The organism is Bremerella alba (assembly GCF_013618625.1).
In the GTDB taxonomy this organism is placed as follows: Bacteria; Planctomycetota; Planctomycetia; order Pirellulales; family Pirellulaceae; genus Bremerella; species Bremerella alba.
Genome location: NZ_JABRWO010000013.1, coordinates 57672 through 115342 on the forward strand (window position 1 = coordinate 57672; position 57671 = coordinate 115342).

The following is a 57671-nucleotide window of genomic DNA, read 5'->3' on the forward strand; positions in this document are numbered from 1 at the left end:
GCTCAACAACGACTTTGTTTGATCATACGACTGAGGATTGAGTATCTTCTGCTCCCAACCCTTAAGCACAAGCTGGATTTGGTCTGACGACAGAGCGAATTCCAGACGCGACACATTGCCATCTCGAGAACGATCCACCAGTGCGTGCCACTGCAAGAGCGGCGGAGCATTCACAGTGACAAAGCGAGCATTCGCAGAAAAATCTTCACGCGACCACACGCCGTCTACATTAGCATCCAAACGATACCAAATTTTGCGGATGGATTCGCTGCCGTTCCAACGCACCGAGGCGACGGCAAGATGAAACTCTGCAATCGAAATCTGTTGATTCATGTCCTGGTCGATTGCAATTAAAGCCTCCTCGCTTAATGCCGGAACAGCCCCTTCGGTCTGCGTGAAGCGGAACCAGGCCTGCTGCGCCTCCGAATCAGAAATCTGACTATCTTGGTTGAGATCGGCCCAGGCAGAAACCTCTTCGATAACTTCATCCTGCTTGAAATTGACTAACTCAATACGATCCAATTCGGGATCTTCCTGAGGATCGAGATTAAAAACACTTCGGGCCAGCGAGCCTGGTCGTTTCATCGTGGAAGCAGGTTTGGGCATTTCTCCTGGTTTGTTACGAACATTTACCCGTATACCGATTGGGCTCCGTTCCATCGTCGGATCATCCATGGGGATGACTTCCGCAGGAGAATTCCCCTGGCCATTTGCAAGCTCCTCGACTGTGGGGAAGGGGGAGGACTTCGGCTGTTCGGTCGGATTTTCAATGGTTGGCGTCTCGCCAGCTGCATCAGGATTAACGTTCGGCTTCAAATCGGTGGGCGGAACAGAATCACGATGGGCGATCCTTGGATCGCTGCCTGAGCCAAAAAACCCAGACTGATAAGTAATTCCCAAGCCCGCCGCAATCAAAAGACAGGCCGCGATCGCAATCCACGCCGCCAATGCGTACGAAGAGTCCTGCTGACGACGACGATTGGCAACCGAACGATCCGAAGAAGTTGCCAGGGAGACTCCGGGGACGACGGAATCGTGTTCCTGCTGCCCATGTTCCTGCTGACGCTGCGCGATCTGAGCCAGAATCCCCTGAGAAAAGTCCGCTGGACAAGGGACTTCCGGCAAGGTGCGTACGGCATTAACGGTCTCTACCAACTGTCGGTAGCGACCACGCCATTCGGGGGAGTTGGCCAACTGCGACTCAATTTGCAAACGTTCTTCTTCTGAAACTTCCCCATCCAGGAAAGCCGAAAGAAGTTCGTCATTGAGTTGCAAATTCATTGCTCTAAGCCACCTAAACGGCCGTGTCGACTAATTTTAATTTGCTGCAACCTATTTCTATTAATAGAGTTAGGCCTGCAGACTTAGGATCACAACATCGTAAGAATTGTTGTCCAAAAATGTAGATGGCCTTGTAGCCATGAAAGTTCCGCAAATCCAGCCCAAAACTTCCGTCATTTTGATTGACTAGCTGACAGCACTGACATCGCACGAACTACGCCTTCTTCCCAGCTTGCCTCTAAAGTAAGGTCTTCTGACGAACACACAAGAACCAATCAAGAATCCAAAGCACTTTTTCGTTCGTCTTACGTAATGGCCTATGACCGGGGAATTCGAGACCACTCCAATTTAGGGGAATTTCCTGGCAATTTATTTGAACCGAATCGACTAACAAAAGATAATGAGGTCCGTCCCAAACCACACGTCGGCCTCCCATCTCAGTCCTTATCCCAACCGGAAGCCCATGACTTTTCGGCCCGCCCCTGCATCTCGTTGTGTCGGATTGTGCCTCGTTCTTCTCTTGAACGCTGGCGTCCCTGAAACTGCTAGTGCACAGCAAGATGTTTATCCAAAAGTTCAGTCTGGGCCAGCAGAGGTGCGTCCGGAAGGCTCCGCGCGCGGTACGCGTCCTTCCCCAAGCGGAGAAAAACCAAAACCAGAAGGAACCAAGTCGGCACCTAAAGAGGGAGAGACTAAGCCAGACGAAAAGAAGGATGGTGCGAAGTCTGGTGACAACCCTATGGAAGGCAACAAAGGCCCCATCCAGCGCAAAGATGAACCAGAAAAACCTTCAGATCCAGAAGAGTTAAAGGTTCGTCCCGACGAACGTGGCATGGTCCGCTTCAATTTCCGAGGTCAAGCTTGGCCCGATGTCTTAGACTGGCTGGCCGATATCTCGAATGCCAGCCTGGACTGGCAAGAATTGCCTGGCGACTATCTGAATCTCACGACCCAACGAGCTTACAGCGTGGACGAAGTCCGCGACCTATTGAATGAACGTTTGATGACCCGCGGCTATACCATCTTGCAGCAGCAGGAAGGGTTCGTGGTTGCAAAGTTGGAAGGACTCAATCCCGCTCGCGTTCCCCGAGTCCATTCGGAAGACCTGCGCCATCGTGACGCGCACGAATTCGTCAAGGTTTCCTTCCCGCTCAGTTGGTTAATGGCCGAAGATGCTGTGGAAGAGCTGAAACCCATGCTGAGCAAGCATGGATCGATGTCGGCCCTGGCTACCTCGAACCGCCTGGAAGTCTTAGATGTTGCCTCCAACGTGCGAGAGATTCAGCATGTGCTGCAGGAAGAACAATCGTCAGAGGTTCGATCTTCCAAAGTCCACGAGTTCTTCCTTCGTTATACGCGAGCCGAAGAGGTGATGTCTCAGCTTCAATCGCTGCTGGGAATGAACAAATCTAGCGGTGGCGGAATGGCGGCCATGAATCCGCAGATGATGCAGCAGATGCAACAAATGCAGCAGCAAATGATGCAGCAGATGCAACGACAACAACAAGGCGGAGGCAACAAGGCTCGTCAACGGTCGAATACGCCGGATGACATTCATCTAGTAATTAATTCTCGGCAAAACAGCATCATCGCAAACGCCCCGCCAGACAAGCTTGTAGTCATCGCAGAGGCGGTCAAAATGTTCGATGTTCCCCCGCAACCAGGTGCGACCATCGGTGCCAATTTTCAACGCGTGAAAGTGTATCGTCTCGCCCAGTTGGATCCGAAGGCGCTTCAAGCGATGCTGCTGCAAGCGGGAAATCTCGATCCCACCACCCAGTTGGTCACCGACGACAAGAACAAAGCCCTGATCGCCTACGCGACGCCAGCGGATCAAATTACCATCGAAGCGCTTATTAGCAAGCTGGACGGTACAGGGCGCCAATTCAAAGTGATCCGTCTTCGTCGACTTCAGGCCGATTATGTTGCCGGCTCGATTCAGTTCATGATGGGAAGCGAGGAAGAAGAAGACGATAGCAATTCACGGCGAGGATACTATTCCTATTACGGCTATGGCCGGCAGCAAGAGGAAACCAAGAGCAACGACAAATTCCGTGTTGATGCCGATGTTGTCAACAACCGCCTACTGATCTGGGCCAACGATATCGAACTTGAAGCGGTCGAAAATCTGCTTGTCCAACTAGGCGAGATCCCATCCGGGGGCGATTCACAGCGAGGCCGCTTGCGTACACTTGATATGGGTTCCAGCCAGTCGGCTCAGGAATTGGTCAAAAAGCTGAAAGAGGTCTGGCCACAAGTTTCCCCTGCAACGCTGAAAGTCGAAGTAGCAAAGCCAAAAGAAAAGATCGAACCGGAACCAACGAAGACGGATGAGACGAAAGAAAAGAAAGAGGAAGCAAATAGCTCGGTGAATCATCGCCAAGGCATTACCGTGCCGGTCCATTTAGCCGTCGCCACACAAAAAGAAGAGGTCCCGACTGACAAAGAGATTCCAGACGCAGGCATTGCCGACGACAACCCAATAGAAGGCCTTACCCAGGAAGAGCTAAAGCAGAAGTACTTTCCACAGGCCAGCACCGAAGAAAAGAAACCTAATGCGGACCAGTCAGTGGTGATTCAAATCGACGAAAACGGTCGGATGACGTTGGCGTCGGAAAACCCGGCGGTGTTGGATCTGCTAGAAGATATTCTCTTAGAGATGACGCCACCTCCCAAGGACTACGAAATCTTCAAACTTAAACATGCCCCGGCCCTTTATGTGTCGTGGAATTTGGAAGACTTCTTCGAGGAAAAAGAGGAGGAAGACACTTCTTCCCGGACACCTTGGTTCCTGAGCTACAACCAGCCGGATGAAAAAGAAGACCCGCGTCGGTTGTCGCAGAGAGCTCCCATTAAATTCCTACCGGACATCGATACCAATACGATCCTCGTTCAAAACGCCAGCGCCGAGCAATTGGTGACCATTCGCGAATTGATCGAACTTTACGATAAACCTGAGCCCGTTGTCGAAGAAACAAAACGCCTCAATGCGACCTACGCCGTCCGCTATTCAAGGGCATCGGCTATCGCAGAATCGGTCAAGGAAGTCTTTCGCGATCTCCTCTCGTCAAACGACAAGTCTCTGCAAGCTCCTCAACAACAAGGGGGCGATCGTGAAAAATCGGACGAGCGTTCGGCAAGCGACTATGTTTCTCGCAGCAGTGGATCTGCGTTTCGCGGCAAGCTATCGATCGGCGTGGATGACATTTCCAACACGCTGCTGGTCTCGACCGAAGGAGAGAACCTGATGAAGCTTGTGATGGATATGGTGAAACGAATCGACGAATCCGCCAAACAAGTATCCACCGTGCGGGTTGTCAACTTGAAGACTGGCGTTGGCGGAGACAAGTTTCGAGAACTTATGAATCGCCTGCTGGAAAAACAAGATCCGCAACAAGCCCAACAACAGCAGCTGCAAAACCAAAACGGACAGCCTGGCGGCCCCCAGCCTAATCCAAACGGACAACGGGGACCGAGAAACTGGCAGCAGAATCGCGGCCAACCTCAAGCCATCGAGGCAAACAATTAGAGATCACGGCCTTCGGTTTGGGCAATCAGTTTTCGCACGTCTTCGGGAATAACAATCGGCCGCTGATTTGCATAATCGAAGTAGACCACACCCGACTCTCCGTCAGCGACAACATGACCTTGCGTAACGCTATAGATAGCGTGCTCGACCTTCATGCTTGTCCCACCTAGCTTTACCATCCGCGCACCGATGAGGACGGTATCCGGATATCGAAGTTGCTTTCGGTAATTGCAGTGCACCGAAGCCAGAATCGGCCCACAGCCGGTCGCTTCCATAATGGGATTCAGACCGGAAACTTCCAGGTAGCGGACGCGAGAAGTCTCGAACCAGCGCAGGTAGACAATATTGTTTACATGCTGGAACGAGTCCATGTCTCCCCATTGAACCGGCACCTGGGCCACGGCAGGAAATTCTGCCAGTTCCGGCGGGAGGTCGCTACGGTCGATCATGACTTCTCCGATGGTCTCGATGTCTCATTTACTTCGAGCGATAGCTTAGTCCAACCACGAACGCTCTGCTAAACGCGCCGGAACATATTCTTCGGTCACATAGCTTACGCCTTGGCTGATCAATGCTTCGACTTCCAGCTTGAAGCCGTTATCGAGCATCTTTTGGATTTCCTTCTGCCACAACTTCTTTTGCTCGAACCAAGGGTAACTGGCAATCTGCTTGGCGCGCTTCCGATCAGAATCATTCAAGGTGATCTGAACGCTAGGCGAAAGGTTACAGCGTTCGTAGTCAATCGAACGCAGCCCAATGAACTTGGCCTCTGGCACAGCCATTCGCTTCGATTCATAGGCCAAGTTGATCGAGCCTTGCTTGATGACGCTGTAGATGTAATACCCCCACGGGTCGTTATCGAGCACACAGTAGATCGGCAGCTTGAGCTCGTTATTTAATCGAGATAGCAATCGCCGAACACCACGTGATGGCTGCCCCCCTCCGTGCGTCAGGATACAGTTATGTGTCTTCCAGAACTTGTCTTCATTGAATCGCTGCCAAACCGTACCTTTTTCGACATGCAGGACGAATTTAGCATCACACTTCAGAAACTCAATCGTTTCCGGCTCGACGATCGACGGAATCCCATACCCGCCACTTCCCATGCGCGAGCAGTCGATTTCATCTCCCTTATCGCGAAGGACGATATTGCCGACCATGTCCCCTTTCTTTTGAGCGTACAAGTGCAGCTCCTCACGAAGGACGTTCAGCAACACTTCAACGTCTTCGATGACCGGATCGCTTTCGGCCTGATCAGCGAAGGTCTCTTCTTTCGTCCCAGCAATGGTATGCTTGAGCAGGTAGTAGAGACCTCGAATACTGGTCGATTTGCCCTCGTCGATCAGCTTCTTACAGCCACTGCCAACGAGCATCGTCTGCATGTAGCTTTTGGCTTGGTTCAAATTGAAGAGTTGACGCCCCGTGGTATTCTTGCCCATCTCGATAATACGCTGCGTCTTGTTGTAACGCACGTTCGAGAGACTTCGCGTCGGAATGTCCATCTTCGGATCACGAACGCGGCCCGCGGCAGAGACCACGCTGTCGGCCAGACCAACAATCTGCTTTAGCGTGTAAACATCTTTTTTCGATAGATCAACTTTCGCCTTGTTATCTGTCTTGGGTGCTACCTTTTTGGGGGCTTTCTTCTTGGCCATCCGCTGCCGCCTGATCGTCTAAAGTTACAGAGCTTAGAGAAAATATCCGTATCGCGAAGAATGTATCAGGATAACGCACTTTGGCCGATCCGAGAATGGGCATCCAGGCTCAGATCAATTGGCTGCCCGAAGCGCTTCAATTGGGTCAAGATCGGCAGCACGGCTTGCTGGATAAAGGCCGAAAACAACGCCCACAAGCACCGATATCCCAAAGGCCAAGGGGATCGACAGCGGTACGATCTGGGGGCTTACATCTCGAATCGAATCGGGAAGCTGTGCTACCAATGCCGGATCATACGAGTTCGCCAGAAAGCGAGCCAAGTCGACGGCAGGGATACAAAGAAGCCCACCCAGAACCCCCGTCAGACCACCCACCACAGAAAGGACGATCGTCTCGACCAGGAATTGACGGATGATATCTCCCCGCTTGGCCCCCAAGGCCCTGCGAATGCCAATTTCGCGGGTACGTTCGGTCACGGTGGCCAGCATGATGTTCATGATGCCGATACCTCCCACTAGCAGCGAGATCGCAGCAATCAGGCCCATGAAGACCATAAACATAAACTTCGTCTGCCGGGCCTGTTCTAACAGTTCTAGTGGAACCACCACTGAGATATCACGAAGTGTATTGTGGTTCTGCAAGCTCTCACGAACCAGATCAGCCGTATTCATGACTTGATCGGCCTTAGCTACTTTCAACGTGACCTGATTCAGCTCGACGATCTCTCTGGAGAACGTCCCCCCCTCGATCATCACAATATGATCACCGATGCGTTGCCAGAGAGTGCTGATCGGAATGTAAACATCCTTGTCGAATTGTTGGCCAGACAAACTCCCTCCGACGGCAGCTGTTGCTGCCTTGGGCATCAGCACCCCAACCACCGTATAAATATCGTCGTCGACATGAATCGCCTTTCCGATTGGCTTTTCAAAACCGAACAACGTATCGGCGACTTCAGAAGCCAAGACACACACATTCGTCTTATTCTTGACTTCGACATCCGTAATGAAGTGTCCTCGGCGTGGCTGAATCTCCAAATGATTTAACCGGGCATATGCCGGCGTACAACCAACGAGACGACCATTAACCGTATTGGGGCCGTGTCGAAACTGGCGTCTAATTTCTCGAATGGGCGTGGCTGTCTCGACCGAATGCAGCGTTTCTTCCAACAACTTCCAATCGTCTCGCTTCAGCCCATAAGTCAGAGGACCGCGTTGTTCTGAGATAGCTTCTGAAGGAGGTTTCACCGTGCGAACGATGATATTTTCGGCACCCAACTTTTCAATTTGCTGCTGGGCTTTCGCACTAATTCCTTCGCTGATGGCCAGTAACCAAATCACACTTGCGACGCCAATGAAAATACCAAGAATCGTCAGCAGTGACCGCATCGGGTGCAGTAACAAGCTCTTGATTCCAAGTTTCCAAATTCTTAGCCCAAGCATCGGACCGCGTTCCTGTGCATTAAGCCAAATTAAGTGCCGAAGTGTCCATCGTACCGTGGGCGTTCGCTGACCGACGATTCTCGATCGCGTGATCTTCCTGAATCCGTCCATCCATCAAGCGAATTGATCGCTTGGCATGGTGCGACACATCATCTTCGTGGGTCACGAGAATGATCGTGCGCCCCCGATCGTTGAGTGTTTCAAATAGCTGCAAAATCTCTTCGGTCGTCTTGGAATCGAGGTTGCCCGTCGGTTCGTCGGCAAGGATGTAGTCGGGGTTGTTAATCAGACTTCGAGCGACCGCCACACGCTGCTGCTGTCCACCGGAAAGCTGAGTCGGACGGTGCCCCGTGCGATCGCCCAGCCCAACCATTCGGGCCAGTTCCCTTGCACGCTTGTGATCAGCTGACGTGACGTTCCCTCGATAGAACAGAGGAACTTCAATATTCTCGATTACCGTTAGCTGCTGAATAAGATTGTACGACTGGAAAACAAAACCAATCCGCGACGCTCGAAGCTGTGAGAGCTGATCGTCGGATAGCTTGCTTGTATCGTTCCCACCCAGGACAACCTGACCCGAAGTGGGGCGATCGAGACACCCGAGCATGTTCAGTAGCGTACTTTTGCCGCTACCGGATGTTCCCATGATGGATACGTAGTCACCCTCAGGAACATCGAAGTTGATTCCTCGCAGTGCGTGAACCGTTTCGCCTTTGAGGTGATAGATCTTCTTGAGGTCAACTACGCGCGTGGCGTAATTCACTGAGCTCCCCCCACTGCTTGCGGCGATTGATCTTCAGCTATCCTTACGGGATCTTCCTCCAGAGCTTCATCGGTACTGGTCACCGCGATCAATTCGTTGCGTTGTATCATGCCGTCCCCGTCCTGGTCAGCGTTGGTATATTTTTCATCACCACTGGCCGCCAATTCATCCGACGAGAGGACACCATCGTTGTTGGCGTCGAACTTCTTTAGCACTTGATCAACCAATTGCGTTGCGTTGCCCGTCCGTTCTCCCTGACCTGGACTTTTTTCAGGAGCAGGGTTACCTCGCCCTTGTCGCCCTTTTGGATTGCCATCCTCTTGGTCGTTTGGATTAAGCTGCTCAGGAGCGAGTTCTGGCATGTCGACGGTATCCATCAAACGGCGAGGACTCATCGAAACGTACTCTCCCGCTTCAAGCCCATCGTTGATCACAACGAACCGGTTGTTACTTGATCCCACATCCACTTTCCGCGGTTCGATTTCCTCGGCAGTTTTGCGAACCATGCAGTAGTAGTCATCGCCATAAGGGAAAACGGACTGCACAGGAACCATCAGGACATCGTTCAGTTTCTCGATATGAATCGCACAGTTGGCCGTCAAGCCAGGCTTGATTTGTCGAGGTGTCCCATCGATGGTCACGACGGCGGCATATCGTTTGACCTGGGCACCAAAGCGGCTGATTGGTTCCGGATATTCATTCACCTTAGAAACGGTTCCTGTCAGCTTTAACCCGTCAAACGCATCCAACGTAATCGTTGCTTTCATTCCAACATCAACAAGTGCCACCCGCGACTCATTAATCAAAACATGAACTTGCATTGCGGTGTAATCTGGCAGACGAATGATGGTCTGGCGTTCACGGACGGTACTACCAGGCTCGACAATAAACTCGGAAGCCTCTCGATTGCCACGTTCATTCGCATATACCACTTGACCTGATGTTGGCGCCGTGATGGTGCAGTTCTTGATCTGCTCTAGGAAGAAGTCAAGGCGTTTCTGCTCGATCGAATTTCGCTCTTTCGCCGACTCTAAGTCTGCCTTGGCGACGCCAATAGCACTCTCGAGTTCTTTGATCTTCTTCTCTTTGGTTTGCTCGATGAGCACCTTCAGCTTAAGCATGGCGTTGTCTCGGTCCAAGCCAGCCTTCCTGACGGCAAACTTATCGCCTTCCAACTGTAATGAAGTCACGAAACCTTTGGCAGCCAGGCGGGAACTGTAGGCATAATATTCTTCGGCTCGACGCATTGTCTCCATTGCAAACTCGATCTCGGCCTCAAGCTCCTGCTTCTCTTGAATGAACAAACCATCGACGTATTCGGTCATCGCGATCTGGGCTGCTTCCAGTTCGTTCTGAGACTTTGCCAGGCCTGCAACCGATCCGCTGAGGTCTAATCGCTGAAGCTTGGTTTCTTCTTCCAGGGCCGAAGAATCGAGCCGAACCAAGACGTCGCCTGGTTCAACCATTTTCCCTTCTTCAATCACCCAGAGAATTTCGAAGTTATTCAAATCGCGGTAGCCACGCACGACTGACATCACATCCACATTCCGGGCACTCTCGACTTCGCCTTTTTCGACGACATCGTGAACAAAATTGCCCACCGTTGCCTGATGAAACATTTCATCTTCGATGATCTGTGTCTTATCTCCGGCGGTGTAGAAGTAGGCGCCAGCAGCCCCCGCAATGACGAGGCACACAATAGCTGCCTTGGCAAAATAGCCTCTACGTGCAAGTCGACGATGTCGAAACCGCAGAGTAGGAGTTCTTAACGAACGAAGCAAACTAGACTGAAAGCTAACCATGGAAATTTCTCGATGAAGGTAGGATGCATGGACCTAACCATGGATTTCCATGCATAAATCTGAAGAAGGCTGGGAGCATGCCAGGAAGGCATTTAATTAGTTTACCAAACAATGAGCCGAGGATAACCTCAAAAACTGCCGCTTTTTTTGATATCGATGCCTCCTAACCCATTGGTCAGAAGGTAGTTACCAAAAAACAGAAGATCGATTACAACTCATTTGGACTAGATCGACTCCCGAAGTACTTCACTTAGATGAAACCCCGCCAAGCCTCGAAAGATTCTGACAATTCTAAAAAGATTGTTAGAACGGCTATCAGCCTGTTAAGTAACCCTTGCCATATTCAGCATTTACGACCCACCAGACATGAATGCCACCCTCAACACTCAGGGAAGCATAGGCAACTTAGCGTAGCCATTGTCGCTCAGTAACAATCTATTTAGGGGGTTCTAGTCGCGGGTCGATCGCTTCGACGCGGGTCGGCTTAAGATCGCCTGCCGGTCGCGGCAGCTCAATCGGCTCCGCTCCGTCGACATCCAATTGCAACGAACCTGAAGATTCAATCTGCTCAGGGACACCAGATGACAGATCGGACATTTCCGATAGTTCCGGGATATCGTGTTCAAACTGCATCTCCTGCAACTTTTCCTCCCAGTACGAACCTTCGACCGGTCCTGGATCGACCCAAACGCCTCGTTCGTCCAATTGAATCGTTCCCATATCGACATCGAGACCGCGTCGCAGAACTTCGTAATTCACGCCGACCGAAAGGAAGTCGTTCTGAGCCGAGAGAAGGCTGTCCAACGCGTTTAACAAGTCACGTGCCGTGCTGGAATCGAATTGTTGACTGGTTTGATTCGGTTTGGCCGGTTCCTGCAATCGCAATTGAGTGCGTTCGACCTGGGAAATTGCAACCTGAACCGCAGCCCGTCGCAACTCGAAATTGATGTCATTCAAGTCGAGCGTCCGGATGGTATCGCGAAGCCCCTGACTGATGAAGTCGCGGTACTGATAATAGTCACGCCGCGTTCGCTGGTATTGAATCTGAGCTTCGCGGTAGTTGTTTCGTTCCACCAATCGCGTGAGCGGGGCGTCCCACTCGAGGCCTGCCCGAAGGCGACCGTTGTCGCTATTAAACTTGACCGGATTATCCCCAATGTTGCCAAGCTCTCCTGTGAAAACGATGTCGAGATCGCTCATTAAATCGTTCGCAACGACTTGAATGTTTCGCCATGAGTCGACATAGGCCGCCTGGGCATTCATCCAGTCGAGTCGATAGACACGAGCGACATCGAGCGCGGTATCCGAAGAAATATCAACTGGGACGAGCGATACGGTTTCCGCTCGGGCTCTCGCTTGCACCAGCGATAATCCTAAGACATCTGAGATAAGTGTCGTAATCTCATCGGGCACAGGATCAAACACAGCGATCTTTGCCTGACCATACAGTTGCTTAGGCTGCAATGTCGGGCCGTCTTCGATCAACTGGCTTACTTCAGTGTTGATTTCGTCCAGTATCGCGTCGTGACGGGCAATTCGAACTTTCAGGTCACTCAACACGCTACGAAGTTGGGGTGGCAGTTCCTCCAGCCGGCGTGTACTGAGCACGCCCCCAGATACGGTTTCGTCCTGGACGTTCTCGCTATACCCTGCCAATTTCTCTGTAATCTCTTGAAGATTCTCGATCCGAGCCGGCAGGGCTTCTTCCAGACGCAAGACGTCTTGTTCGACCAATGGAAAGAAATCTTCCTGAACCAGTTGCAAGATCACTTTTAACTGTTGAGTGAGTGTTTGTACCGCTATGAGCCGTGCTTCCACTTCTTCATCCCATACCAGGACCGGCTCAACTGGTTGATTTGGGTCGAACTGTTCAGGATCTGGCAGGACTTCCAGAATGGAATTGCCCACGGTGATCTGAATATCGTTCAACTTGTTGGTTACCGGTGTAAACGCTGGATCTATCAAGTTGAATTGCTCGAAGAATGGATCTCGCTCCAACTCAACATTCAGCTCAGGCGGTAACCCCATGTCGATCTTGAATTGGTCCAGCGAATTGGCCAACTGAGTCTTGTTGGACAGCAAAGAGCTTTGCGTCTGAAACAAGGATTGTCGCGTAAGTTCCACCTGGAACGAATCGATTCGCCCTGCTTCGAATAATGCTTCGAGCTGTGCAAGACTGCTTCGTAGCGAAGCGATATTGCTCTCCTGATTGCGAATCGTCTGCTGCCGCTGCAGCAAACCGTAATATCCACCGACACCAAAGGACCCGTTTGGCCCGGTAGAAGGAAGCCCTCCACCAATGCGTGGGCCAGCTGTCAGCCCACGCCCGGCGACGATATCGAGATAAAACGACTGATTAAATCGTTCCATATCGCGAACCGACGCGAGCAAATTACGTTCTTGCAGGGTGAGGTTCTCGAGAACGACCTTGCGTCCACCACCACGCAGCAGCGGTTGTACCAGTGAAAAGTCGATCAAGCTATTTACCGAGTCGGTATTTGGTCCGGCAAACTCCCACATCATGCTATTCGCGAATCCAACCACCAACTGGCCACCGGTCGCAAAGAGTTTTTCCATCTGAATATTGCGTGTATTTGTTTCCAATAGGCTTGAGGAATCGCCTCCGCCTCGCACCGGGCCATCGGCCGTGTAAAAGACTTCATAGCCACCAAAGAACTGCGCATCAAATCGAAATCGTTCGAAGCTGACGTCAAGTGCTGACAAGTAAAGATCTTCTAACTCGCGTTGGTATGTGGGGGAATTCAGACGTGCCAGTTCGACGGCACGATCGACATTCAGAACCAACTCCCCTTCTTCATTCAACGGCATGTAAGCCATCCAGTTCGGATTGGCAACTTCGTCGGTTACGCCTTCTCGTTCCCAGCCCCAATACGCCGGCTTATGATCGACGACATGCATGAATTGATTGGCGGCCGGATCGTCCATAGGCATCGGTGGGCAATCGGGACTAAAAGGATCGAACATGCGGGACTGAGGGTTCGGATCGATCGAGATTCGATTGAGATGCCAACGCGGATCGTTGTTCTTCTCGGCAACCAAGTGGTACGCATCGTCATCGGCTTGGACACGATAAAACCCAGGCGAATGACAGCCAACCACAAATAGCGTGCTCATCAACAACGCCATGGCGGCCCAACACGACGGGATGGGCAATGTCCGAGGATTGATTTGATTTCGGTAAGGATTGATTCGCATGCTAACCCATCTCCCTATGCGGCGTGGGATTTGATTGGGGAAACCGACGATGCCAATGCTTGGGTGCTCAGTGAGTCACCAAGCAACGCGACCAATTGCCGAAATCCTTCCAGCAGAGTTCGCGGATCGACGGGAAGCTGATCGAATTGCCAAGCTTCGTGGAATCGAGGAAGGATATTTTCGAGCCTCCGATTACCCTCATCGGTGAGCGTCCAAAACTGACGCCGCCGATCACGGACATCGCGACTCGCTTCTATCCACCCATCTAGCCGAAGCTGTTCAACCAGATTGCTCAGCTGAGCCGGAGAAAGTCCCACTGCCTGGGCCAACTTGGACTGCGGTAGTGGCTGGTCCAGGTTTTGTTGGCACAACACTAATACGAAAAAGGCGTTTTCGGACAGAGAAAACGGTGAGACCACTTCCGCGATCGCAGCCCGCATCGTTTTCTCGCACGATGCCATTTCGATAGCCATGCGAATCAATTCAATCGCCACGTGTGGCGATGTTCGCTCCGAGTTTGCCATGGGAAACTTCCCTGAGTTCAGCGGGGACGCCCACGGCAATCAATCCGTTAAAATCGGTAGATCCGTCGACGCGAAAAAACATTCGGTAGCGAACCATCCCGGGGAAGAACGTTCCGCTATCGATAAGGTTTCGGTTAAAAATCGTTCGGACTTGAACGATTTTGCGGCTTATAGCGACAACCCAAGATCAGTAAATTGACATAACCTGTGGTGTCATAAGAGTTAAAGACAAACCCCTCAATTGAAGTTATTTGACTGCCCAAATATCCCAGTTTATGATCTCAGAGTCTTTTCTCTGGAATGCCATGGCAATTTCCGTGAAAAGTCCTGGGTCTGAAGTACAATACACGGATGGATTTACGCGAACTGGTCAGGACTTACGATTCCAAGAACCGGTGGTCAGCACGCAAAACAGATCCAATCATTTCCTTTTCTGTCCCCTGTCACGATCGTCAACTCCCAGAACCTAAGCCCACATGACCGTTTTTTACATTGTCATTGCCGTGCTCGTTCTGCTGTTCGGGATCTTCTCGTACCTGAACGCGGCCAACTGGAATGTTCTGCATGTGTTGGGTCTATTCCTAACGTTCGGAGCAGCCTTCGCTTATTTAGTTTTGGCGGCCGCCGTGCTGCGCACTGAATCGAGTTGGAAGAAACTGGCAGAGCAGAAAGACAAGGAACTGAATCAAGCGGTTTCCCAGGTCGAGTTGCTGAAATCAGGCCGAACCATCAATACACAATCAGGGCGATTGGAATCGGTCGACAGCCCGATTGATAGCCTGGCCGGCGCCAAAGCAGAACTCGAGCGACTCATGTACGACCGTGGTCGTCTGTGGAGAGACGTGACGCGAGGTGCCATCAACAACAATCAGGTTGGTTTGACGCTCCCGCCGGTCCAATCACCAGCCGCGAACAATCCCGGTGGCGGTGCTGCTCCTGCTGCGTCCATGCAGCGATCTCTGGCTCCCGACGACATCGTTTACGCATTTGGTCAGATGGATCACCCCGAAGATCCTACGCTGACCGTGCCCGCTTATTTCATTGGCGAATTTGTCGTACGTACTATTCAAAACCAGAACATGACTGTCGAATCGACGACGAAATTGGACCGGGCCCAGCAACAAACCTTGAATTTGCCTAATCAGTGGATGTTGTACGACAAGATGCCGGTCGATGATCATGAAGTCTTTGACGACATGGACGACGCCCAGTTGGCCTCACTTATTCGCAAAGCATGCTCACGCATGGGGCTCCCTCAGCCGATGCAGGACGAGGTGCTTACCAGCATCCAGCGCAACGGCGAGACAGCCGGAACCGATGACCCAGAACTTGCTGTGATGAGCAAGGTCACCTTCCAACAAGATTATGAAGTCTCGGTCGATGCCCAGACAGACACTGCTGGCATTACCCAGGAATTTGAACCTGCCTCTGGTTTGGCGGTTGCGACCTTCCTCAAACAAGGCGAGTCGACAAAGTTCAGCAAGGGAGACCAAATCGTCCTGTCGACCTCTCGCGATCCTGGTAAGTCACTCGTCGACCAAGGAATTGTTACTGTGGACGAGAAGATCTACATCCGACCGCTCAATGACTTTGCCTTTCAGTTCCATGCGTATAAGTCGCAAGTCGAAGACATGCGTGACATGGCCTATACGTTGAACGAAGACATTAAAATGCTGACCGAAGCCGAAGGCATTGCCAAAGATGTCATTGCCTACCGAGAGCAGGAAAAGTCCAAGCTTCAGACCGACAAGGAAAAGATTGTTTACGAGCAGGAACAGATCGCCGAGTACAAGCAAAAGCTGCTCAACTTCCTGACCGAAACCTTGAAGGTCAACAGTCGCCTATATCGCACCAATCAAACACTGGTCGAAGAACTGCAGCGTGCCAGCGATGCCGTTTTACGTAAGCTTGGGCAGGAAGAACTAGACAAGGCCGATCCAGATTCGCTTACGCTGGCCTTCTAAATTCGCCAGTCCCTCACTAGCAACCTGCTGTCGAGTCCCTTAATTAACAACTTCAGTCCGTTTCACACGGGACTGAAAATTGCGTTAAGCTATCAATCTGTAGGACTTTGCAGCTTCTGGCCAAATCCATCCACGAGAAGCCGCACTGCACTTTTCTCTTTGGCGCACCTAGGATAGTTTGAATAGACGCATTGCCATCGCTATGCGTGCGCTACCTCGAAACTTTGTTTTGGTTGGGAAATGGGCCTCTACGATCGGGAATATTATCGCGAAAACGACGGACAAATGTCCTTCTCGATGGGAGGGCAGTCTGCCACGATGTTGCTGCTCTACGTCAACGTGGGAGTTTTCCTTGTTGACTGGCTGCTTCAGCTTGACCTGGGGCGATACTTCGGGGCCCACATCGATACGCTTTATAACCCACTTCTGTGGTATCAATACCTGACCTACGGTTTCCTACACGATACTGACACGATTTGGCACATTCTGGGCAATATGTTTGTTCTCTGGATGTTCGGTCGGTTTGTGGAAGATCGCTATGGGAAAGCAGAATTCCTGAAGATCTACCTCATCAGCATCGTTCTCTGCGGAGTTATTTGGAACGCAGCGACATTGGCTGCCTTTGGCGGCCAGATCCCGATGATGCCTAACGGTGAATCCCTTCGCATGGTGGGTGCGTCTGGGGCGATCTCGACGATCATGGCCCTTTTTATCTGCCTATATCCAAAGATGACGGTCTACTTGGGCTTCCTCATTCCAGTGCCTGCTTGGGTTGTTGGTGTTCTGATCCTGCTTTCCAACATCTTTGGACAAGACGAAAGCGTCGCCTACTCGGCACATCTCGCAGGGATTGGCTTCGGGATTGCCTATTTCTTCAGTGGCATCAACCTGGGTAAATTCATCCCTAGCAAGTTGGCGCTCCCGAAATGGTCGCTACGGTCGCGTCCGAAACTGCGGATTCACACAGAGGAAGAAGATTTCGATCCCTACAACGACTCGGACGAAGAAGCCGAACGCATCCTGGAAAAGGTGAATCAATCTGGGATGGATTCCATTAGCGAGTCAGAACGCAAGAAGCTGGAAGCTTATAGCCGTAGAATGCGGCAAAAACTTAGCTGACGCGAGTCCGCTAAAGTCCCTTGGAGCACGGATGCCTGCTGGGCTTAACAACACGAAATACCTTTTCGCTCTAGGCTTGGTCTGCCTCGTCGCCGGGGTAGCTATCTACTTCACTTACGGTCGACCAGCCGTTTCAAAGCCTCCTTCGCTGTCGATTGAATCCACAGATAACTCCTCGGATCAGGTCTTAATCCCAGGCGGAACGTATCTAATTGGGAACGATGCCGGACCACGCGATACCCGCCCCGCTCGACGCATCAAGCTGAAGCCTTTTCAGATCGATCGCACCGAGGTAACCAACGCGATGTTTAACGAGTTCGTTCAGGCAACCGGTTATCAAACCGACGCCGAACGAAAAGGGCACAGCCTGTGCTTCGATAAGACTTCCCGGCAATTTGTCCGCCAAGAGGGTGCAAACTGGCAACAGCCGGACGGTCCCGATTCTTCCATTCTCGGCAAGGAAACAGTTCCGGTCATTCATGTTTCGTGGTACGACGCAAATGCCTACGCGAAGTGGGCAGGCAAACGCCTACCCACTGAATTTCAGTGGGAAGCGGCCGCTCGTGGGCAGTCATCAAACGGAGACTTTCCATGGGCGAGGGATTCGGAATTGGAACCCCATCATTTAGCGAACCTCTGGCAAGGTGAATTCCCCTTACACGACCAAACGCTCGACAATTACCACGGGATCGCTCCCGTAGCTACCTTCCCTGCCGCCGAGCACGATATATTCGACTTGGCCGGAAATGTCGCGGAATGGACTTCAAGCCATTACGCCGAGGACAGCTACACTCTAATAGGCGATGTCGAACCCACTGGCCCCAACGGTGGTGAGATGCGTGTCACGCGCGGTGGAAGTTGGCTAAGCTCCGACCAGACAGGCGTAAGCGAAGCGGCAATGTGGTACCGTGGAAAACTCACACCTGAAACCAGCACGAATTTCACCGGCTTCCGCTGCGTGACTGATAACGAGCGTTCGCGTTAGATCGACTCTGGCGACAAGATAGACTCCGCAATGCGTAGATTGTCGGCCATATGCTTCAGGTTGAGCCCTCCTACGACTAGGCTCGTCACGCCTGGCTGGTTCAGCACTGGCGGTATGGCCTGGTCCGCAGGAAGATGCCCCGAGGCGAGCCCTTTTTTCACCAGGACACCCACCTCACGACGTGCGGCCTCCTCGATGACGCCGACATGAGACCTGTCTTCCGCATTGAACTCGACCATCAAGAGATCTGCCCAGTCCAATGCCATCACTGCGGCTTCCGGTGTCTTGCCCGAAAGCCCAATCGCTCGGATATCACCGGCATCTTTCAATGCTTGAAGCGTCTCAACCACAGACGTTTCTTTAAGTACTTCCATATCTTCGGCGGGCGTATGAATCAGCACGATGTCGACCACATCGCGACGCAAGAGCCGTAAGCTATTTGCTACGCTTGTTCGGATCGAATCCTCATCGAAAGCATATCGCGAGTTGCCATTCTCGAATAACTCGCCCACTTTGGTCGAAACGACAACTGGCACGTCGCGTCGTCCTAGCCAATTGCCAAGCCGCTGCTGACTTATTCCGTAAGATGGAGCCGTATCGAAGTGATCGATCCCCAGGTCGATTAGCCCGTCTAACAGGCAAGCGACTTCCTCATCGCTGGGTAGATCATACGGACGAGGGTACTTGATCTTCGCGTTGCGGCCGATCTTAAAGGCACCAAATCCGATTGGCCCAAGCCGTAAGCCTGTTTTTCCTAAAGGTCTTTTCAGCATATCGATGCTAGGCCGCTGCCGTCTGAGAGAGGGACAGAGAGGTCCATAATTGCTCGTGATCCCAGGGTGCTTTCGCCACCGCCGGGCGAGGCCAAGATGCTAGTTTCTCTAGTTCTCCGCTACTGCGAGCAGGCGAGGCAAGAACGGCAGCGGAGAGGCCTTGAACCAACTGCGGAACAAGCACTAACTTCGTTGGCCAAGCCGTGAGCACGTTCCCTTCTTTTTCAATTCGGAACGAATCGGGACGTCCGCCGGTCATCGTGATTCCTTCAGCACGATCCACGCGATACGTGGCCCACCACGCGTCTTCCAGTGAGATACCAGGCATCGTTTCAAGAAGTTCTGCTCGCGTCTGAGCAATCAAAGCAGCACGATCCATGTCGACGCCGTCCTCGGCAATCTTACCACCAACCTGCCAAACGATTTCTCCGTTGTACCGCTTGGCCGAAGTGATCGACACGCGAGTTGCTGCACCGTCGACGCAATGGCCGTAAAACTCCTGAAGTCCGCCCCGAAGCATCACCATGTGAAGAGGGCGTGTTTGTTGTTTTCGCGGATCAAGACCAGCAGAACCACGCAGGGCAGCATTTCCTTTGCCAGCAGCAAAAACATTCCAATCGGCGATTACTTCTACCTGCCTGCCGTCTGGGGCATTTAGAACAACCGATCGAACACTTCCATCCGCATCAAGGCGAATGTCAGTCCCCTGATTCGCAGCGACCTGAACGATTTGTTTCTGGTTAGTATCGGCCAAGTCTGCCAGCAGGGACTCACACGAGATGACTTGCTCAGCAACACTAAAGATAGAACCGGAACACCCCTTGAGCAGGTCAGGGGCATTATGTGGGCTTACGGCCTGGGGAGTTACTTGAAGCCCTAGCCGGGCTCCCCACATCCCGAGTTTAGACGATGCCGAATTAGTCCCCCAAAGATAAAACGCCTGCGAGCGTATCTTGGTTTGCGACAGATTGGGCAGCGAATCTCCTGCAAGACATTTTCGCCAAATCGCAGGCATTTCTCGTGCTTCACGAGCCGAAGCGGTCAACAACCCTTGGAGCGAATATTTTAAACCACTATGCAGAATGCCTTGGGCAGCAACCGTTTGTCCTGTTCCCAGCGACTTCGATTCGACCAACAGAGCAGATCGGCCCTCGCGACGCAGTTGATCGAGTAGCCAAAGCCCTGTGGCCCCGCCTCCGATAATCAATGCGTTAACGTGAACTTTTTCCATCTTCCCTGTCCCCCCTGTTCGATCCGATTCCTTGGCAAACTAAGTGTAGGAGTATTGGACCGAATGAGGCAATATCAGTGCTGGCCCGATACGCCAGGAAGTTCCCCCGAATCAATTAGCATCATGCTGCTCAAACCTTTAAGTATACTTATGTTATAGTTCGCCTTTTTCTCTGCTATCGGTAAGTTATTAATTACGGGGATCCTCTGCGACTGCGTCGATCCCGTCGAATTAGGCGACCTCACGTCAAGACCATCATTGATTCCCCCATGATTCCTCGTTATATCTAGGGAATCTAAGGTGTTTTCGCCCAGGACTCATACGATCATAAAATCAGCCTGCCCCCTCCGCCTCCGACCTTCTCAGGATTCAGCGAATGCGTCATTTTGCATATGCGTTCACGATCGCCATTTCACTTTCTTTTGTTCTGGCCAGCCCACTGCTAGCTCAGTTTGAAGAAGATTTTCGCACTGGCCTGATCAGCACGATCCAAGGCAGCGATGGCTCGCACTGCGTACGCATCGACCCGACGATCTCGTTCGACTGGCAGCGTAAGTCGCCGGATGTCCGAGTCAGCGACGGCAAATTCAGCGCCCGCTGGGATGGACTTCTGCTGAGCCGCACCTCAGGCAACTACACGCTCTACGCCTACGTTTGCGGCAAGGTCCGAATTCAGCTAGAAGGCGAGGTTGTCCTGGAAGCCAACACGCAAACGCCCCAATGGGTATCTGGCAAGCCATTGCCGATGAAGTTCGACTGGCATCCCCTTCAAATCGATTTCGCAAAGACACAACCGACCGCCGAACTTCGTCTGTTTTGGGCAGGCCCCGATTTCCCTCTGGAGCCAATCTCTGCGGAGTACTTCTACCACGATATCGACAAAACAATCGAACAACCATTTGATCGCGGGCGAGAACTCATCGCTGGCCATCGCTGCACATCCTGTCACGAGATCCAACAACAACCGCCTGCCGAAAAGGGCCCTTCCTTATCGCAGTTGGACGGTAATATCTCCGAAGCCTGGCTACAGACGTGGCTTCAAAGCGAGGGTCAGGAAACGGATGCGCTGCGTAGAATGCCCCACTTCAATCTGTCAAACGACGACGTAAAAGCCGTTGCTGAGTATCTATTGTCAGAATCGAAGCCAAGAGCAAAAGCGAAAGACTTGCCGGTCAAGGGTTCGGCGGCCAGCGGTCAAAACTTGGTGCTTACCTTGGGATGCACAGCCTGCCACAAGATCGGAGAACTCGGTAGTGCCAGTGTCATGGGTGGGCCTGAACTGACCAATATCGCCGCGAAGCGTCCGAAAAATTACTTTGCCGCCTGGCTTAAGGACCCAGCCAAACTGAACGCAGATCACCGGATGCCGATCTATGAATTGAATGCCAAGCAGCGCGACGACATTACGGCCTATCTCACCACGCTCACCGAAGACAAGTCAATTGCCAAGACGCCTGTACGAGAATTCAATGAACTATTGGTAGAGCAAGGGCGCGAGATTGTTGCTGCCAATCGCTGTAATACTTGTCATACGCTTCCAGGCGATGCAAAAAACAGCAGCCGCCCGATGCTTACTGCCCTGACACCCGGCAGTTTGTGGCAAGCAGGCTGCATGGATCAGCCCAAGCCTCAAAAGGGGCAGCCCGGCTATCGCCTATCAGCAGAGAACCAGGAAGCCATCAAGACTTATATTCGCGAAGTCGCCCGGGCTAAACATGAGAAGTCAGATACATCGGACGCAGCCTGGGTCCTGGCGAAGAACAACTGCTTCGCCTGCCATCCTCGTGGAACGAACTTAGGCCTGGGCGAGACGGCCAAGGAGATTGCCGATGCTCATAAGAACCTGGCATCGCAACTGCCAGCGATGGTTCCGCCTTCGCTCAACAGTGTCGGCGATAAATTGCACGACGAAGCTCTCTTAGCGGCTATTCAGCGAAGCGAAGGCAACCATCGCCCCTGGCTCAAAGTGCAAATGCCCAAGTTCCAACTTTCGGCAGATGAGCAGCAAGCACTAGTCGACTATTTCGTGTCGCAGGACCGAATTCCGGAAAATGCCCCATCCACGCTTGAAATCCCGGAATTGGAAAGCCTGGCCGCTACCGTCGCAGGATCACGGCTGGTGACCACCGACGGCTTTGGCTGCACGAGTTGCCATCAAGTGGGCAAAATGATCCCGCCCAAGGCACCACTCAATGCGAAAGGGCCTGACCTGTCGATGCTGGGCAAGCGAATTCGCGAACCATGGTTTTACCGTTGGGTTCACGATCCAGCGAGAATCGTTCCACGCATGGAGATGCCTAGCGTAAAAATACCGGTCCAGGGCGTCTTAAATAACGAAGTTGACACCCAACTCGCCGCCGTCTGGAAGGTGCTCAATACGCCTGAATTCACTCCCCCCAAACCCGATCCTGTTCGTATTGTCAGACTTAACGGAACGCGATCAAAAACTTCGCGGCCAATCGTGCTGACCGATGTCATCAAGCTGGGCGATAAGGATGTTTTGATCAAGCCATTCTTAGTTGGCCTGCCCAACCGCAACAATTTGCTATACGACCTAGAAACCGGAAAGCTGCTTCAATGGTGGATCGGCGATGTGGCTCGGCAACGCAGTGAAGGCAAGACTTGGCACTGGGAGATCGGTGCCCGGGGCCTACTCAGTAACATGCAGCAACAACCGGAGATTCGTCTTTTCACCGACAAGTCCGATTCACCATCTCGACCAACACGTGACGGACAATTTATCACGCGATTTAACGAGATTCAGTACCAAGACGATTCTCTGAGTTGGTCCCATAAGTTGCATTTCGTTCAAGGCCCCGACGAGTACGACATCGAGGTCTTGGAAACGTGGCAGCCCCTTTGGTCGGAAGAGGGCCAGCCGATCAATGGCTTTCGTCGGTCGATGCAGTTTCAGGGCGTTCCGGAAGGGGCAAGCATTGTCCTTCAACTCCCCAGCGAAACGCTCGCTGGTTCGCTCCTGCGCGACAGGGCTTCCACCGACGACCAGCCGACCCAACGTTACGATGCCGGTAACATTTCCTTCGACATTAAGAAACAACCCAACATAACTTTCGGTGACGACGCAACTATTAGGCTGAGTCCTGGCGAGAATCGCGTGATCGACCTGACGGTTCGGCTTGACCTGCCTGGTGAAACGCTTGCCGAGCAACCTCCGATACCGGTTCGCAAGTCGAATGCCGTCGCGCTCGACATCGTTCCGGGATGGTCCGCAACGCGTCTTCCTATCTCCACCGAAATGATGCCCATCGCTATGGATTGGCAGCCGAATGGAGCCATGATTGCCGCTTCCCTCAAAGGACGATTGTGGAAACTGATCGATACCGACGGCGATGGACTCGAAGACACCTACTCGCAATTCGGTGACGAATACGCGGCCCCTTACGGCCTCAAGGCCTACGACAACTATGTCGATGTCGTCAACAAGTACGCCTTGCTTCGCTTGTGGGATCAGGACGAAGACGGCGTCGTCGAAAAGGTTACCAACCTTGCCCATGGCTGGGGTCATACCGATGACTATCACGACTGGGCGGTCGGCTTACCACAGGATGAAGATGGCAACTATTACCTGGCCATTCCTTGTCAACAAGACAATCGCTCGGCCGAGGCCGCCGCACTGCGCGGGACCGTGCTGAAAGTGATTCCCGATACGCATGATCCAGCAAAACAAACATTTCGCCTGGAAGAGCTTACCGCCGGTCATCGTTTCCCGATGGGTATTGCTCGAAACCAACGGGGAGAACTGTATGTGACCGATAATCAAGGGAACTTCAATCCGTTCAACGAGCTGAATCATGTCGTACCGGGGCAGCGATATGGCTTCATCAATACCATTGATCGAAAGCCCGGCTTTAATCCGCCGGAGACACCTCCTTCCCTGGCCATCCCCCACCCTTGGACACGTAGCGTAAATGGCATCTGCTTCCTAGAGACCCCCAAGCCAGAACGCGAGCGACTAGGCTACGACCTATTCGGACCGTGGGAAGGTGACCTGATCGGCTGCGAATACGACACCCGTCGATTGGTTCGGATGAGCCTAGAGCAGGTCGGGGACACTATCCAGGGGGCCGTTTATCCCATGACCCTCGACCCACCTAAAGATGTCGAGAAAGGACTTCTCGGTCCGATCAGTTGCGCCGTTGCCCCAGACGGAGACGTCTATATCGGTAACCTTCGCGACGCCGGTTGGGGTGGTGGGAACAACATTGGTTCATTCACTAAGATGCGTCCCAAGTCGGTTCATCTTCCGCTTGGAATCGACGAGGTTAAGGCGACGCCAACCGGCTTCAAGGTTCGCTTTACCGATCAGATCGACGCAACGCGAGGTGGTTTGCCAACCAACTATACGGTGGCCTCTTATACCCGCGTTTCCACACCGGCCTACGGCGGCAGTGACAAACAGCGCCGACTGGAAAGTGTTATGAAAGTCGACGTTTCGCCTGACCGGCTGGAAGCGGTTCTTACGCTGGAAGCTCCACTTCGGGAAGGGTTCGTCTACGAAATCTTCCTCGATGATGAAATCGCCGGCGATCAAGGGACGCTGTGGCCGAAGGAAGCCCACTACACGTTACGAAAGCTGAAAGCTCAATAGCGATCGCTTTCTATTCCAAGTAAGTGTAACCACGCAGGCCCGATTCATAGAACTTCATGATCGTGCCTGCTTCCTTGGCTTCGATGGCCCCCTTCTTGATCGATAGCTCGACGCTGCGTTGCATTTGCCGGGTCAACTCTTCTTCGTTGAACTGCATGTAGTGCAGCACCTCTTGCACCGTATCACCTTTAATGATGTGCGTGAAAGAAGGCTCGCCTTGGTCGTCGAGCTCGACGTGGACCGCGTTGGTATCGCCAAACAAGTTGTGCAGGTCGCCCAACACTTCCTGGTAGGCTCCGACTAGAAACGCTCCCATGTAATACGGCTGACCGTCATAGCGATGCAGTTGCAGCGTTCGCTTAACGTGACGGCGATCGATGAACTGATCAATCTTTCCGTCGCTATCACAGGTAATATCACCAATCACAGCATGCCGCTGTGGCTCTTCATTGAGCCGATGGATCGGCATAATGGGAAACAACTGGCTGATCGCCCAGTTATCTGGCAATGATTGAAACAGCGAGAAATTGCAGAAGTACGTATCGCAGAGCATGCGATCGAGGCCTTCGAATTCCTCCGGCACGTGATCGAGCTCGCTGATGAGCCCGCGAATCTTGAAGCAGAGATTCCAATACAACGTTTCCGCTTCGCTACGCTGCTCGAGACTCAGATTGCCGTTGCCAAACATCGACAAGGCCATATCCAACGCCATCTGAGCATCATGGAAGCTTTCCAGCACCGTTCGCGGACCTACCGAACCGTAGGCCTCTTTTAACTCACGCAGTGGGGTCGGCGTATTCTCGTCAAATTCCTGCTTTAACTCACCCAACCCCTGTTCGGCCACCCCCAGCGTGCCGAAGACCAACACACTGTGGAAGGCAACCACGGCGCGGCCACTTTCCGACAACAAGTGCGGATGAGCAACCCCTGCTTCGTTGCAGATCGACTGAACATGAGAGACCACATCGCGAGCATACTCGTCCAACGTGTAATTCATGCTGGAATGGAAATCGGTTTGCGAACCGTCGTAGTCGACCCCCAAACCGCCGCCGACATCCAAGTACTTCAGGCCAGCTCCACGCTTGACTAAGTCGACATAAATGCGTGCCGCTTCGATCAAAGCCGTTTTTACATAGCGGATATTGCTGACTTGGCTTCCCTGGTGATAGTGCAGCAAGTTGAAGCAGTCTTCCATGCCGCGCGACTTGAGCTCGTCCAAGGCCCGCAGGACTTCCGTAACCGTCAAGCCGAACTTACTGTGATAGCCGCCACTGGCCGACCAACGCCCTTTACCTCGCGAAGCCAACTTCACGCGGAAGCCAATCTTGGGACGAACGCCTATTTCTGCTGCCGTCTTGAGAATAAGCTCGAGTTCCGTGTACTTCTCGACCACAGGGATGATCGTCCGGCCAAGCTTTTGACCGTACATGGCAATCTCGATGTACTCTTCATCCTTGAACCCATTGCAGATGATCGGCGTGTTTTCGTCCGTCATTGCGATGACCGCCAGAAGCTCAGGCTTGCTGCCGGCTTCCAGCCCGAACCCATAAGGACGACCGTAGTCGAGCACTTCCTCGACGACGTGCCGCTGTTGGTTCACCTTGATCGGATAGATGCACGAATACTTATTTTTGTAGTCGTAGTCAGCAATGGCAGTCGTAAAAGCATTGTTGATTTCCTGCAGGCGGTTTTGCAGAATCTCGCTAAAACGGAGCAGAATCGGCAAAGCTATCCCCCGCGCCTCGAGACGATCGACCACGGTCTTCAAGTCGATCACTTTGTCGGAGGACTTCGAAGGATGGACCAGCAGGTGCCCTTCGTCACTGACGCTGAAATAGCTTTTTCCCCACCGGTCGACTTCGTACAGATCGGTAGAATCGGCGGTGGTCCACCGGTTGCCATTCTCTTTCAGCATAAGTTCCACTCTCCTGGGGCGTGCAGAACAATTTTGGGACGCAGGTCGACTACCTTCGGAGAAACGTTTCTCCCTATCGGTTGCAATCGTCCGCGATGAAAGAGATGATTTTAGAACATGTACCCACCCCTACGGAAGGAACCTAAGGATGAATCTGGAACTTCGCTGGCAAGAAAATACCTGGACCAGTTGCTTGCATGCTGCCCAGATCCTGGCCGGAAATCCTCCTTCCGGGGTTTCTGAAGATCTTGTAAACGCCGTAGCCCCGGCTGCCAACAGCCTGGTAAGCCAACTTCAAACGGCCAAGGTTGCTCCCAAACTATTCTGGAGACACGCTTTACCCCTTTCCGCCCAGCTTGATGGTAAAGGCGAGCTGGCCAAAGTGGTCCTTCGCAAGACGCTCGGCCTGGAAGCCAGCGAGTCCGGCCTGGCCGCGTCAATCGGTGGTGCCCTATCTGACCTTACCAGTGCCTACGCGGCGGCCATGCCGAAAGCAGCGGACGAACTACTGCTTCGCCGCCGCCCCTTGCGCGAAGCCTGGGAAGCACGCGGCCCCGGCTTGCTCTACTTTCTACAGCGAGTCCTGCCAGAAGAATTCTTGCCTGAAACGGCCGATGTGATCTTAGTGTTGCCCATCAGCGGAGGTCGTGGGACAGCTCATCTGGCCTACAACAGCGTTCGCCTGGAAGGGATGCTCTACGACCCGAACCCCCAACTTCCCGAGGTCGCCCGACTCGGCTGGCTGCTCTCGCAGTTGAACCTAGACCTACCCAAGTACAGCGAAGAAATCGACCCCGACCGCATCGGCATGGTCGCACGACTGGCCACCTTGCCGGGCATCTTGTACGCGGCGGAAGAAGTCGAATTAATCAAACCCGGTACCGTGAGCCTGGCCGATGCCCTCAAGCTGTGGCAGGTCACGCACGTCGGGCACGAGGCTTTGGCAGAAGTGGTCGGCCAATGGTGGCAGACTCAAGAGACCCGCCAAGCCCCGTGGCGGATAGCCTTGTTGGCTTTAGATCGAATGGTCGCTTGAGCCTTCTGAGCCGCTATATGTCTCTCAGTCGCAGTCCCTTTAAGGCCGCCCGAAAAGCGTTTCGTCCGGCTTGTCGTAAGCGGGTGACTTCAAGTGCAGTAGACCTTCTCGCTACAAATTGGACAGACGGCATGCTTGGCAATACAACGAACCCATGACTTACACTCAATACACTGTCCCGTTTGACAGATGGGACAGTCATTTGCCCACTCCGTCTCATATTTATCCGGATCGGGTATCGCCAAAAAGAAGGTATCTCGCTGCTCTCCTGGCAACCGGCTAGTATCTGCCAAGACCAAGTGCCCTTGTTCTCCCCTGATTTCGGACGTGTCCCTTCGGGATACAGCCTCGTAGAAGAATTCAACGAATTGCTTGTCCGTCATTGTCGATAGCCAACCTACCACCTTTGCCCTGTCCATACGTCACTCCCCAATAATCTTCACCAAAATCCGCTTCCGTCGCCGACCGTCAAACTCGTAGTAAAAGATATGCTCCCACGGCCCTAAGTGCAGTTTGCCCTTGGTAATCGCAACCACCACTTCCCGCCCCATGACCTGTCGCTTGTGGTGGGCATCCGCATTGTCTTCGCCGGTGCGGTTGTGCAAGTAGCCGCCGCTGGCAGGGTCGGTGCCGGGGTTGAAGGGGACCATCTCTTCTAACCAACGATCGTAATCCTGGTGCAGGCCACTTTCGTTGTCGTTGATGAAGACACTTGCCGTAATGTGCATGGCATTGACCAGGACCATGCCCTCTTGAATACCACTTTCCGCGAGGCAGTCTTCCACGTCGCCGTGGATATCGACGATCATCCGTCGTTGAGGGACGTCCATCCAGATTTCTTTGGTAAACGACTTCATCGCAGGTACTCTCTCCTTGAATAGCCAATGGATTCTTTCCGAGCGATTGTAACCGATCGATGCGGCGCATGAAAAAAGGCTCGCCAGTGAGGCAAGCCTTTTTGCTCGATAGATTTATCGAAGTTTACTTCTTAGAACTAGTGAGTTCAAAATCAAAGGTGTTCTCGCCTGGCTGCACATCCGCCTCGAGTTCGCTCTTGATATTGTACCGAACCGGGATTCTAGGCTTTCCTGACTTGGAAGGCCGATTGACCTTACGACTGTCCGCATCCTCTTCGGGCTCGTCAGGGGCGTCATCCTCTTCGCTCGGTGCGATTTCAACTCGATTGTGGCCGACCTTAGTCCCGAGGGAACTGCGGATGTAAGTAAGCTCGTACTGGCCCTCAGTATCCGTGCGGCCTCGAGCCGGACGACCGTTATCGGGTTGAAAGACAACGACAATATTGTTGAGAGGCTTCCCGTCAAGCGTGATGGTTCCGCTCACCTGCCCTAGGTCAGGCTGATCACTAGGCCCACTACAGCCTGTCAGACTCAGTAGTATCATCGACAAGGCCACTGCCAGGCGACCAGTTTGTAACGACTTCACTGTGCAACTCCGTAATGTGGCTTATAAAATGTTGAGATTTCAGCTTAGCGGCCGTGCCGCCGCACGATCGGCGGCGCGGATTGCTCGTAAGAAATCCTTCGGATTAAAACTCGCCAAGGACTTCACGGCCTGAGCGGGTGCTCAGCCCCTGATAGGTCGCCATATCCATGTTTTCCGACAGGAAACGGACGCTGCCGTCACCCAAGAGGAATTGAGCTCCGCCGGCGTGCCAGCTACCAGCCGCTTCTTCGGAGCCGCCGTTGATCGGATCGTTACCTTCCGCGGCGATTAAGTACTCCGTCATCTCAGTGGGCGGATTGCCGTCAGCCCCGCCTGAGAACATGGCATGCCGGTCGCAACCCCCGCTAAAATGGCCGATGACGTCGCCGCCAGTATCGACGACCTCGCTGACGAAGATCGTGTTGGACAGACCGTCCTTCACATCGGCAAACCGAGTCTTGCTCGCGACGTAGAAAACACCGTTGCCATTCATGCAGCCCCAATCTTCCGATTTCATCTCAGCGACCGTCGATACTCCAGTGCAGACGCAGTTGTCATTTCCGTTCCCGATCCGAGTTCCCATGTTTCCGTTGTAATTGGATGGTTGGTCCCCGACCGCATACTTCTGAGCACCGTTGCGAACGTCTTCCTGGGAGGGGCACCAGAACACTTGAACGTCGTTTTCCAAAACGATCACTGGCTTCCCGGAACCTGAGCTGCCTGATTCGCTGCCATACCCGTCGGTAGCCCCCTGGATCGAGTCGTAGAGTGCCCTTTGCTCGAGGAACGGCAAGATGCTTGCCTGCCACGTCCAACCGTGTCCGTTGTACTGCGTGCCAGCCGCGTTCACCATCCCTTGATTGCCAGAGGCTAGACTAAGGTAGGTGTCGTGATAGTTGTGCAATGCCAACCCGATCTGCTTTAGGTTATTCTGGCACTGCATTCTCCGAGCCGCCTCGCGGGCTTGCTGGACAGCCGGCAGAAGCAAGCTGATAAGGACCCCGATAATCGCGATTACCACCAGCAGTTCCACCAGCGTGAAACCTTTTCGCGCAGACAGTGCATTACGTGTGACTTGAAATTTCATCAGACCTACTCTTAATGAATTACGACGTTATGATTCAACGATTTCGCCAAACATTTCGGCGACCGCGATCGTTTCGATCACTATGGCGGTCAATAGAATGGGATCAAATCAAATGCACAATCGGCTTTTCCGCAGACGGATTGCAATTCACGAAATCTAAACAAAGTCCACGATTCTTCCGGGCCCTCTGGGGGTCAACAATGTTGCCTTCGCGAGAGTCTCGTGCGCAAAACAGATATTAGAAAAAACGTCAACAACTCTGTTATTTTTAGGCGCTGCGGTGACCCGCACTCTTGTAGCCGGGAAACGACACGTTAAGAAGCGTTTCTTGATCACAAGCACGATAGAGTCGGAGGTCACAGGCAAACGCATGTCAGCATTTGACAAGCTACTTCGTGCTTGGTTCTGCCCAATCTAGAACGGCGAGAATGCCGCGATGATCGGAAGCGACCGGTGAATCGAGCACGCGATACTCAACGACCTTCCATCCTTCCATAGGCCGAAGCATGATGTAGTCAATCTGTCGCGTTGGCGTGTCGCTGGGAAAGGTTGCCAGGATATGGCGATTGGCTCGGGTCCAATCGTTTTCCAAAAGTGTCAGCGTTCTGCTCTCAGGCAACGCATTCAAATCGCCGGCCAGCAGGGCAGGGCGATTCCCCCAATCTCGAATCAGCTGGGCAATCATCTCGCAAGAAGCGACACGCTCTTTATCGTCACCTCGATAGTCAAAATGCGTGGCCAAGAATTTCAACGGTTGCTTCATGCCTGGCACGCTAATATCGGCCTCCATCAATCCACGCTGTTCGCCTGACGTAAGCGCCGGAAGTGGGTGGTTCGTCACCGAAATCGAAGAATATTTCGTCAAAATGGCATTGCCGTAGCGTCCCCCTTGGAAGTCGATATTTCCACCAAAGACGCTGTTCATCTTCAGTAGTTTGGCAAGTACTGCCGTCTGATCGACGTTTTCCGTTCGCTTCGTGTTTTGATCGACTTCCTGCAGAGCAACAATGTCGGGCTTGGCATCGCTCAAGACTTGAGCGATGCGTTTCAGATCTAGCTTTCCGTCGGTCCCTTCACCGTGGTGAATGTTGTAGCTGACAACTCGGACCCGCGTCGGCTCTTGAGCCGCTGCTGCTGACACAACACCAATCGCGAGCAACAAGAGAGGCAAAGCTCGAAAAGTTAGCATCGAATTCCCTTCGCAACTATTGGGCAGGCAAAAACACAACAGCGTCGGCAACCACATAGCCATCGACACCTTCGTTGGTCAATGTAACCACCGTCTCACCACTAAGCTCGAATTTGCCCAACGAAACAAAGACCTTATCGATGCTCGGGGCCTTCTTTTGATCGATCGTCCCGGAGTAGACTTCCTTCCCTTGCGTAGTGACACTTACCGGCACGTTCGATGCACGATTGGGATTATTGGAATAGGCAACGCGAACGTCATACTTGCCGGCTTCCAACTTCGAGACTCGGAAGGAGATCGACTTTTTGCCCTGGGCCTTGTTTTCGTCGTGAACGTAACCTGTCCCCACGTAGCCAGAAACGGAACTGCTTACGGGCCAAGCTCCTGACATCTGAGCCTGGGTATCGTCAACGACGATGCCGTCTAGTTTCTTGGGGTCGATAACTTGTTTCGGAGCGAACCTCTTGCGTTCCATTTCTAGGACTTGTCCATCCTTTAGGAGTCGCTCGCTCAGTTCGGCATATTCGACATCTTGAACAGCGATGTCTTGATCAATAGCCATGCATGCCGCCGTAGCAGCCGATTGACCGAGGATCATAAAGACTGGTTCCATGCGGATCGATCCGTAGGCAATGTGCGATGACGACACGCAGACAGGCACCAACAAGTTGGTACATTCCTCCTTTTTAGGAGTCACGCTGTCGTAACTGATCGGGTACGGACCGCCCGGGCTGATCTGAATATCCCCTTCGTTTCGGACATGTCCCTGCTCGTTAACAAACCGCTGAACGTTATGCGAATCCATGTTGTACGAGCCCATCCCGATGCTCTTGGGTGTAGGGACTTGCGCTTTCAACATCGGTTCGCACATCACGACGGGGCCGATCATGCGGCGAGCTTCGCGGACGTAGATCTGATGCGGCCAATTGCCATTGTCGACGAACTCATCCTTCGCCAATCCCCACTTATTCATGCGATCTTGGATGTCCTTAGGAATGGACGGATCGTTGGCAATAAAGTAGAGCCAGCCCTTTTGATAAGTTTCGTGCTCTTGAATGATTTCCTTACGGCGTTCGTACGAAGCTTCTGGATAGTCGTAGTTCATCCCGATGTTATCGGTTGAGAATGCTCCGTGATTGTTCGTATCGGTCTTGAAATTTGGGGCGGGGTCGAACTTATTGAAGACACCCTTCCAGCCACCCTTGAGGTAACGAGCAAGCAACGCATACTGATGCGGATCGTAGCCTTCCGGTTTGGGAAATTTGACCTGATTATCGGTCGCTGTCGTCAGACACATCCGAAAGCAATAGGCCTGAATCTTATCGTCGCCACTTCCATCTGGCCCTGGCTTCTCGGAAGATATACGGGGCAACAGTCCGCTATTACGATCGCCTTTGTCGACATAGGGATCGGTCGGATATTCAAATTGATGCTTGTGCGTTCGAGCGACTTGGACGCCGTTGATCGTTTCATTATAAACATCATTCGCCTCGCGACCGACGTGATACGAAACGCCAGCGGCAGCCATCAGGTCGCCTTCGTAGGTCGTATCGAGAAAGATCTTGCCTGAGTACGTGTTCCCATCGAGGGTCGAAATGCTGACAACCTTTCCATCAACCTTCTTCACACCGTTCTTGCGATCAAGCCACTGATCGCGGACGACGGGAATTTTGTACTCGTCCACGAGTTCCTCGAATACCTTCTCGGCGACATGCGGCTCGAACACCCACATGCTGTTGGCGTCGGTCCGATAGCGACTGTATTGTTCAGGCTTTTGTTGACGCCAAGCGTCTGGTTGGTCGTAGTGTTTCTTTACACGTTGGTAGAATTCCAGCGACAACCCACCAATGGCATTCTTATCGCCACTATCGGTCCATCCGAGCCCGCCACTCGAAAGTCCGCCGAGATGCTTATCGGGAGAAACAACGACAACCGTTTTGCCCATTTTCTTGGCTTGAACTGCAGCCGCGATGGCGGCAGAAGTCCCTCCGTAAATAACAACATCATAGTGTTGGGGCGCCGCAGAAACGGCAGTCGCCATGCTGGATAATGCGATAGCGAACGTTAACAGGCATCGAATCACGGGAAGAACTCCAAAAAGGCAGGGTTTTCGAGGTTCTAATATGGTAGCCCAAAGCTAACGCGGATCAATCCACCCAGAAGCAAGCACTGCGTTGCCTAATACGCCAATAAAACAAAGAAACCTGAGATTACCGTGCCAGAAGTCCCAACGCCCTAATACACCCACAGATAAGAACCTGGTTTTGCCATCGAAACATTTCCGTTTCCGTTTCCCCCAATTCGCCTGACACACACTTTGTCCGGTCGCTACCGATTGAACTGTTGACATCCCCTGGGGCGACAAGATTTCATGCGAACGGCGGGAACTTCATGAAACGCTAACCGTTTAGCACGTTCCGAGACCAGACGCCGAATTTATATTCAAGGTGTTTGACGATTCTTCACCGTGCTCGGTACCACAATCCATCATGTCAGAACCTCACTCTCCTTTGCCTGAACAACCGCTTGTTTCGGTCGTTATGGGCGTATGGAATCCGCATCCACGTCATTTTCCCGAAGTGGTCGAGAGCATCCTCGCGCAGACCTATCAGAATCTGCAGATTATCTTGATTGAGGATCCGTCAGAGCGCGACGGACGCGAGATGATTAATCATTTGAAAGATGATCGTTTCACCCATATTCGCAACGAAACACGCACCAGCTTGCCCGATCAGCTCAATCAAGGGCTCAAAATTGCCACAGCAGACTTGATCGCCAGGGGTGATGCGGACGACATTTGGGAGCCTCATCGCGTTGCCACCCAGGCCCAGTGCTTTCATGAAGACCCTGAATTGGTTGTCTTGGGAAGTACTTTGAACATTATCGATGACGATGGAAATCATCTCGGCTACCGCGACTATCCCCGCAAGCACGATACGATTGTAAATGCCCTCCGGCGTTATTGTCCGATTGCCCACCCGGTGGTGATGTTCAAGCGAGAAGCGGTCATGGCACTAGGTGGATACCACAAAGACTTCTACGTGGAAGACTACGATCTTTGGTGTCGCCTAGCTAAAGCCGGCGCTAAGTTTGAAAACTACCCCGAGCCGCTGGTCCGTTACCGCGTTCACCCGGAAAGCATGAAGAGTACCAAGCTCAAAAAACAGCTAGGGGAAACCATCCGCATGAAAGAGGCCCATTTTCGCGGGAAGATGGTCGGCGCAGATCGCATGCGACTTCTGGCAGAACGGGGCCTGATGATGATGCCGAGTAAGTTTGTCCTGTGGCTGTTTGGCCAAATGACTTTCAGCAAGGAACTTCCCTCTTCTAACTAAGCCCAGTTTCAGCCAATTATTGGCACGCTTTGTGCGTTAGGTCTGGGTTGTTTAAACGAAACCAGTCCTATCGAAAGCAACAACCCATGGGTATTATTTCCTGGATCGTATTCGGCCTCATTGCCGGGGCATTAGCCAAGTTTCTCTTTCCCGGAGACGACCCCGGCGGCTGCATCGTCACCATCATCATTGGTATTGTGGGAGCCACAGTGGGTGGCTTCATTGCGACCGGGCTCGGATACGGCACAGTTACCGGATTCAATCTATACAGTTTTGGCGTTGCAATACTGGGCGCCATGGTCGTCCTGGCCATCTACCGCGTTTTAATTGGCGGCAAAAAAGAATAGCCTGTATTTGCTCGAGAGAAGAACACAGCCTGGGAGATGACCTTCAGGCTGTGAATATGTCGATTGCAACACTAACATCCCATGCGATGTGGCTGCGAAACTGCCGGACAAATAAGCCTCTGGAATGTAACTTAGACTTCTAAGTATTGACCAATCTTGGTTTTGATTTCATCGCGAACCCGCCGAAAAGTAGGCATATTCTCCGCATCTGTGCCCTGAGCCTCAGCCGGGTCGTTAAACGGCCAATGGAGCATCTCTTTGGCACCAGGATAGACGGGAAACTCTTCTTTGGCGTTGTCACAAACCGTAACCACCAGATCAAACGGTTGATTCCAGAAATTGCTGGCTAACTTGCTTTCGTAGCTGCTAATATCGACGCCCCACTCTTTCATCGCTTCAATTGCCAGGGGATGCACGTAGCCCGATGGCTTTGAGCCGGCCGAGTAGGCCTCCCATTTACCTTGGCCTAATAGCTTCCAAATAGCTTCAGCCATTTGCGAGCGACATGAGTTCCCTGTGCATATGATCAAAACACGTTTTGTGAATTTCCCCGCCGCAGGATGCCCCGATACAACGATTGCGTTGGAATCTGTTTCTGGCTGAATGAATTGATAAGCAAAAACAGCCAGTACCGCACCGGCAATCGTAGCCACGATATAGATCCACAAATGTTCCCAATGACCACTCACCAAAGCCGGAGCAATGGATCGAGCCGGATTCATCGATGCTCCGCATATGGGGCCAGCGAACATCGCTTCTAATCCGACGGTTGCACCAATGGCAGCGCCCGCCATAATGCCTTTTTCCTTCGCACCGGTGGCGACATTAAGAATGATAAACATCAGAAAGAATGTGAGGATGACCTCGAACACAAAGGACTGCCACCAGACCCCCGCAGGCAACGTAGTGCCCAGGGTATCATGCTCTAAAAAAAGCACTCTTAAAGTGGCACTTGCCGCAATAGCCCCTGATAGCTGGGCAATGAGATACGGGGCAATTTCTTTACCTTCAAACTGACGAGCAACCCAAAACCCGATTGTCACTGCTGGGTTGAGATGCGCCCCCGAGATGTCGCCTATCGCGTAGATCAGTGCCATCACAACCAGGCCGAAGGTCAACGCAATACCGACATGAGTAACGGACTGCTGGCTGACATCATTGACGATGATAGCGCCCGTCCCTGCGAAGACGAGAGCAAACGTCCCAATTGCTTCTGCAACATAGCGTCTCACGAATGACTGTCTCCAACACAAGCAGAAGTTCGCTCTCGCCGTCTCATTAGACGACGGTTTCTAAACAATGCAAGAAACCAGCGAAGCAACCACAAGTGGACCTATAACTGTTCAGCGTACCTTCTCGTCACGATTCAATAAGCCCAATCACCTTGCGTACGGCTGGATGCCTGAAAAACCGTCGATTGATCACAACCGAAGCGCTAAGCAACCTCGATAACGCACGTATCACGCTACCCAACCATGCCGGCATGACCAGCCTACATGGGTGGAAGACCATCACCTTTTACTACGGCAGGGATTTCAGAGCGAGTTTATTTCCGATTATTTCTTGGATCAATGGCAATGTGGTCATGCTCAATCCTGGCAATAAAACCGTAATACCAAATGACATAACAATTTACATCACCCGCATGTGATCAGCCCATACGACAAATCGCTGAAATATCAGACGAATTATCTCTCCGTTTCTCGGGATGATTTGCTCCTTAGGCGATAGCAGCAGCCGGGAGTTTAGGGCGAATATATCAAGTTTAACGACAGAGACTGCCGATCACACTTAGAAATACGAACGACAATCTATCCGTGCGCGCCGTATCCCAATCAGAACTATGCCTGCATTCAACATTGAAGCCCTTTCCGAAGTCATCTCAGCCTGCGAAGCAACCGCAGTGGAAGCGTCGGATGCGTTTTCCAGGGCTTTCGATCAAAAGATCCAACTTCAGTTGGGTGAGGGGAGCCCACTCTCCCTCGAAACAGACTTAGCCGACTGGAAGGTCACCGGGCTGGCGATTGTCTTGAACGTCGAATCCCAGGCCGCGTTGATACTGATCCCCCAGCAAAGCGGCCTGCTACCCGATTGGTATGCAACACCAGATCCGACCGGCGAAAGCAAGCTAGCAACACTCGGGCAGGAACTCGGCATGACCCTCTTGCCTGAGGAGTTCATGGCCATGGAGTTCCAAGTTCAGGCCGTCGAAGACCTGGCAGCGGCATGTCGCAACGGAACCCCAGGCGACAGTCCAGCTAAGTTGTCTTTGCAACTAGAGATTGACGGGGTACCACGCGAAGCGCTAATGCTCTGGCCGATGACCAAGCCTGCGAGCGTCTTTCAAGCCGACGAAACCTCGCCAGATGCCGCATCTGCTGAAATGGCCCCGACCCCAACGAAACCTGCGACGGCACCACCCACGAGTCCCCCACCTCAAGCACCGCACTCACGAATCAGCAGCTACAACGAGCTACCAGGCTTCAGCCGTAGTTTGCTGCAAATTGAAGTACCGATCCGAGTGATCTTGGCGGCCAAGAAGATGAAGGTCAACGATATCATCAACGTGGGCGTGGGGACGATCATTCAATTCGACAAGTCTTGCGAGGATACACTCGACGTTGAAATCGGCCGTCAGAAGATTGCTGAAGGGGAAGCCGTGAAGATCGGTGATAAGTTTGGCGTTCGCGTCACGAGCATCACGATGCCTGAAGAACGGTATATCGCTTTGAAAGCACGAAGACGCGTTCGCTAGCAGCGAAGTCAGCGATAGCAGTGACGGGATATCGCTGAATCTTCAACCAAATCGCCGCTCAGTATGTGCGGCTTCTCGCGATAAAACTAACGTTACGCGTTCGGCGCAACCGATTCATTTCAAGGGTTTCCGATGCGTCATTTACGCGGAATGACTCGTCGCCTTTGGTAATCTTGTCCGCGGGGATTCAGCATGTTAGTCGTACTTAGCGATCTCCATCTCACCGACGGCACCAGTTGCGAGACCCTGGATTCAGGGGCCTTTCAGATTTTCACGCAACGGCTCCAAGATCTCGCCGTGCGCGCTTCTTGGCGGAGTGATGGTCAGTACCGCCCCATTCCCCACATCGATATTGTTCTGCTGGGGGACGTTTTGGATATCATGCGATCCTCTCGGTGGCTCATCGATGGCCCAAAACCGTGGAACACTCAAGAGTCCGGCGAATTCTCCAAACGCGTTGGTTCGATCGTCTCTGGCATCCTAACGCGCAACTTAGAAACGACTGCCATCTTCAAAGGAATCAGCGAACGCCAAACCGTGCGCGTTCCAGGGATGTCTCCCGATGGCAAACCAACATTCGACGACGACTTGCAACCCGTTCCCGTTCGCATTCATTACATGGTGGGAAATGCGGACTGGCCGTTGCATTTGCCAGATTCAGAAATGAACCATGTGCGCGGTACCATCGTCGAAGCACTGGGACTCAATAATCAACCGGAACGCCCTTTCGCTCACGAACCAGCCGAGGACCCCCAGTTGTTGGCTGCATTGCGTCAACATCGTATGTTCGCGCGACATGGTGACGTGTTCGATAACCTCAGCTATGCCGGCCACCGCGACCGAGCTAGTCTGGCAGACATTCTTCTAATTGAAGGACTCATGCGTTTTCGCTTCGAGATCCAGCATGGTCTTGGAGAGCAACTGCCAGCGTCATGCCAATTGGGACTTCAGGAACTGGACCACGTTCGTCCTTTGATCATGGCACCAGTGTGCTTGAACCAGATGATGAAAATTTCTTGTCCGGTCACATCGTTGCAATACGAACTGAAGAATTGCTGGGATCGTGTTATTACCCAACTGATGCCGCAGATTTACCAACTAGATCGCGACAACTCCTTCGGCGTGCGAGATCTGGAAGAACTCGGTTCACTACTGAAATTTCGACACCAGGATGAAGAAACTTGGGGCACACGCATCATGGCTTGGCTCCGAAAACAAGGTCAAAGCAAATCGCTTTCGAAGAAGGCGATGGAGGAATGTGAGTTCCGTAGTCGGCGCGCCAAACATATCGTTTTCGGCCATACCCATTCTGATGAAACCGTTCCATTAGATGCAAGTTTCGCCGATGGTTATATGCTCAGCCAACTCTATTTCAACTGCGGAACATGGCGTCGGGTCTATTCGCCTACGTGTAGCGCAGGAGATTGGCGCGAGTTCCTTCCTTCTGAGAAGATGACCTACCTGACCTTCTACCGAGATGACGAACGACAAGGTTCTCCTTACGAGGTTTGGAGCGGGATTCTCGGAACCGCGCCGTCACCAATTCGTCGAATTCGCCTGGATGGGGCACAGAACGTGATGGCTCCTAAAGCGAACCCTGTGTTCACTCCCCCTCTCCGATCACCCGGGAAATCTTCTTCGCTGGGTGGTCACACAATCCCCGCGCCCCCCTCTCCAGTCTATGAACCTCTAGGGGGTCCACTACGCAAATCGAATGAATCGATAGGTCCGCAACGATAACCTAACGTCCTTTGCGGAAACCCACACGGAAAGTCTCGCCCGCATCCCCCAGGATTCAAGTAGACTATCGACAGGGGCAGGCACGTTGGAGATTCTTCCTTCTTTTTGGAGATGTCAGACGGTATGTCGCAGGCGATCGTAGTTCAAACAACGACCGATAGTTCTGCGAATGCAGAGAAGCTTGCCGAGACCATCGTTCAAAATGCCCAAGGGGCATGTGTACAGATTGTTGGTCCCATAAAATCTGTCTACAAGTGGCAAGAAACGATCCAAAAAGAAGAAGAGTTTTTGGTCTCGATCAAGACGACGAGGCCGTTTTTTTCCTCATTAGCCGAACTGATTCGCCAGCACCATAAGTACGAAGTTCCTGAGATTATTGCGCTTCCTATCATTGATGGGTCGAGCGAATATTTGGAGTGGGTGGCCAATCAGGTTCATAATTAGTAAGAAGTCGATGTATCGGTTTCACGTTTCGGTGCATGCTCGCCCCCGATCACTGCAGTTGGGTCCTCTCGTTCAAGCACGAGGACTTCGGCTTCAGACATTGTCGATATCGCCTATCGTGTTGGGCGAGCCAATGGGGTGCTCCTTCGAGAGCGCGCAATCCCGCCTGATCAACCTACCTCGCATGTTGTTTGAGCCTGATGGCTCATTCGTCTGGGTGCACGAGAACGATGGGGATGACGCCTGGCAGCTAGATGGCGTCTTGTTTGATCGTAATGGCCGTTTGCATTCTGCTGAAATTAAAGGGAATTGCTCGGACGAAGCGTTTGATACGCTTTTAAGCGCACTGGGCTGGCCTGGGACGGACCTTGTCTTTCAACTGTCCGACGAAGCCATCTTTATCGATGAAGGCGAGTTTCGTCGGTTCGCTGCCTCTCAAGACGGACAGGCTTGAATGCTAAGTTACCGTGGCCCGAACAGTTCCTGCAGGCCTCGATTGATCCCGTCCTGAATCGCTCCCCGAGCAGCATTATCAATCAAGCCTCGGGTCATCTGTTCAATCACTTGACTGTCGATTTTCGGCTGATGCATAGACCCCGAGATGGGTACATTCAGCGCGGTGCCTCGCATAGACGCCAACCAGGGAGCTTTCTCGACCCAACTGTCTTGAATCGGAATGGAGGCCATCATTTGCATCTGTTGGTTAGCGTCTACCCAGCCGGATGTAATCACCTGAACGGTCCCCGACTGAACGATCAGGTTTTCGTGATACACGCGACCCTTGACCATCCGGTAGCGAACCTGCTGCGGTGGCAAGGTCAGAAGCGACGCGGAATCTTGGCCGATCGCTGCAGCCGGTTTTCCTTGAACCAACGCTTCCACGTTTCGAGCAAGCATTACGTATCCCTGGGCCAGCGGACCAGACCGTACTTCGGCTCCTTGAATGTGCAGCACGCCGTTGGACTCGCCTTGGATGGGATCAGCGATGGGGAACAGTCCTCGTTCCACGTCGAGCGAAAACCGCCCCTCGACGCGTGTTGCATCTGCCACGATCGGGGTAACGTATTGCAGCCACGTACGACACATTTCAGGGGTAATGGCGACGTTCTCGATGACTCGCCCTGGGGGTACTTGCCACTGAATAGGCTTTGCATTGAGAAGCAACTGGGTGTTCAACGCCAGCTTCCCTCCACTAAGTTCAGGGCTATTCGCCGTCAGCTGAATAGTGCCTTGCCGAAGTTGGGCACTCAGTGTGGACTCGCCTGCCGGTATGCCGAAAAGGCTGGCTTGTTGCCAGGAGACATCACCGGCGGCTTCCCATGCCGGCGAGATGGTCAACGAATTCCCGGCAGAGTTCGCTCCGTCCCACAGTGGGCCGGTCCACTGAAAACGCGAGGTGCGTTGCCCTTGAATTTGGACTTGAGGTCCTATGAACGCAGCCACCAGCGGAGATAGCTTGGCCCAGTCATAATCTGCCTGACCTTGGATCGAAACGTTGCCCATGGTCGACAATTGGCTCACGCCACCACGTGCATTCAGTTTCAAGGCAGAGCAGTTCAACTCACATTCATGCACTGCCAATGTGTCTTCGGCGTGATTCAGGCTAAGCGATTGCATGTACAACAAGTTCGTTTCGCGCCAGGAAAGCGTTTGTCGACTTGCCGAAGCAGGCTGGATCTGAGACTGAACTGCTCCGTTTGAATCGGCAGGTGGAACTAATAATTCCCAGTTGGCAATCTGTCCGCTGTTCTGAAGAACGATTCCATTGGTGTCGCTGGAAAGAGTCATGGTACCTGACATCTCTCCGCCCACACGGTTTTGTCCTAGCCACTGTGGCGGCACGACCCAATGCACCCCTCGACTCAAATCGACGCGATAAGCCAGTTGACCGGATGCCGTTGCGTCGCTTCTTAAGGGAACGTCTATACCTGTCCCACGAGCCGAAATGGTCGTACCGACCACGGTAAACTGCTTACTCGAAAAATGCTGCGCAGCCCAATCGACTAAAGCATTCCCTTCCACTCGAAGTTTCTTTTCGTTGATCTGCGTAGCCGGCCCTGCCAGAGAGAAGTCATTCAGATCGACATTCACTCCTTCAATCAACCATTGGTTTGTTCCCATGGCCAGCTTTGCCAAAACCATTCCATTGCCACCGACCTGATAATCTCCAAAGCCGATTAATCCGCTCAGCTGCGCCCAAATTGGCGCGACGGCTCCTTGCAATTGTAGCTTGATCGGCCAAACGGTGTCTTCGCTAAGAATGACTCCGGCCGATGTTTGGGCTGTCAACGATGTCGAGCCTGCCTGCAGTGACGCATTGGCCGACTCGATCTGCTGTAGCGCCGCATTCTGCAAAACGACCGTCGATTGCAACTGAGCCTGAAGTCGAGGCTCTGCAAAGTAAACCTGCGAGCCTTGCGTCCACTTCACATTGGTACCCTGAGTAGCAGCAGCGAGCCCGACTCGACCGCCACCCAGATTTTGAATCTGCAGCGACCCTTCGAGCGTGCCTGTAAACTGATTTCCTTTAAGATCGATAAATCGCGAGAGGTCCGAGGCCAGACGATTGCCATCAATAGAAAAGCGGACATCGGTCTGCGGACCGTTCGTCTTTCCATCCGCCGTCAGGAAGGATGAACGACAAGCAATAGAATCGAGTTGCAATTGATCGCCTGGCATTGAAATGCCTGCAGACAGTTCCAACGGATGCTGCCAATCGGCATGTCGCCCATTCACGATTGCCACGATGTTGGAAACGACTGCCGCCGCGCGCAACGAGGAATGTCCCGCTTCGAGATGATTCGCCAGATTTAAAGTGACCCGCCCTTCCTGAAGCTGAACGTCGTCCCGGATCTGAAGCAGTTCAGGAAATGCATTGGCCAACCGCGCCACGTCGATGGTCCCTCGCAACTCCCACGGCTGATCACCCAGCAACTGCCCCGGTGAAGCATTAGGAGACGAAGCCGCCGTTAGCTGTGTGGGAATTCTTCCATTGATAAGGACTTGCCCCCAATCGGTCGTCAGCGTGAATTGATTGGCCTGAGTGTGACTCCCAGCAAATCCAATTTCGCCTGTTAGCCGGAGTGTTCCATCGTTCCAGCCTGCACCACGCGCCGAGTTAATTGCACGCAGTTGGATCCCGCTCGCTTCCAGATTACACAATACGGAGGGCCCAGCTTGCGATGAGACAAGGTCGATCTGCCCATTGAGTTCTCCCTGGGCAGATATCTGCTGTCCCGTGCGAGCACCGATCAGTTCGGCAACCCCCAACGGAACTCCCTTAGTCACGACCGAGAATTTGGCGTCTCCTGAACCGGTCGGCAGGGTACCTTTGCCTTGCACTACCCCAATTTGCTCACGATCGCGCAGACTAGCGGAAAAGTTACACGGTGCCGGGACCGCCAACTCACGAAAGTCGACATCGGCTGAAAGGTCTTCTAAAGTCCAAGTCCGTGAAGAGTTCCCATCGGCCAGATGCACGATGCCTTGGCGAACGACCAAGCGGTATGTTCGCACAGTGGCCGGTTCTCCGTCACCTGCTTCTGTGGATGCTTCCGTAACTGGTAAAAGTTGTTCCAGATTGCTTTGCCCCTGGGACACACTTACATGGACGACCGGTTGATTGATTTCAATCGTCCCTAAGTTGGCCGAGTTGCCTATCAGGCCCAAGAGCGATTGACTCACGCGGACCGAAGGGATTTCTGCGATCGGAGCCCCCTCGGCATCGACGACTTCCACTCCCTTGAGAACGATGGGTGAAAACCAACCCAGCGAAGCAGACTCGACGGTCACCTTGCCATGGAGATCGACCGTAGCCTGAGAGATCCCCCACGACAAAAGAGGCGTTTGCGCCACGATCGATGGAAAGATCACCACTAGAAAGACCAGGCCAGCCACAAACACCAATGGTCGCCATTTAGCCCAACTACTGGCCGTTTCAGTCGAATCCGTTCGATCTTTTTTCATCGCTCTGACCTTATTCGTTACGCTGCGCGCATAAATCCACGCGGTTTGTATCGCATTGCGGAATTTCAAGCCAGAGCGACTTACGAGCTAGCAATCCATTGCGGATAGCTCGACAAGCAGGGAGTGGCCCGCCGATTTACCTTGGGACCACCCTGTTTGTCTGCCACCGACGTTTGGGGCTAAGCTGCCCCGCGTTGCTCTCCCTGCTTATCCGCGACGGGCAAGTTCTCTTTGGCCTCGGGCACGCCCAAAGCTGCCGCGACGCCTGGGGCTGTGCGGATATGCAGATCGCGTTGCGGAAACGCTATTTCGATCTTCGCATCTCGGAAGGCTCGATCGATCGCCGTATGAAGATCGGTGATCACCATCAAGCGGTTCTCTAGGTTCGGCAAATAGGCACGCAGAACCAGGTTGAGCGTACTGTCGCCGAAGCCCTCGAACGTGGCGTTGGGTCCGGGGTCTTTGAGGAGGTACTGATTCTCCTCGGCGATTTCCAGCAAAATCTTGCGTGCTGCTTCCGTGTCGGTACCGTAAGCCACACCGACATTGATCACCACGCGATTAACCGTATCGGACAACGTCCAGTTCAACAGGCGACCGGTGATGAATTCTTTATTCGGAACAACATATTCCTTCCGATCCCAGTTCGTAATCGACGTCGCACGAATCCGAATTCGCGAGACAACGCCGGTCACATCATGGATGGTCACGATATCTCCGACACGAATCGGACGCTCGAACAGGATAATAATCCCTGCCACGAAGTTGGCAAACATTTCCTGCAGGCCAAACGCGAGACCGAATGTCAAAGCGGTCGCCAGCCACTGGATTTGCGACCATTGCAGGCCTACGCTCGAAAATGCCCAGATCACGCCGATCATCACGATCGCATAACTGGTCAAAGATGTGATGGCATAACGTATAGACGGCTCTAGGGGTAATCGCTGCAAGATGGTCATTTCCATCAAGCCTGGAATATCTCGCGCAAAAACCAACGTCAAAAATAATATAAGCCCAGCAAAAGCTATCGTCAGGATCGTGATCTTCTTGGAAACCACTTTCTCATCTGTCGAATCGTCCGCGATACTAGGGATCGCTTCTTTCGCTGCCCCTTCCTTCGCTTCCTTGTCCACTGTCGCCGGAGGCATCCCCGGAGTGGTGGGCATCTCGGCCTGAGCAACTTCTTCAGTGGATGCGATGTCGTAGCCATATTGGTCCAGCATTTTCAACGCTGGCAAGACCTGCCCCCAGATTAGCCAAAAACCGATCAGAGAGACCGTAAACATTCCCGTCGCGAGAAGTCGCTGCGTCTGAGCACTGTGAGCCGAAAGTTCTTCTTTGGCTTGTTCGGCCAAAATCGAGTTCGATAACGAAGCGGCTGCCGAGTCGCCGGTCTGAGCGGCAGCCGCAGCGGCACGTTCGCGGGCCTGCGCGATGCTTAGCTTGCGACGAGCCAGCATAACCCAGCGCATCAACGTTGCTCGAAGAAGCATCAGCCCCAGCACGCAGCAAAGCGTAGCGAACAGTCTCCATGACACGACCTGAGCGGTGTAGTAATATCCCCAGAATGCGAGGCCTGCCAACATCAACGGCGTGGTAACCGATCCCCAGTACCAAACGTATTTCAAACGGTCTAACCAACCGCCTTGATTGTAGGCGAGGTACTCCTGAAATACGCCGGTCGGATGCAAGATCCGCGCGAGAAATGCAGAGAGGAACAGGGCCTGAACAATGAAGCAAACACGTTCGATCGCGTCGCGACCATGCGTTGGATCGCTCGCGTAAAACGTCGACGTGACAAAGGTCAACGGCAACAGTACAGGGATCAACCAGGTCATGCTCTTACCGAGTAATCGCAACGAAGACTCTGGCCACTTAAAGTGAGCTTCACCCAGTCCGTTGCCGCGGCACACGTTTCTCAATAGCTCCAACGGAAACCACATCACGGCGGTCCAGTACAGCCCGTTACCCACTGCGATCGCAAATGTCTGATCGGTTCCGGAAGACATCAGTCGCCACGCGATAAAACCGACAAACGCGGGATTCACGGCCGCGAGAATCAGCGAATAAAAGATGGCGTGCATCGTCGGCCAAAAGACAAAGAAGCCCGGCTTCTGCGCGAGGTCTCCCATGGATTTTAGTTCGTTTCGCAATCGGCCTCGTTTAATCACGAGTGCGACAAAAAGCGAGACGACCACAACCCAGATCACCATATTCCGCTTGATGTCTGACCAAAGAACGCGAGAAACCTCGACCCAATTTGCGGGTAGCAAAACTGCCTTATCCGATTCATCTACGTGAACTTCCGTCGCCAGAATGTTGCCGCTACGGATCCACAAGACACGCTTGTCAATGTAGTTCTGATAGGCTTTGATCTCGCTAATGGTTTGCTGCTCTTTCGTCTTTAGATCGATCAGCGTATTTAGGTACTTCGTATTGTTCTTGATCAGCAGACCGAGGAATTCGCGTTTCTTCTCGAAGAGTTCCCGGGCCGCTGCTTCGAGTTGCTCGCGTTCCGATTCGTCCTGCATTTGAGCCTCGTCCATGATGCGCTGCACCAGGACTTCAGGATTCGAGAGTTCTTCGCTTTCGTCGTCGTATTCGAATTGCTTGAACTGGGCCTCGTCAATCAACGCCTGACGATCGGGCGAGCCCATTCGCAAGGGGGACATTTCGATCAGATCGGTACGCTGCTTTCGGAGAAGCGCGCCAATCGAGCTGGTCAGTCCCAACTTCTCAACTTTTTCTCTCGTCTCGTTGAACTGCTTGCGCAAGTTTCGGAGTTGCTCGGCTGCTTCATTCTCTTGCTTCTCTGCCTCGGCCAGCATCTTAGCAATTGCCTGAGAGGTTTCCGCGAGTTCCTGATTTCGTTCGGCATAGGACCGCAGTACTGGCTGGACCATAATCAGTTGTTCGCGCGCCTGGCGAACGGCTTCCTGAGCCGCTTGCGCTCGCTTCTTTTGCACCTGGTCAGCGATCGCCTTCATCGTCTGCTCGGCAAATGCTAGACGCTGGGTCGCCAGGTCGCGTTCGAAACGAACGAGATCGACCGCCTCTTCGCTGTCGTACTTGGCCAGTTCCGCTTCCGCTGCCACATACTGTCGAAAGAGTGAAATCCGCCGGGCCATAACATCTGTTTTGATGGCCTGGGCAAGCAGTGGGTGTTCGTCTTGAGGAATGCTTTCCGCTGCCTGCTTAACTTTGGCGAACTCTTTGGGGACCGCAACCATCCACTCGCGAATTTGCTTGCGTTGATCGACACGACGTTTGGGCTCGGTTTCCGCGGCAATCCGATCCTTCTGAATTGCGGTATGATCGAGTTCCTGCTTAGCTTGGCGTTGTTCAAGTTCTGGCAGCGGAATATCAGCAAACGACTCCGGCTTCAACTTCTTAATTTCTTCCAGCGTTCGCTTGATTACATCGATTCGTTGCTGAATCGCTTCCGGCCGAGCCTCGGCGGCCATCGCGTTCGCTTTCGCCGCGAAGTCCTGGGCTTCTTTTACTTTGGCAGCTGCGTTTTGGTAGAGCTCGATCGCCCGCTTCTTTTTCACCTCGTCCAGATTGGTCGCTTCTTCTGCTTCTCGGCGAAGCATCTCGATGCGTTCGAGCGTGAGATCTTCTTCCGGCAAACTGAGACCGCTAGGAGTAGGCGCAGCACTGCCCGGGGCAGACTGAGCAGGCGGCTGTTGCTGTGGTGCACCAAAAGCGGTGCTTGTCGGCTGGCTATTCGGTCCGAAGGAAGGTTGATATTGCGTTTGAGCCGGTTGCATCGGGGGCTGTGCGTATTGCTGTGCCGGCTGCGATGGCTGCTGGGCCACCTGTTGTTGTGGTGGTTGCCCGTCGAATTGCAACGGAACCGGTCCGCGGTAAGCGCTAGGAGGCGCATCGTTACCGTCCACGGTAATCGGAATCGGCCCATAGCCAGCTCCGCCTGGTTGCTGAGCCCAGATCGTTTCCCAGCTGACTAAGAACACGAAGCCAGCCAGGAAGGCGTTCATCCATGAACGCTGCAATTGCAACATGATTACTTTCCATTCTGCTCCAAGAAACGGCCCTCAATCGAGATGGGCCGTTGCGAGCATCTATTTCGTAACATCGCCACAGACCAGACGCACATTCCGTCGCTGTCTAGAGCCTGCGGGGCGTCTACGATAGAGTTTGACCTGCAGACGGTCAATCGAGATCAATTTGCTTTCGCGAGGGCATCTTGAAAAGATTGATCGAAGCGATGCTAGCGTCGCGAAAGGATTATCAATCCACGTTCTAACGGCCTATCATTTTTAACCGATGCGCTGCTCGTCGAAGGACCTCTTGCGTAAACGAATCCCCCTCTACGACGTTGATAGCGCTCTTTTCTTTCGCGGCCACCAAGAAGAAGCAATACAACATTTCGTCCGTGGTCTCTTCCCCAAAGGTAACACGCTGAGGAGGCGAACTGGGGTTGGTAGGGTTGTCTGCCGAGTTATCGTAGATTGCCACCACTTCAATCTTTGTCCCAGCTGGAAGCTGCAGGGGGTCTGCTAGCATGTACTCGTCTTGCCAATTGAAGTCCCACTGCGGCACGTCGATCAGCACCTTGGAACTACCATCGGGCAGGTACGCTGTGGCCTTCATCTGTTGCCCTAGCAGGTGCATGTGCGGAATGCAGCTGAGCAGCGTCACCTCGGCCGGAAGCTTATAAGACGCGGTGGCTTGGTAGTTCTTCTCGCCTGGCGGAATGTCCAGATCGAACGAGGATGTCCAGACTGCGAACGCTTCGTTCTTCGGCTTGTCGACAAAATAGATTCCTACTTTCGAGCGATCCTTGGTCGCTTTGCCATTGGGATGATAGTGAATCTGCATCACCAGGTCGGCACCGCGGGGCATCTTTCTTCCTAGGCCATCGGGTAGCGGCCGGGGGGTTTTACCCGGCGACCAACCGCCAATCGACCCTGACGGAACAAAACCGGGGCCACCAAAGGTCGAATATCCAGGCCCGGGAGAAGCCTTATCCTTGGAGCGTGACTTGCCGCTGTCATCTAGGTAGAGGATCGAGTGATGAACGACGCTTGCATCGCCAGGCTTAAATTCAATGGTCGCCACCAACTTATCTTCTGGAATATCGTAAGGGATGACGAAGTTGCGGAAGATGTCTACGCCGCCTGCTGGTACGTCGAAGTCTTCTTGCATTTCGAGCACCAAGTCAGGCTCGCCCAAAACCCAATCGGCAGCAAACGTGGGTAACGGAGGCAAATCGGCAGGATCTCCTTCGGCACGCTCCGACTTAGCCCACGCTTTGAGTGTCTCGATCTCACGATCGCTCAAGGTCCGCTGCCCCTCGAATTCGCCGTGAACCTGAGCCGCCTTCCAAGGAGGCATCAGTTTCGAATCAACGACTCGAGCAATTTGCCGAGCTCGCTTGGCAGCATCTAGATAGCTGGTCAGCGTGAACGGTCCGACTTCTCCTTCGCGATGACATACGACGCAATTTGCGTTCAAGATCGGCGCAATGTCTCGATTAAAAGTAAGCGTCGCCTCCTCAAGACTTGGCATCGGTGGAAGCTCGTAATAACAACCCACAGGCTTCGTAACCGACTCCACAACCGGCAGGCCTGCGGCAACCTTTTCCACGGCTTGCTTCAAGGTCTCTTCCGTCGCTACCGGCTTTCGCGAACCCAACTGGAGAAACCGATCATCGATACGCCCCCGATAGGCAATCTCGCCGTGCTGGTTAAACACGAAGACTTCCGGCACCGTGGTCGGCTGGAGCGCATTCCCGAGGCTTGCATCGCGATCCATTAAAACAGGAAACTCAAGCGAGAATTCCTTAACCATGCCCGCCACGTCCTGGGGAGTCTGAGTCACGTCTGCCCAGATGCCCAGTAGCTGAATCTCTATTTCGTTCTTACCCCACTCGCGATAGAGGTCGTTCAATACAGGAAAGTAGGTCCTCGAAACGGGGCACTCGCCGGTCATGAAGACGAACACCCTTACCGCTTTCCGAGAGTTGGTCGCAATCTGATGTACGTCACCCCGATGATCTTGCCGGGTCAAATTGACCAACGTGGCGGCATCCGAAGCAGGTGCCGCTTCTTCAGCGAAAAGCCAACCGCTAGCAGCAACAAGCAGAAAGCTGACCGACAGGAACCCGGAAAGAAACTTCACGATTGCTTACTCCCTATGAGAATCGCGGAACTTCGAAGAGCGTTTCAGAAGGAATTGTACGCTTTGAAAATCTGTTCGGAAGAAGCAGTTCTTCTCGCGATACCCTATTCCTCATCCAAACATACTCATACAGCGGTCGAGATGTTTCTGGATTGAAAGACATTTCGCACGGAATATATCTCAAGCAGGTTTAGAACATCCGAAAAACCCTCGGTATTCCGAGTGCAAACAGCCTTATCAAGCAGCGACTACTTCCCCAACTGTGCGTCCAACTCAAGCGTATCACCCACCTTGGCTTGCCATTGTTGTAGGGTCACAAACAGCTGCTGCTTTTTCTCGGAGTGAGCACGATCGGCGGAAAGATCTTGCATTTCCATCGGATCGTTGGTCAGGTCGAACAGCTTCACTCGATTCGCCTTTGGATAGACCATCAATTTGAAACCATCGTCGGTGATCGATCGCTGCCGGTCGAGATAGCAATTATAAATGGCGTCGTACGACTCAGTCTTCTCACCATGAATCAGGGGCAGCAGACTGGCAAACTCAACGTGTTCCGGCTTGCGAACTTGAGCCAATTCCAAAGTGGTTGGCATCACGTCTTGCAGGTAGACTGCCGCGTCGTTCTCGCCTGATTCGATGCCAGGGCCGGCAATCAATAGTGGCACGCGAATGCTGTGGTCGTACGAATTTTGCTTACCCATCAGCCCGTGGTGACCACACGCCAAACCATGATCGGAGGTGAAAATCACGTAGGTTTGGTCTGCTTTGCCAGACGCTTCCAAGGCAGCGAGAATGCGTCCAATTTGCTGATCCATATGGGTAATGATCGCAAAGTATTCTTGCCGATGCACCTGAACCGCAAGCTCGGTGCGAGGGAAGGGCGCGAGGTGCTCGTCACGGAGGCCAGGTGGACAGCCGATCTCTTTGTGCTCGGGATATTCCGGCAGGAAGTCTTCTGGCACATCCACTTCATGAGCCGGATACATTTCGACGAACTCTTGCGGCGACTGTCGTGGATCGTGCGGAGCGTTGAACGCGATGTACATAAAAAACGGCGTATCGTCATGGGCGGCTTCTTCTAGAAAGCCGACCGCCTCGTCCCCCACGACTTCGCTCCAATGCTTGCCCCCCTCCCAGAAGCCGCCGAACTTTTTGTCCCATGGCTGCCACTGGGTATCGTCGGCATTCTTTGGGCGGTTGTAACCTTCAGGCGTTTGCTTTGGCATTCCGCCGCGGATGTGTCCCGTGACGTCAAAGGCCTTGGCCGCGTTGGCCGGGACATGCCACTTGCCGGTCATGTAGGTTCGGTAGCCGGCGTTCTTCATGTACTCCGACCAAAATCGCCCGGCCTCTCGCTCCTTTTCGGCAGTCTTATAGACATCGTTGGCGTGCCACACAAATCGCCCTGTATTGAGCATGGTGCGACTGGCGACGCATACTGCACCGCTCCACGAACCTTGGTTGTAGGCATGCGTGAACGACATCGACCGCTTGGCGAGTTGGTCGAGGTTAGGCGTTTGAGCCTGGGTCATGCCCGAATAGCCGGTCGTTTCGTAGCTTTGGTCATCTGAAAAAAGGAACAAGATGTTCGGCTTCTGTGTTTCAGCGGCTTGGGCGAGAGAAACAAATGCGAGAACGACAAAAGGAAGCAGGGCAACAATTCGGATCACGAGGAGAACTCCGCTAAGAGCCAATAGCCTGGGACAGAAGATTAGCCTTAGCATAATCCATTCGTGGTTTCCCTTCCACGAGCGCAAAAAGAAGCACGCTCTTCCAAAACGAAGAACGTGCTTCCGCAATACTAAGCACCACCACAGCACAGGGGGAATGCCTAGCTGGTAACTTTCTCTTTGGCCAGTTTCTGGTCCAGGCTCCAAGGCCCCGAGCCGACCGCCATAATGAAAAGCATCGTCCCCATCATGGAAAGGTTTTTCATGAAGTGAATCATCTGTCCCTCAACGGCGTCCCCTTCCAAGGTCCAGAAGTCATGGAAGAAGTAAGTCGCCAATACTAAGAACGTGAACAACAACAGGGCTCCTACGCGGGCATAAAACCCCAGCAAAATCGACAGCCCACCGACAATCAAAAACACGATCGCTCCGACGAGCAGCACCTGAGCCGCCGGAACACCTTCCGAGGCCATATACTGAGCTACGCTGCTGAACTGCGGGATTTTGTTACCTAACGCACTCATCAAAAAGATGGTAACGATAAACAACCGGGCCACCACCGTTAGCAAACCTTGAACGGTCGAATTCATATTGCTCACTTCCTAGATTGGTTCTGTCACTCGTTAAATCTGATTTGGGATCAGGCCAGATCGAATAGCATGATCTCAGCATCCTCATCCGCTTCGATTTTCAACATCCGTTCTTCGCTCACCGCCGCACCGTCGCTGGTGGCCAGCGATTGCCCGTTGAGCGTCACTTTGCCGCGCAGTACCTGGAGCCAAGCATGCCGCGATTCGGCTAAGGGGTGCTCGACCACGGTCTGCGCGTCGAGCTTACTCAGGAAGATCTTCGCGTCCTGATGAATCATTAGCGAGCCATCTTCCGCATCCGGCGAAGCGACAACCCGGAGCCGATTGTTTAACTGCTCATCGGGAAATCGCTTCTGTTCGTAACTGGGCGTGTGCCCTTTCTGGTCGGGAAAAAGCCAGATCTGATAAAGGTGAGCGGACTCGTCCGCAGACGGGTTGAACTCGCTATGAGTGATTCCAGTACCGGCGGTCATTCGCTGAAATTCGCCTGGCCGCAGGACCTCGCCATTGCCCATCGAATCCTTATGCTCTAAGGCACCCTCCAATACGTACGTGACGATTTCCATATCGTTATGAGGATGGGTACCGAAGCCTTGCCCTGGGGCCACACGATCTTCGTTCATCACTCGTAGCGAACGGAAGCTCACGTGATCGCGATCGACATACCCTGCAAACGAAAACGTATGGTACGCATCGAGCCAACCGTGATTGGCATGGCCACGATCGGCCGCTTTTCGGACATGGATCATCACTAGGTTCCTTTACTTGGCGAGGTAACCGCCATCGATGGGTAGGCTAACACCGGTCGTGAACGATGCTGCATCCGAAGCGAGGTAGGCAACGGCCGCAGCAATTTCCTCTGCTTTTGCAATGCGATTCATAGGATGCTGTGCTGCCAACGCTTCCCGGTTCTCTGAACCTTTTTTTCCGGCGAAACGATCGATCATATCGGTCGCCGTTGCCCCAGGTGCGACCGCGTTGATGCGAATTCCCTGTTGGGCATATTCCAACGCTGCCGTTTTCGTAGCGCCTTCAACGGCGTGTTTCGAAGCGATGTAAATGCTCGCCCCCGGCATCGCAACGTGCCCCACGATGCTGGACGTGTTGACAATCACTCCGCCTCCTTGCTTGAGCATTTGCTCGATCTCGTACTTCATGCTGAGAAAGACACCCAGCACGTTAATATCAAATACTTTGCGGTAGTCTTCGACAGTAACGTCGGTCACCATGCCAGTTGCTTCGACGCCTGCGTTATTAAACGCAATGTCGATGCGACCGAAATGCTTGACGGTTTGCTGAACCAGGTTTTGAACGTCTTCTTCACTGGTGACATCGGTCTTCACAAAGACCGCTTCGCCCCCTGCGGATTTGATTCGATCGACCACCGCGCTGCCTAGCTCCTCGCGACGCCCTGCCACAACTACCTTCGCCCCTTGTTTGGCGAAGAGATTGGCCGTGACCTCACCAATCCCTGAGGTTCCGCCGGTGATCAGTACCACTTTGTCTTGAAAACTCATCCTACGCACTCCCCCAAATTAAAACATCAAGTAAACTATTTACATGTAAACTATATGCCTAAAAAACAGATGCCTAGCCTTGCTCCTGGGTTACAGCTTCGCGTGATTTTTCTAACAAACCGATCAACTGCCGAAGTTCCTGCTGGGTAAGATGCCCAACGAGTTGCTTGTGCGTTTCCATCAGAGGCTGGTCGATCTGGGCCAGGATGCCGAGTGCCTTGTCTGTTATCGCTACGTAAACCACACGGCGATCCTTTTCGCACCGGATACGGCTCACTAAATCGTGCTTTTCGAGGCGATCGATAAGTCCAGTAATCGCAGGCACAACTTGTATCAGCCGAGATGCGATCTCTAGCGAAGGCAACGGTTTACCTTCCCCACGAAGAATCCGCAGAACATTGTACTGCGAACCAGTCAGACCATACTCGCGCAGCAAACGTCCCAGCCGATTATGAAACAAGTCGCTCGTCCGCAAGATGTTGAGGATCGCTTCTTGTTCCTTGGAATCGAAAGGATTTCGCTTTTTGAGTTCGTCTTGTAGGCCAAGTGGGGTCATCTGTTATCTCCAACTGCCCATTAATTTACATGTAAACTATATTCATGACAAGGGGAATTACGGTGGAAATCGATGCTTTCCCTTCGCCGACACCACCACCAGGGGAGGGGGCAGCTAAGGGGCTTTTATGTTAAAACCACTACGTAACTTAAATTCAATTTGTTTTATCTCTATATACCACCTCCCTTTCTCGGGGTAGCATTTAACATTAGTATCCTCTTATGGATTAGCCGCCCCCCTTAAGCACTGACTAATCGCGAGGTGACTTTCGCAACACCATCGGCTCAAGACTTTCAGATATCTTTTTCATGCCTGAATTTTGAGCCTAACTCACGCTTGCTTCGTAAATTGCCCCAAACATTTTCTACTATCCCCATTTCCTTAGAGGCTTTCCATGCGCACTTCTGAATATCGACGCGTTGGATTTACGCTTGTCGAACTTCTAGTTGTCATCGCAATCATCGGCGTCTTAATCGCCCTCCTACTTCCTGCTGTGCAGCAAGCCCGTGAAGCTGCGCGACGTATGCAGTGCACCAATCACCTGAAACAAATTGGGCTCGCACTCCACAATCATCACGACACCTTCAATCGCTTCCCTCCTGGGGGCGCCCAAGATCAGCCACCCTTCGGAACGGCCACCCCCGTCAACACCACGTGGGGCAGCTCGTGGTTCGTCTATATCTTGCCGTTCGTTGAAGAGAACGCGATTTACGACAAATGGGAATTCCAAGGGAGTTCCGGCGTCTTTAACAGCAACAATAATGACGTGGTTAAAGGACTTGAAATGGACAAGTACCGCTGCCCATCTTCGCCTCTGCCTGGCTTCTCGCGGTCGAACAGCGGAAACTCTGCCTCGGTCAACTACGTGGGAATCAGCGGTGCTGCCGACGGCATCATTCCGGGCTACACCGAAAGCCGAATCACGCACAATGCACGTGGAGGAATCCACAGTGCCGGCGGCCTCTTGTTTGCCAACAGTCAGACCAAGTTCTCTAACATGACAGACGGTTCAACCAATACGCTTGCCGTCAGCGAACATGGCAACTGGCTAACCGATACCTCGAACAACAAGCAGGATTGGCGTGCCAGTCAGCCGTGGAGTTGGACCATTGGCTGCAAGAGCTCGGATTCGCCTCCGGACATGACTTACAACGGTGATAATCGCCCATTCAATGTCACTACGATTCGCTATGCGATTAACCGCACCACAGGTTGGACGGACGACGAAAACAACACCGGCGTTGGGAACGATGGCGGTGCAAACATCCCTCTCAACTCAACCCACCCTGGCGGCGTAAACGCTCTCTTGGGGGATGGTTCGGTGCGATTCATCGCGGAAACAATTCAATTAGAGACCCTGGGACGTCTCGCAACTCGTGACGATGGTCAAGTCATCGGCGAATACTAAGCAACCGAAGCGGACTCGATTTTGTCTCTCATTTAACGCTTCAGTAGCGCCTAGCCGGGTAGCTAGGTGCTTTGCGTGACGAAGTTGCCCCTACCCCAAGCACGTCTCACTCACCTATCAAGGATCTCTCAATACATGACCACTCGATTTTCATCTTGTTTTCTTCTTCTAGGTCTCATCCTCTCGTTAGGCTGTACGACTCAAAGCAATGAGCCTCTACGAATTTCAGTCAGCGGAACCGTTTCCCTAAACGATTCTCCCCTCGACCAAGGCATTATCTACTTCAAAACAGTGTCGAAAGGCTCTGTGGACGCATTAGATATCGTCGATGGAAAATTCTCCGGAGAAGTCGAACCTGGGGAGCGACGCATTGAAATCTCTGCCTTTCGGCCTGCTCAGGGAGGCACCCCAGGCATGGATCCCGGGGAAGAGAATTACATCCCTGCGAAGTACAACACGAAAAGCACTCTTACCGCAAATGTGGCTGAAGGCCAAGCGAATGAATTCAACTTCGATGTCAGTTCCAAGTAACAGCGAAAGCCCTGCGCTAAACTGCTAACCTAAGGCCTGCGAAACATGGCTGTATCGCGGGCTTTTTTCGTTTATGGGCGTGCAAAACGGCATTACACAAGGCTGTCACTTTTGCACCATTTCACCACGTATTTGCGTAAGCGGGGGTGTGGTATGTTAAACTAATAAGCATTGTGGATTTCTACTTCCACCTCCCACCTTACTTGCCTTAGCTTTTTCTGGTGCTGATTCCCCCATGAAAACCACCACCTCCGCCATCTTGGCGTTGCTTGTCTGTCTCTGCACTTCCTCTCTATTGGCTGGCGATCTTCTCGTCGAAGCGGAAAGCTTTACCAACCACGGTGGGTGGAAGCTCGATACCCAATTCATCAACGAGATGGGTTCGCCGTATTTGTTGGCTCACGGCCTTGGTAAACCAGTGGACGAAGCCAAAACAGAAATCACCTTTCCTGAAACCGGCCGCTACCGCGTGTTCGTTCGCACTAAAGACTGGGTTGGTCAATGGGATGCGCCTGGCTCGCCTGGCAAGTTTCAAGTCGCGATCGATGGTAAGCCGCTAGAAGAGACCTTTGGTACTGAAAGTGCCGAGTGGTTCTGGCATGACGGGGGTGTGGTCGAGATCGACAAGAAAGACGTCACACTCAGCATCCAAGATCTGACCGGTTTCGATGGTCGTTGCGATGCGATCTATTTCACGACCAACGTGAACACCACGCCACCTTCCAGTGGAAGCCAATTGGCAAAGTGGCGTAAAGACCAGCTCGGCATTACCGAAGATGTGAAGACCGAAGGCCCCTACGACCTGGTCGTGATCGGTGGCGGCTATTCCGGAATGGGTGCTGCGATCAGTGCCGCTCGCATGGGCTGCAAAGTTGCGTTGATCCAGAACCGCCCGGTACTCGGCGGAAATGGAAGTAGCGAAGTTCGCGTTTGGGCGATGGGCAACATCCGTCGCGGTAAGTACCCGCGTATCGGTGAGATTGTCGACGAGTTCGCCGACAAAGCAACCAAGTCGCCGGGCACCTACGAGGAATTCGAGGATCAGAAGAAAGAAAAGCTGGTTCGCGCCGAGCCGAACATCGATTTATTCCTCAATCACCATGC

Annotated in this window: 40 protein-coding genes (2 of these 40 cut by a window edge); 15 read left to right on the plus strand and 25 right to left on the minus strand. The window is 52.9% G+C overall.

What is annotated here, in order from left to right; all coding sequences use genetic code 11:
- Nucleotides 1–1281: the 5' portion of a zf-HC2 domain-containing protein gene (locus HOV93_RS21010; protein WP_207398513.1), read on the minus strand. It extends 156 nt beyond the left edge of the window; the window shows 1281 of its 1437 coding nt (coding positions 1–1281); it begins with the start codon at nt 1279–1281; its stop codon lies beyond the left edge, outside the window.
- A 463-nt stretch (nt 1282–1744) separates the two neighbouring features.
- Here HOV93_RS21010 and HOV93_RS21015 point away from each other — a divergent pair, with 463 nt between their 5' ends.
- Nucleotides 1745–4810, plus strand: coding sequence for a secretin N-terminal domain-containing protein (locus HOV93_RS21015; protein ID WP_207398514.1), 3066 nt, complete (start codon nt 1745–1747; stop codon nt 4808–4810).
- On the opposite strand, the gene HOV93_RS21020 is transcribed toward HOV93_RS21015, so the two are convergent.
- From HOV93_RS21020 to HOV93_RS21050, 7 genes are all read right to left on the minus strand, one after another.
- Complete coding sequence (locus tag HOV93_RS21020) at nt 4807–5259, minus strand: acyl-CoA thioesterase (protein WP_207398515.1); 453 nt, start codon at nt 5257–5259, stop codon at nt 4807–4809. The genes HOV93_RS21015 and HOV93_RS21020 overlap by 4 nt on opposite strands.
- 45 nt (nt 5260–5304) lie before the next feature.
- Nucleotides 5305–6465, minus strand: a complete 1161-nt coding sequence (locus HOV93_RS21025; RefSeq protein ID WP_207398516.1) for a DNA topoisomerase IV subunit A — start codon at nt 6463–6465, stop codon at nt 5305–5307.
- A gap of 114 nt (nt 6466–6579) precedes the next feature.
- Nucleotides 6580–7908 carry an ABC transporter permease gene (locus HOV93_RS21030; RefSeq protein WP_207398517.1) on the minus strand — a complete coding sequence of 443 codons (1329 nt, stop codon included), beginning with the start codon at nt 7906–7908 and terminating at the stop codon, nt 6580–6582.
- 19 nt (nt 7909–7927) lie between these two features.
- Nucleotides 7928–8671: an ABC transporter ATP-binding protein gene (locus HOV93_RS21035; protein ID WP_207398518.1), complete on the minus strand. Its 744-nt coding sequence runs from the start codon at nt 8669–8671 to the stop codon at nt 7928–7930.
- The gene (locus tag HOV93_RS21040; protein ID WP_207398519.1) at nt 8668–10368 is read right to left on the minus strand and encodes an efflux RND transporter periplasmic adaptor subunit; all 1701 of its coding nucleotides are present in this window, start codon (nt 10366–10368) and stop codon (nt 8668–8670) included. Before HOV93_RS21040 ends, HOV93_RS21035 begins: the two co-directional genes overlap by 4 nt.
- A 540-nt stretch (nt 10369–10908) precedes the next feature.
- On the minus strand, nt 10909–13689 hold the full coding sequence (locus tag HOV93_RS21045) for a TolC family protein (protein ID WP_207398520.1): 2781 nt from the start codon (nt 13687–13689) through the stop codon (nt 10909–10911).
- Between the two features lie 14 nt (nt 13690–13703).
- Nucleotides 13704–14213, minus strand: coding sequence for a MarR family winged helix-turn-helix transcriptional regulator (locus tag HOV93_RS21050; protein WP_207398521.1), 510 nt, complete (start codon nt 14211–14213; stop codon nt 13704–13706).
- A 476-nt stretch (nt 14214–14689) separates the two neighbouring features.
- Here HOV93_RS21050 and HOV93_RS21055 point away from each other — a divergent pair, with 476 nt between their 5' ends.
- From HOV93_RS21055 to HOV93_RS21065, 3 genes are all read left to right on the plus strand, one after another.
- Entirely contained in the window at nt 14690–16177 is a 1488-nt protein-coding gene (locus tag HOV93_RS21055; protein WP_207398522.1) for a hypothetical protein, read from the plus strand.
- A 285-nt stretch (nt 16178–16462) separates the two neighbouring features.
- Nucleotides 16463–17296, plus strand: a complete 834-nt coding sequence (locus HOV93_RS21060) for a rhomboid family intramembrane serine protease (RefSeq protein WP_207398523.1) — start codon at nt 16463–16465, stop codon at nt 17294–17296.
- Nucleotides 17297–17327: 31 nt separating this feature from the next.
- A complete protein-coding gene (locus tag HOV93_RS21065) occupies nt 17328–18281 on the plus strand; it encodes a formylglycine-generating enzyme family protein (protein ID WP_207398524.1) in 954 nt (317 codons plus the stop codon).
- On the opposite strand, the gene HOV93_RS21070 is transcribed toward HOV93_RS21065, so the two are convergent.
- Nucleotides 18278–19054, minus strand: coding sequence for an aldo/keto reductase (locus HOV93_RS21070; protein WP_207398525.1), 777 nt, complete (start codon nt 19052–19054; stop codon nt 18278–18280). The two genes, HOV93_RS21065 and HOV93_RS21070, sit on opposite strands and share 4 nt — an antisense overlap.
- Before the next feature lie 7 nt (nt 19055–19061).
- On the minus strand, nt 19062–20285 hold the full coding sequence (locus HOV93_RS21075) for an FAD-dependent oxidoreductase (RefSeq protein ID WP_207398526.1): 1224 nt from the start codon (nt 20283–20285) through the stop codon (nt 19062–19064).
- A 376-nt stretch (nt 20286–20661) separates the two neighbouring features.
- Between HOV93_RS21075 and HOV93_RS21080 the strand changes: the two genes are divergently transcribed.
- Entirely contained in the window at nt 20662–24894 is a 4233-nt protein-coding gene (locus HOV93_RS21080) for a c-type cytochrome (protein ID WP_207398527.1), read from the plus strand.
- Nucleotides 24895–24904: 10 nt separating this feature from the next.
- On the opposite strand, the gene speA is transcribed toward HOV93_RS21080, so the two are convergent.
- A complete protein-coding gene (gene speA / locus HOV93_RS21085) occupies nt 24905–26809 on the minus strand; it encodes a biosynthetic arginine decarboxylase (protein WP_207398528.1) in 1905 nt (634 codons plus the stop codon).
- A gap of 148 nt (nt 26810–26957) precedes the next feature.
- Here speA and HOV93_RS21090 point away from each other — a divergent pair, with 148 nt between their 5' ends.
- A complete protein-coding gene (locus HOV93_RS21090; protein WP_207398529.1) occupies nt 26958–27845 on the plus strand; it encodes a hypothetical protein in 888 nt (295 codons plus the stop codon).
- Between the two features lie 422 nt (nt 27846–28267).
- On the opposite strand, the gene HOV93_RS21095 is transcribed toward HOV93_RS21090, so the two are convergent.
- The 5 genes from HOV93_RS21095 to HOV93_RS21115 all read right to left on the minus strand — a co-directional run bounded on the left by HOV93_RS21095 (nt 28268) and on the right by HOV93_RS21115 (nt 33647).
- Nucleotides 28268–28702, minus strand: a complete 435-nt coding sequence (locus HOV93_RS21095; protein WP_207398530.1) for a secondary thiamine-phosphate synthase enzyme YjbQ — start codon at nt 28700–28702, stop codon at nt 28268–28270.
- A 124-nt stretch (nt 28703–28826) separates the two neighbouring features.
- A complete protein-coding gene (locus HOV93_RS21100) occupies nt 28827–29288 on the minus strand; it encodes a carboxypeptidase regulatory-like domain-containing protein (RefSeq protein WP_207398531.1) in 462 nt (153 codons plus the stop codon).
- A 103-nt stretch (nt 29289–29391) separates the two neighbouring features.
- Nucleotides 29392–30375 (minus strand): DUF1559 domain-containing protein, encoded by a 984-nt coding sequence (locus tag HOV93_RS21105; protein WP_261358645.1) that lies wholly within the window; start codon nt 30373–30375, stop codon nt 29392–29394.
- A gap of 388 nt (nt 30376–30763) precedes the next feature.
- Nucleotides 30764–31564: an endonuclease/exonuclease/phosphatase family protein gene (locus HOV93_RS21110; protein WP_207398532.1), complete on the minus strand. Its 801-nt coding sequence runs from the start codon at nt 31562–31564 to the stop codon at nt 30764–30766.
- Nucleotides 31565–31580: 16 nt separating this feature from the next.
- Nucleotides 31581–33647 carry an FAD-dependent oxidoreductase gene (locus HOV93_RS21115; protein ID WP_315853448.1) on the minus strand — a complete coding sequence of 689 codons (2067 nt, stop codon included), beginning with the start codon at nt 33645–33647 and terminating at the stop codon, nt 31581–31583.
- A gap of 406 nt (nt 33648–34053) precedes the next feature.
- Between HOV93_RS21115 and HOV93_RS21120 the strand changes: the two genes are divergently transcribed.
- Both HOV93_RS21120 and HOV93_RS21125 read left to right on the plus strand, forming a co-directional pair.
- Nucleotides 34054–34899 (plus strand): glycosyltransferase, encoded by an 846-nt coding sequence (locus HOV93_RS21120; RefSeq protein ID WP_207398533.1) that lies wholly within the window; start codon nt 34054–34056, stop codon nt 34897–34899.
- A gap of 86 nt (nt 34900–34985) precedes the next feature.
- Complete coding sequence (locus HOV93_RS21125; protein ID WP_207398534.1) at nt 34986–35246, plus strand: GlsB/YeaQ/YmgE family stress response membrane protein; 261 nt, start codon at nt 34986–34988, stop codon at nt 35244–35246.
- Between the two features lie 131 nt (nt 35247–35377).
- Here HOV93_RS21125 and HOV93_RS26665 read toward each other — a convergent pair whose 3' ends face one another.
- A complete protein-coding gene (locus HOV93_RS26665; RefSeq protein WP_390814350.1) occupies nt 35378–36478 on the minus strand; it encodes an MIP family channel protein in 1101 nt (366 codons plus the stop codon).
- A gap of 611 nt (nt 36479–37089) precedes the next feature.
- Between HOV93_RS26665 and HOV93_RS21135 the strand changes: the two genes are divergently transcribed.
- From HOV93_RS21135 to HOV93_RS21150, 4 genes are all read left to right on the plus strand, one after another.
- On the plus strand, nt 37090–38001 hold the full coding sequence (locus tag HOV93_RS21135; RefSeq protein ID WP_207398535.1) for a FliM/FliN family flagellar motor C-terminal domain-containing protein: 912 nt from the start codon (nt 37090–37092) through the stop codon (nt 37999–38001).
- A gap of 192 nt (nt 38002–38193) precedes the next feature.
- Complete coding sequence (locus HOV93_RS21140) at nt 38194–39741, plus strand: hypothetical protein (RefSeq protein WP_207398536.1); 1548 nt, start codon at nt 38194–38196, stop codon at nt 39739–39741.
- Nucleotides 39742–39864: 123 nt separating this feature from the next.
- The gene (gene cutA, locus HOV93_RS21145; RefSeq protein ID WP_207398537.1) at nt 39865–40185 is read left to right on the plus strand and encodes a divalent-cation tolerance protein CutA; all 321 of its coding nucleotides are present in this window, start codon (nt 39865–39867) and stop codon (nt 40183–40185) included.
- Nucleotides 40186–40369: 184 nt separating this feature from the next.
- A complete protein-coding gene (locus HOV93_RS21150; protein WP_207398538.1) occupies nt 40370–40639 on the plus strand; it encodes a hypothetical protein in 270 nt (89 codons plus the stop codon).
- Between the two features lie 8 nt (nt 40640–40647).
- On the opposite strand, the gene HOV93_RS21155 is transcribed toward HOV93_RS21150, so the two are convergent.
- The 8 genes from HOV93_RS21155 to HOV93_RS21190 all read right to left on the minus strand — a co-directional run bounded on the left by HOV93_RS21155 (nt 40648) and on the right by HOV93_RS21190 (nt 54628).
- Nucleotides 40648–44151: a hypothetical protein gene (locus HOV93_RS21155; protein ID WP_207398539.1), complete on the minus strand. Its 3504-nt coding sequence runs from the start codon at nt 44149–44151 to the stop codon at nt 40648–40650.
- A gap of 179 nt (nt 44152–44330) precedes the next feature.
- Nucleotides 44331–48173 carry a mechanosensitive ion channel domain-containing protein gene (locus tag HOV93_RS21160; protein ID WP_207398540.1) on the minus strand — a complete coding sequence of 1281 codons (3843 nt, stop codon included), beginning with the start codon at nt 48171–48173 and terminating at the stop codon, nt 44331–44333.
- A 241-nt stretch (nt 48174–48414) separates the two neighbouring features.
- Entirely contained in the window at nt 48415–50295 is a 1881-nt protein-coding gene (locus HOV93_RS21165; protein WP_315853449.1) for a redoxin domain-containing protein, read from the minus strand.
- A 248-nt stretch (nt 50296–50543) separates the two neighbouring features.
- Nucleotides 50544–51965: a sulfatase-like hydrolase/transferase gene (locus tag HOV93_RS21170; RefSeq protein ID WP_315853450.1), complete on the minus strand. Its 1422-nt coding sequence runs from the start codon at nt 51963–51965 to the stop codon at nt 50544–50546.
- A gap of 161 nt (nt 51966–52126) precedes the next feature.
- Nucleotides 52127–52555 carry a DoxX family protein gene (locus HOV93_RS21175; protein ID WP_207398542.1) on the minus strand — a complete coding sequence of 143 codons (429 nt, stop codon included), beginning with the start codon at nt 52553–52555 and terminating at the stop codon, nt 52127–52129.
- A gap of 50 nt (nt 52556–52605) precedes the next feature.
- Complete coding sequence (locus HOV93_RS21180) at nt 52606–53304, minus strand: pirin family protein (RefSeq protein ID WP_207398543.1); 699 nt, start codon at nt 53302–53304, stop codon at nt 52606–52608.
- 12 nt (nt 53305–53316) lie between these two features.
- Nucleotides 53317–54072, minus strand: coding sequence for a glucose 1-dehydrogenase (locus tag HOV93_RS21185; protein ID WP_207398544.1), 756 nt, complete (start codon nt 54070–54072; stop codon nt 53317–53319).
- Between the two features lie 73 nt (nt 54073–54145).
- Nucleotides 54146–54628, minus strand: a complete 483-nt coding sequence (locus HOV93_RS21190) for a MarR family winged helix-turn-helix transcriptional regulator (RefSeq protein WP_207398545.1) — start codon at nt 54626–54628, stop codon at nt 54146–54148.
- Nucleotides 54629–55022: 394 nt separating this feature from the next.
- Here HOV93_RS21190 and HOV93_RS21195 point away from each other — a divergent pair, with 394 nt between their 5' ends.
- From HOV93_RS21195 to HOV93_RS21205, 3 genes are all read left to right on the plus strand, one after another.
- Nucleotides 55023–56036, plus strand: coding sequence for a DUF1559 domain-containing protein (locus HOV93_RS21195; RefSeq protein WP_207398546.1), 1014 nt, complete (start codon nt 55023–55025; stop codon nt 56034–56036).
- 306 nt (nt 56037–56342) lie between these two features.
- Entirely contained in the window at nt 56343–56567 is a 225-nt protein-coding gene (locus HOV93_RS21200) for a hypothetical protein (RefSeq protein WP_207398547.1), read from the plus strand.
- A gap of 235 nt (nt 56568–56802) precedes the next feature.
- Nucleotides 56803–57671, plus strand: the 5' portion of a protein-coding gene (locus HOV93_RS21205) for an FAD-dependent oxidoreductase (protein WP_207398548.1). 1402 nt of this gene lie beyond the right edge of the window; 869 of the gene's 2271 nt are visible here — the first part of the coding sequence; its start codon is at nt 56803–56805; its stop codon lies off the right edge, out of view.

What these genes read in the sequence shown, in the direction of transcription:
- HOV93_RS21015 (WP_207398514.1), top strand. Translation starts at nt 1,745, where the DNA reads ATGACTTTTCGGCCCGCCCCTGCATCTCGTTGTGTCGGATTGTGCCTC.
- HOV93_RS21020 (WP_207398515.1), bottom strand. Translation starts at nt 5,259, where the DNA reads ATGATCGACCGTAGCGACCTCCCGCCGGAACTGGCAGAATTTCCTGCC.
- HOV93_RS21025 (WP_207398516.1), bottom strand. Translation starts at nt 6,465, where the DNA reads ATGGCCAAGAAGAAAGCCCCCAAAAAGGTAGCACCCAAGACAGATAAC.
- HOV93_RS21030 (WP_207398517.1), bottom strand. Translation starts at nt 7,908, where the DNA reads ATGCTTGGGCTAAGAATTTGGAAACTTGGAATCAAGAGCTTGTTACTG.
- HOV93_RS21045 (WP_207398520.1), bottom strand. Translation starts at nt 13,689, where the DNA reads ATGCGAATCAATCCTTACCGAAATCAAATCAATCCTCGGACATTGCCC.
- HOV93_RS21050 (WP_207398521.1), bottom strand. Translation starts at nt 14,213, where the DNA reads ATGGCAAACTCGGAGCGAACATCGCCACACGTGGCGATTGAATTGATT.
- HOV93_RS21055 (WP_207398522.1), top strand. Translation starts at nt 14,690, where the DNA reads ATGACCGTTTTTTACATTGTCATTGCCGTGCTCGTTCTGCTGTTCGGG.
- HOV93_RS21060 (WP_207398523.1), top strand. Translation starts at nt 16,463, where the DNA reads ATGTCCTTCTCGATGGGAGGGCAGTCTGCCACGATGTTGCTGCTCTAC.
- HOV93_RS21065 (WP_207398524.1), top strand. Translation starts at nt 17,328, where the DNA reads ATGCCTGCTGGGCTTAACAACACGAAATACCTTTTCGCTCTAGGCTTG.
- HOV93_RS21070 (WP_207398525.1), bottom strand. Translation starts at nt 19,054, where the DNA reads ATGCTGAAAAGACCTTTAGGAAAAACAGGCTTACGGCTTGGGCCAATC.
- HOV93_RS21075 (WP_207398526.1), bottom strand. Translation starts at nt 20,285, where the DNA reads ATGGAAAAAGTTCACGTTAACGCATTGATTATCGGAGGCGGGGCCACA.
- HOV93_RS21080 (WP_207398527.1), top strand. Translation starts at nt 20,662, where the DNA reads ATGCGTCATTTTGCATATGCGTTCACGATCGCCATTTCACTTTCTTTT.
- speA (WP_207398528.1), bottom strand. Translation starts at nt 26,809, where the DNA reads ATGCTGAAAGAGAATGGCAACCGGTGGACCACCGCCGATTCTACCGAT.
- HOV93_RS21090 (WP_207398529.1), top strand. Translation starts at nt 26,958, where the DNA reads ATGAATCTGGAACTTCGCTGGCAAGAAAATACCTGGACCAGTTGCTTG.
- HOV93_RS21095 (WP_207398530.1), bottom strand. Translation starts at nt 28,702, where the DNA reads ATGAAGTCGTTTACCAAAGAAATCTGGATGGACGTCCCTCAACGACGG.
- HOV93_RS21105 (WP_261358645.1), bottom strand. Translation starts at nt 30,375, where the DNA reads ATGAAATTTCAAGTCACACGTAATGCACTGTCTGCGCGAAAAGGTTTC.
- HOV93_RS21110 (WP_207398532.1), bottom strand. Translation starts at nt 31,564, where the DNA reads ATGCTAACTTTTCGAGCTTTGCCTCTCTTGTTGCTCGCGATTGGTGTT.
- HOV93_RS21120 (WP_207398533.1), top strand. Translation starts at nt 34,054, where the DNA reads ATGTCAGAACCTCACTCTCCTTTGCCTGAACAACCGCTTGTTTCGGTC.
- HOV93_RS21125 (WP_207398534.1), top strand. Translation starts at nt 34,986, where the DNA reads ATGGGTATTATTTCCTGGATCGTATTCGGCCTCATTGCCGGGGCATTA.
- HOV93_RS21135 (WP_207398535.1), top strand. Translation starts at nt 37,090, where the DNA reads ATGCCTGCATTCAACATTGAAGCCCTTTCCGAAGTCATCTCAGCCTGC.
- HOV93_RS21140 (WP_207398536.1), top strand. Translation starts at nt 38,194, where the DNA reads ATGTTAGTCGTACTTAGCGATCTCCATCTCACCGACGGCACCAGTTGC.
- cutA (WP_207398537.1), top strand. Translation starts at nt 39,865, where the DNA reads ATGTCGCAGGCGATCGTAGTTCAAACAACGACCGATAGTTCTGCGAAT.
- HOV93_RS21150 (WP_207398538.1), top strand. Translation starts at nt 40,370, where the DNA reads ATGTTGTTTGAGCCTGATGGCTCATTCGTCTGGGTGCACGAGAACGAT.
- HOV93_RS21155 (WP_207398539.1), bottom strand. Translation starts at nt 44,151, where the DNA reads ATGAAAAAAGATCGAACGGATTCGACTGAAACGGCCAGTAGTTGGGCT.
- HOV93_RS21160 (WP_207398540.1), bottom strand. Translation starts at nt 48,173, where the DNA reads ATGTTGCAATTGCAGCGTTCATGGATGAACGCCTTCCTGGCTGGCTTC.
- HOV93_RS21175 (WP_207398542.1), bottom strand. Translation starts at nt 52,555, where the DNA reads ATGAATTCGACCGTTCAAGGTTTGCTAACGGTGGTGGCCCGGTTGTTT.
- HOV93_RS21180 (WP_207398543.1), bottom strand. Translation starts at nt 53,304, where the DNA reads ATGATCCATGTCCGAAAAGCGGCCGATCGTGGCCATGCCAATCACGGT.
- HOV93_RS21185 (WP_207398544.1), bottom strand. Translation starts at nt 54,072, where the DNA reads ATGAGTTTTCAAGACAAAGTGGTACTGATCACCGGCGGAACCTCAGGG.
- HOV93_RS21190 (WP_207398545.1), bottom strand. Translation starts at nt 54,628, where the DNA reads ATGACCCCACTTGGCCTACAAGACGAACTCAAAAAGCGAAATCCTTTC.
- HOV93_RS21195 (WP_207398546.1), top strand. Translation starts at nt 55,023, where the DNA reads ATGCGCACTTCTGAATATCGACGCGTTGGATTTACGCTTGTCGAACTT.